Consider the following 57,671-nt stretch of genomic DNA (forward strand, 5'->3'; position numbering starts at 1 on the left):
TGTGTCTCAAATCATGAAATGATATTTTAATCAAACCTGCCTTTTTAGTTAGCCTACTAAACTCCCGAAGAAGATTTCTAGGATCTTTAAAGTTTCCGTTAATTGAAGTAAACACTAGACCTTTATCTAAATAGTCTTCTCCTAGTTTTTCTTTAAAATTGTTTTGTATTACTTGATGTTGTTTTAAAACATCAATGATATAAGGAGATAATGAAATTTGTCTCCTAGATTTACTCGTTTTTACATCTTTTAAAAATAGCCCTTTTTCACTTGTAAATGCCAAACTTCTTGTTACATATATTTTTTTAAGATCAAAATCTATATCCTGCCATTTTAGACCAAGAATCTCTCCCCGTCTCATTCCTGTAAAGATTGCTATAATATAGATGGTTGCCTCTTCACTCAATTTAGCAGTATCTATAAATTTCTTAATATCGTTTTTAGACCAAGTATGTCTTTCTTTAATTTTCTCTTTTGGCGGCGTGGCATTAACGGCTGGATTAAATTTTAATAAACTCCATTTGATCGCCTGTTCAAATGCTCTTCTCAAAAGTGAATGTAATTCACGTATCGTCTTAGCAGAATAACCCTCTTCTAGCTTTTCATTATAAAAGCAATCTAATTGATAGGTTGATATGCTGCTGATAACTTGTTTGTTAAAATAAGGAATCAAATGACCTTTAATTAAACACCAGCTTATATCAGCTGTAGTTTCAGCCACGTTTCTTTTATAATAGGTATTAAACCAACGCTCTATAAAAATCGAAAATTCTTCCTTACTAGGCTGTAGAAAAGTACCTTGATTGACCTCATTAATGGCATTAACGAGATATTCTTGTGCTTCTTTTTTCGTTTTAAAACCACCTTTAGCCCTTTGAATTCTCTTCCCACTACCTGAGTCTCTACCAACGTCGAAACGAATCATGTAAGTGCTACCCTTTTTTACTATTGATCCCTTCAAAAAACAACCTCCATTCACCACCTTTTTACATTGTTTCCGATTTCAAACTAAATATTCTAAATATAATTAACACTTTAAAATGTGGCCACTATTCTTCCAAAACTAAATTCATAAAGTTAGTAGTGTAAAATGGCCCTTAGTTTGCAACAAAAAATGTATAATAAGACAATGAAAAGGCCCTCTGATTCTCAGAAAGCCAATTAATAGATATTTTAAGTGTGCAATTAAACACTTAGTGATGAAGATTATTTAAGTTTTTACCCTGTTTTTTATATGCTTATAAACTTCTTTATTCACTTGTAATTCCATTCCTATATTCCGAGTATAGTTTTGGTCTATATAAGTTTTTGTAGATTGTATCTTTTTATGACCTAGTAGTTGTTGGATCACTAATATTTCCGCGCCACTTTCAGCCATTATGGTTGCAAATGAATGTCTTAAACTATGAAGAGTTGAAAAAGGTAAATTAGCTTCGGCTAAAAAAAATTCAAATGCTTTCTGTAACTCTTTTAGATGTATTTTTTGTCTATTATTATTGATTAGATAGTCATTCTTGCTTAAATCATACCTATCTATATATCTCTGAAGTATCTGTCCAAATCCAACCCTTAGTATTATATATTTACTTTCCTTATTTTTTGTTTGCTTTCTATATATTGTTTCATTAACGAAGTCAATATCACATACTTTAGTGTCTAATATTTCAGATGATCTGCTCCCTGTCGTAATTAGTAACAGAAAGAAGAGCAAGTCTCTTTCCATATTTGTACTTTTTCCTATAAGACTTTGTAAAAACTTGAGCAAATCATGTCGGGTGGGAACATATTTACTCTTTTCTTGATGTGGTCTTTTGTGATCATCTATCATAAAACACATATCATCTGTTAAAATAGGGAAATCATATTTTCTATTTAAATAAAAAAAGAAACTTTGAAGTGCTCGTCTAGACTGGTGTAACCCATTATAACTTTTATGAAGATTAGCTTGAAAATACTGATCAATTAGAACTGAATCAAGTCTCGAATAAAATAAGGTTTTCCCAGAAGAGTTTACTGTTTCATAAACTTTCTCCAAGTTGACTTCTTCAACATTTTCTCCTGTTTCATTAGATAAATAAATTAAGAATTCACATAGGCGTTTTTGAAAATTCTTTTTATATAGACTGCTATAAGAAGAATGCTTAATAAATAGCTCTATTTCCTCTTTTAAATTTTTCATAAGCTCTTACCTCTTTTGTTAAATTAGATCATTGAGAAGTTCTTCAAAAGGAAACGGATAGTGATTCATCACTTGTTCTTTTAAATCTTTAGGAATGAGTTGGGTGTATATTGATGTAGTTTTAGGATCTTCATGACCCATCATTTGCATCAAGAATGGTTTCTTGATTCCGGCTTTTAAACACTTAACTGCAAAGGTATGACGAAAAGAATGAACAGTGAAATCTAATCCCAAATCAATAGAATCAAATAAATCACGGACTAACTTCTGAACACTTCTTTCCAATACCTTCTTCTCCCTAATCAAACCCTCATCTTGGCAAAAAAGATACCCTTTTAAATCCGAGTTCCACTGGGTGACACCACTCAATTTCAAATAATGCAATACAGCGGTTTTTACTTCTTTGAATATAGGAATGTACCGTTCTTTATTCCCTTTTCCTTTTCGGATAAAGATCAACCCTTCATCTACATTAAAATCACTCACTTTTAAATTTGTAAGTTCGCTAACTCTACAGCCAGTACCTAATAAAAATATAAGCATAGCTCTTTTACGGTAACCATATGTTTTTTGCAAAGCACCATTAAGTACATTTTTAATTTGTGAATCACTTAAATATCTGGGCAATGTTGTAACAGAGTTGAGAGAAAACCTATAACGCAGGTCCTTATCTAAGTAACCTTTCTCAAATGCAAATTTATATAAATTGCGAATGATTGCCATGTATTTATTCACGGTATTTATGGATAATTTATTATCTTTTCTTGGGGAACTACTCTCTAATAGAGTCAGAATAATCTCTTCATTTAATTGATAAAGTGTTATATCGCGGTGTTTTTCATTTACAAAGTTTTTAACCCGATTTAAAAAGTTTAGATACGTTATCAAAGTAGTCGAAGTCCTCTTATTTGTTCCTTCAAGCTTCTTAAGATTACATATATATTCATCAAGGATTTGAACAAAAGACATGTGTTGTTGAGGAACAGAGATATAATGGTTCTTGTTCTCAACTATATTTCGAAGCTCTTCAATCGTTATTCCTAACTCATTTACAAGTAACTCATAATCTAAATTTGTTTGTTTTTTTATTGCCATAATAATTCACCTCATATTCATAAGTGGACTTTTATCTATGGTATTTTTCAATAGTCGTTTTTTAGATCGATGTACATAATAATTGGTAGACCGCCATTCTTTATGTCCGATACTCTCAGAAACGCGCTGGAAATTATGTTCTTCTATAGCATTTGTAATTGTAGTATGACGGAAGGCTAATGCTGGATAGAGAGATTCACCAAAAGCGTGTTTATTAGCGTTATAAAATACAATGTTAATTCCACTAGGTGAAAGTGGTCCCCCTCTAGATCCCACAAACAAATGTTTTGTATTAGGCAGATATTCATTTCTTATATCAAGGTAATCTTCAATTACCTCCATTACTTCATGGCTAATTTTCACTTTTCTTCTTTCTGTTTTACTACAATGTAAAGAAAGAGTCCTTTCCACCATGTCAACATCATTTATAGTCAAGTTTGATACTTCAATTGGTCTACATCCTGTATCTAAAATAATTAAAAATACCGACAAATCCCGTGTGACATGTGGAGAGGATTCATATATAGCGTTTATTAATTCAATCATTCTTTCTTTTGGTACGTAATCATTTCTACGTTTTGATCTTCCACGTAATCCAAGGGGAATAGAGTATCTCTTGCTTATTAGAGACCGACTGATCAAAAATTTGACAAACAGCTGCACCGTTCTCAGGTAGATTGTAGCAGTTTCTAAATGAATTTCTTCCAAAGAAACTCGTGAAGATAGCATTTTTTCATACTTTCCAATCTGTTCAAATAAAAGTACTTCCTTTTTTTCTTCATAAAACACATCAATCGATAAACCATTTTGTATTAAAAATTGATTGAATTTCATAAGTTTTGTTCGATACTTAAATGAATTAGAATACTTCTTATTTCTTAAATAGGATTGAAAGTCTATTATGATTTCTGGAAGAGTATTTTTTCTTGATGAATGAGTATGATTTCTTTGATCACTCTTAGATGACTTTGACGTTGTACTTAGCAGTCTGAGATACTGCTCAAAACCTGCATCAAGGCAAATAGCTTTCTTTTCCTTCAAGTAAGTTAAATATCGGGTTAAAATCTTTTCTCTCTTTTTAAAAAGCGATGATGAATATCCTTTATAAGAATATTTCCTACTCAAGTAATCTAAGTATTTTTGATAGTCTTTCAAAGTTACTTCAGACCACTCTTTCCCTATGAAAAACGAAAAATCCATTATGATGTTTTTATATTCATTTTTTGTATTCGGATTATTTATTCTCTGTAGAAACAAAAAATCCACGATTTGATTTTCGTCTCTGTTTAGTAATTTGATATCCACTTCGTGCTTTAATAACAACATCTAATCTTTTACCTCCTTAAAATTTTCAAATTTTGGTATAATCTATTTAACAAATACGTTGTTTCGGTTACTCAAAACAATGGTGGCACACTCTTCGGAGCAAAAAAAAAATGCCTGGTAACATTGTTACCAGACATTTCCAAAAGTATTCGTGGAATCCCATTTCTACGAATATTCGCTTTATCCTACTAAAGGATATGGTAACATATTTTCCGGATTTTGGATACGATTTTCTTTTTAAAATTTCATTGAAAGGGGTGTTGGAATGAATGATGTTAACTAATTTTTATAATGATTCTTTTTATCCAGTAAATACAGGTCAAGCAAAATATCAATTCAATCCTTCATTAATCATAATCGTATCCTTTAAAGACGAATATCAAAAGAAGAGACTTTTATAAGTCTTTCATAGAGGAACTTCCATATATGACAGTAAACTTATCTTGGTGATATATATGGAGGAACAATCTGCTTTTAAAGATTTCATTGAGGGCAAAATCACAGAAGAAACTTTTTTTTCCAAGAAAACAGATAATGCGGGAAGACTATCTATTGATTTTGAGGAGCTAGATTTACTAAAAAATAATATGAACCTGTTCAGAAAATTTTTATTAGCTCTTTCATTGAAAGGGCGAATAAGGATTCTTCTACATTACCAGCTTCTCGGTATGACACACGAGAGCTTAACAGATAAATACGGAATTCCAAAGGATCAATTGAGAGTTCTTAAAGGACAGCACGATCCAAAAGAAAAATATAAAGGTGAAATTAGAACCATAATAAAAAATAATATTCCTAATGATTTGTATGCAGCTCTTGCCATCTTTACACGTTTACCTGAACCTTGGATTAGAGAAAAAGTCCCTAATTCTTTCTGGTCTGTGGCTCATTTTGAAAAAATCGCGGATTTCTTATCATTAGATGAATTTCTTGTTTACTTAAACGAAACAGAGAAGAAAGCTTTAAAATCCAAGAAAGAGAAACATAGAAGGCCAAATAACCAATGGGTATTTGATATTAGAGGGGTCATACTACAATTTAACAGCAAACATAAAATTTATCTAAGAATTGCAATATATGAATTAGGTGGATTTGTTATTGAAGTGTTTAGCGAAAAAAATGAAATATATGATTTCATAATCCTCCAAGAAATATTATTGGGTTTTGGCCCTATTCAAACAGGCTACTTTGAAACAATAATAAAAAAACGTTTAAATCCTGTAATTATTTGCAAAAGCCGTTCACAAATTTTAAATACACCAATAGAATTAAAACCGTTTATCACCTTATAGACTTTTTAAAGTCTAACATTATTTTAGTTTCTATTTATGTTCAACCTCCTAAAAAAGGAGGTTTTTCTTATGGATAAAGAAGCTAATTCCAGCCAGCAAAATTTAGAAGATCTAAAAAGAAAACAAGCAATTGAACTGCTAGAAAGTTGGAAGGAAAAACTGAAAGAAAAGAATAGTAATAATGAAAAAAAGTGAGCATAAAATGATCGTTAAAGAACAGGAAGAAAATTATCCATTGGTTCTAACCGCCAAAGATATAAGCCAGATCTTAAAAATATCGAAACCAACTGCATATGAATTGATGAATCAAACAGATTTTCCATTAATGAAAATTGGTAGATGCAAAAGAGTATTCCGGTTTGAATTCTTTAACTGGCTAAGAAATCGAGTTTGATTTTAAATCCTTTTTCTAGTATCAATGTTCAACAACAGCCTTATATTTTAATTAACGTGTTTTGTAGGAGTACAAAAAGTGAAAAAACATAAAGTATCGAATAAAATTAGCAATATTGAAAAAGCACTGAAGTCAGTGCTTTTCCACTTTTTATTAAATTAAATTATACATAGATTTCTTCAGCAAACGTACCCGTTGAATTTGTTTTAGGTTAACTGGTCAAATATATCTTTACTGGCTTCTTTTCTCCTTTAAGGTTTAGGTCTTAAATTCTCTATATCATCTATGAGCTTTTGGAGTATTTAAATGTTTTGTTTGAATGAATTGCGAAAATCGGTTAAATCCCCCATTCCTGTTGGAGACTGTTTAATTATTACAGCATCTTTCGTACTATACGATTCATATTCCTTTTTCATCTTAATTACCCCGCTAGACTTAATTTCTTTCCACAAATTTGAAGTGTTATAAATATGTATTATTCTTAATACAACTCCGCTACTTCGATAAAGCTCTTTTAACCGTTCGGTTTATCTTTATCTTCTACTTCTTTTTCAATTCCTTCTGTTAATAATCATTCACAATCCTGCTAATTTTCTTGAGGAAGGGTGATATATTTATGCAGCAATAGCACCCGATTGCGGAATAACTATCTCAGTGGTTTTCCTGAGACAATATGCCAATGCAAATGTTTTGAGTCTTGATAGGACCCTAAATTTGTAATAACTCTACAAGCTCCATTTTCTTTTGTAACCTTAGTTGCAACCTTTTTAATTACACCCAGTAGTTCTAATAATAATTCGGTATCACTGTCCTCTAATGCAATTAAAGAAGAGATATGTTTCTTTGGAATTGCAACAATATGTACCGGATAAAAAGGTCTTGTATGATTATAGGCTAATACATTTTCTGTCTCTAACACTTTATTTACGTGGGTTTTACCACTTAAAACCTCATCACAATAAAAGTCTTCAGTCATAATTCCTCTCCTCGATCTAAAAACTCTTGGACTGTCCCATTAAACTTTTCTGGTTCCTCTAATTCAGGGAAATGTGCACTGTTATTAAACAGTATGATTTCACTACTCCTTAATTCTTTATGTATTAACGTTGAAATAGGTATACCTGTATTTCGGTCAAAAACACCCGTGATAATTATAGATTGGTGATTAATGTCTTTTAGACGCTCGAGTAGTGGGATTGCAACAGGATTTTTTTGTAATGCTTTTAACATGAGTCCCGTATTTTCTAAGTTACTTTCCTCCCACATTTTTCTATTCTTTTTTGATATGTCTTGATTTTGAAACAATAATAAATCAACTGATTTACTATCTACCAATTCCCAAAACTTGTTGTATGTTTCGTCAATATTTAACCCTTTATTAAGGACATCTTGCATTTGTCTATACATTTGGTGATCAACCACCGAACAAAAACCCGTAATCTGAACCATCTTATTTATTTCTGTATTTATAAGACTGGGTCCGGATAGAACGATTTTATTTATTTCTTCTGAAGTTGCATGGGCAATCTCTAGAGCTAACTCTCCCCCAAAGGAATACCCCAGTAGATCTACTTTCTTTACATCTAACCACCTCAGTAAAGATTTAAAATCCTCAACCAACAAATCAATAGAGTAATTTGTATCATCTGAGGGTTTGCTAGTTCTACCGCATCCACGTTGCTCATAATAAATAACTGTTCTACTATTTGAGAGTAAAGGACCTATTGTTCGTTCAAATACATAATGATTCCCACCTGGACCTCCGTGTAAAACCACTAAAGGAATTGTATTATTCTCACTTCCTGCTACCCTAATCCAATGGGTAATGCCATTTAATTTTGTTTTAAATTCTCCATCCCTCAATAACAGACACCTCGATTTTGATAAAGTTCCAAACCTTTATTAGTTCAATAAAAAAGAGCACATTCCTTTCTTAAGAAATGCACCCGATTGTTGAAGAAGAATTATTATGCTTTGAAAAATCAGTTTACAACATCAAAATATTAACGAATAATAATATTATTAGCTAACTATTGGGGATGGAAAAATGAGTTCACTACTTGACTTAATGAGTTCGAAAAGTTTAGGAATATTTTGTTTTATAATTGCGTTAGTCTTATTATTCATTTCCTTTAACTATAAGGAATGGTACAGAAAGAACTTATTACTAAGTTTTAGCTTTTTTCAAATAAACATTGGAATTTTATCCATATTCGAAAATGAAACTTATTTGATTGGACTACATATAAGATTTTTTGAATACTTAGCAATAATCGGATTTTCATTGTTCCTTTTTAGTTTATCCCATGGGTTGTATGTAACTTTCAAACAGAGGCGTAGATTATGATTAAAAACTACATTATAAATAGTGTAATGTATACAAATTTTGTTCCCTTTTCAACTAACCTTTACTTAAATAAGAAAAGTGATTTTTAATTAAAATTCAATGAATGTAAGGCTCGCATTGCATTAATTGCGTGTCTACCCCAATGGATTTCAAAGTTAAATTTCCAATACCAAGTTGCTTCTACTTGTTTGTCTCTTTGGTACAATAAAACCCCTTCTTTTAAGTCTTTATAAATGTCTAAGAGGTCGTCAGTTAAACTTCCACAAACAGGTTCTTCAAATGTGTACGGTTCGAAGACTACCCAATATGTATCGTTTCTTTTAAGTTTCAAATCTGGTAAATCAAAATTCAAGTCAGATACTTCAGTGTGTTTAGGTTTAACTTCGGGAAGAGATATAGCCTGAACATATAGAGCTGAGACAGAAAAAAGAAGTTGATTTAATTTATTAGTATCGTTATTGGTAGTATAATTTTCAACTAAGTCACAAAAGGATATTGCCGAACCTAAGAAAACTTGAACTTCTTTTAAGTCCATTTCTCTTACCTCCGAATCGTTTTTAACAAAAGACTCTTACTCCACAATCTTGCTACGTTTGTTGAATAAGTTCTATAAAAAAGGCGTTAATCCCTCTTGGATCAACGCACCCGTTTGCTAAATTTCAAAGTTCTATATTACTAATGAATAAAAGGTCAATAAAAAATCGTTTATGTGACTAATTGACTCTCTTTGCTTGTAACGTTATCGATACAACTATTTATCGGTATGTAAATCTCAACTTCTTCTCCTTCCTCAACCGGATGATACATCTCGATAAAATAAGATTCCTGTGTTGGGTGATATCCGTGTTCTTTAGACCATTTTTGTAAAGAAGTGTAAAGATCGGATACAACCGTCATACTCCCTCTCGTTGAAACAAATTCACCTGATATTTCTATATACTCCATGCCAGCTGGCACTTCATCCATCTTACCCTTCACTAGGACCCCAACATAATAATGTCCTTCTTTATGATCCTCACCTTTTTTCGGTTCGAAAAGCGAAACCTCTACTCCTAAGTGGTTCTTTATTTCATCAATTCTGCTCATGAATCCTTGTGCATTTATTGGCACCTCACTTGCCAAGTTGCTGTAAAGACCTTTGTTCTTCTTCCCCACTACTTGAAACACTTTGTTTATTCTTTTATTCATAATCTATTAACCACCTTTTTAAAAAATATATATAATACTCCATTTCATCTTGCATTATTTATGGTGTAATCATGTGTAACTTTTTATATTTCGGGCTTAACTCACTCCATACATCAAACAAATTTCCACTGGGATCTTGAAATACAAAGTTCCTTCCAGCATGACCTCTGTTTTCTATTTTTCCAACATTAATTTCTTGTTCAATAAATTCATGATGCATTGTCTCTAACGTTTCAATCCCATTCACTTCAAACGTTAACGAGAAACGTTCTTCTCCGTTGAAATCCTTAAAGTTAGAGGTTTGTCCCTGGTGCGACTTTACTAAAAAAATGCTTTGATCTGCAAGGTTAAGAATCGCCTTATCTTCATCTAGGTAACTTAATTCTGCACCTAGTTTATTAACATACCAATCTTTGGAGCTATGAATGTCTGTAACTGGAATATAGGTTGTACCCACTCTTTGTAATTTTTCTTTCATTTTCATATACCCTCTTTGTAATTAGAATTATTTGATCGTATCTAGCAGTTCCACCTTAAGGTTATTAGAGTCTTCCCAAGACTGAAAAATCTCAATGTGCCATGTATTTTTTAGCCTTTTATGGCCGTTTTCCTCAGCCCATTGATGCAGTTCATCATATGCTTCAAATATTTGTTGATTTGATCCTTGAAAGTTTGCTGCAGCATACCTTTGACGTGGAATTGTTATCATTACCATATCTTTTGGGATATCTTCAAACTTCTCCACTTCCACACAGACCCAATACCCGTCTTCCTCTTCCTTTTTTGAATCAACGAAAAAAGCTCCAAATTGAATATCTTTGTTCAACAGGTGTTTAATCTCATTCAACCGATTGCTCAAGGATTTTACCGCTTTAGGAATCTCGTTTTTGTATTCGTCGTTTCCACACAACACTCTAAATCCAACAAGCTTGAGTTCTCTAACTTCTTTTACAGATAAGTTCTGTATCAACTGAACCTTCATTTACTATTCCTCCTCATTTAATTGACCCATTTCTCTGCATAATAGTTCTTCATAAAGTTATGTAGAGTCTCTAAACACTTCACACCTTCTGTCTCAGCATCTTTTGCTTTGCTTATGAGGTTGACAGCAATACTTGCATTCTCTTCTTTTGATGGATCACCACCGTGTGGAAAAGGAAACAACTCACGAAGTTCAACAAGTGCATCGACGACTATAGCGTATTGTTTTAGTGCATCGGATGCTAACTTTCTGACACCTCGCTCTACTATGTTCGCCCCGTCCCATTTGATTGTAAGATCGTGTAAGTACTTCATTGCAAACTCCCTTGCATCAGATACCACAAGTGCATTAAACGCGTTTCCGTGCGGGTCGGCATTTCCTTTTTCCAACACATCAATCCATGCATCATACGCTTTTAATCCTATCTTGTACTTACCTTCTAAGACATGCTGCCACTCTCTGCCATGAGCATGATCTAAAATTGTATCTAGACTCATCCGAAGCATCTCATATTTAGAATGAGGAAGACTCTCGCCAATTGTCGTTGTATATAGAACACCGTTTACATCTGCAAAATCTTCATAAGTTACTTCTCCGTCTTTTGAACAATCCTTCGCATAAAATACTTTTTTATCGTCGTCATACCCATAGATTAACCCGAACTCTGGTATGAACATATCGAATACAATAGCCGGTATCCCTCTATCCACAGATTCTTGAATTAACTCGATGGTTTCTTCTAATTTTTTCGGTTGCACCGGTGTTAGAGAGTCTGCGAGGTTGCTCGTAAAGCCTAGGTTACATAAGTTTTTTCGTAAGAGGTATCCTCCAGGTATTGCAGTCGGTCCGGCAACGTTGATTTCTTTTGGATCGATGTTAATGCGAAAAGCATGACCCGAGATTCCCATGACATCTACAAGATTCAGATGTTTCTTATCGGTGTATTTGATGGCTCCATGAAGCGCAGCGGCCGCTGAAGTTTTCGTTCTTAACCAACACTCTTCTTTGTTTTTATCCTTGCGTTCCAACGTTATTCCTCCTAAATATCCGGCTTCAACAAGACCTTTCGTTTACAAACTCCTCGCTCTTCCTTTCTCTGAACGTACTGATGAATCGTGATACGAAGTCTTTCCTTTTGTACTTTTACCCTAGAGCGTGAGATGGTATTATACACATTTGCTTTGGTAGTATTAAAAAGCTTAGCAATTTCAAGTGGTGGAAGATCTTCAAAGAAGTATGCTTCAAAGAACGCTTTTTCACGTTTGGTCAAACACTTTAATAAGGTACAAATCCCCTCCACCACGCTTAACCGCATTAAATGTTCTTCAGGATTATCCTCTTGCGATCTTTTAGAAGCGGAAGAAGAAATAAAATATAAGATCTGGTCAATATCTCCCCAATCCACCATGGACGGCGAAAGCTGATTTTCTCTTCCTGCAGCTAATGAAGTTATTGAGCTTTCCATACGATAGCCGGCACTACGTACACTCATGTAAGCTTGATTGCGCACAATCTGTTTAAGCCAAGGAGTAAACCTATTCGTGTCTATAAGTGTGCCAATCTTAATAAAAGCTCTGTATAACGCTTCTTGAACAATGTCTTCAGCTAAAAAGGTATCCTTAGTGACAGAAAATGCCCAACCATGAGCTTTTGCCCGATGCAACCTCACTAGTTCATTGAAAGCTTCTTGATTCCCCTTTCTGGCCAGGTGGACCAACTTTTCTTTTTTCATCTCTTGAATCCTGGACTCGGATTCCTCATTATGCTTATTACTTAAGGCTTGCTCACTACCATCAGCGAGAATAACATTCATAAGAAATAGACTCCTTTCAACACCTCCACTACTAGAGATGCATTTGAAAACAAAAATCTATCAAAAATTTTAAATTTTTTTCTCTCTCTCACTCTTGATTAAAAGCTAAGATTTATTAATTGAATACATTTGGTAACTACAAGTGATTTTTCATGTTACAAACTTCGACAAAAAAATGGAAATCCATTTTAAAAAAATAGATAAAATAATTTTTTTAGCAACAAAAAGAGTGCATTTCTTATTAAAGAAATGCACTCTTTTTGTTGAATATCGCTTATCTATTGAACAGTAAAATTGTACTGTTCAGCAAGTCCATCTATCATAGTCCCTGTGTAATTATTGATAAAAACTAATGTATGAATACTTTACCAATGGGTTTGAAGCTTATTACCATTTGGGTCATAAAAGTTGAAATAAGCATGTCCTTTATCTTCTAGTATTTCCTCCACTTTAACACCATGATTAATTAGGTGTTGATGAAACTGAGATAACTCTGGACTGGTAAAGCCAATGCTAAAGGTAGGTTTATTATCAATTGTAAAATGTGCAAATGTTTCATCTTCAGTAGGGACTAAAATAATTAAAAAAGGTCCTTCATTAATTTTAAGAATTGCAAATGGATCATCCGTAATGGTTAATAATTCAAGCCCTAAAACATTTCCGTACCATTGTGCAGATTTCTCTAAATCTCTAACCGGGATTCTAATATAATGTACTTGTTCAATGAATGATTTACTCATCATTTACCTCTCCTTTATTTAATGGGATATAAAATATCAAAATCAAATGCCTGAATTTCACGAGCTGGCACTTCAAAAGGATTAAATGTGTCAAGACGATTCGGTTCAAGAGAAAAAGCACCGGTATCATGATTAATCTGATATCCTTCTTCTTTAATCCATTCACTTAAATAATGATATCTACGGTCCATCTCTGCTTTACTGAAACAACAGCATTCAATTTTCGCATACCTTCTTTCAGGTATGGTGAATCCTCTACACTCCTCAGTTGTATGAGTAATGTCACTCACTTTAACTCCTACCCAAAGGTCAATTGTTCCGTCTGATTTCACCATATTTCCCTGATCATAAAAGACAATTCCTTCATTTTCTTCGATTGCCATTGAATCATAAGAAGATAATAAATGGCTTAGTTTTTTCCAGCCTTTACGGACTTCCTGCCCTGCCTCAAAGTTTTCCATACGACCGTTTACTTTTATAGCTATCATTTTAAACTGTTCAATAATAACTGTTTTAACTTCTAGTTTTCTGCTTTTTTGATGCTTCTCTCGTTGCCCTAATAGAACTTGCAACGATTGTGGAGTTCGTTGAGGATGATAATCTTCTAAAGGAAACAGGTTTCTTACAGCTCTGTCACCCATACAATTTGCCCCTTTCTATAATAGGAATATAGATTCGCACACTCATGTTATTGTTAGCTGAACTTACTTGATATTGAGCAAACCACTGTTTAGAATCATCTAGAATATATTTTTCTCCACTTACGATCCACCGGTGCATAATTTCTAAAATACCCATAAGTGTTCCGTATGCCCTAGTTTCAATAACAGCAAATAATCCACCACCCAATACCTTTTGATTAATACTTTGAGTGTTCATATCTTCATGATTTAGATAATTGGTAATACCATATTCACCCCAATGCTCTAAGTCATTTTCAGAATCATAGTTGTATGACAAGTAAAGCTTAGCACTGAAATAGTCTATTGATGGCGTAGATCTTAGCCATTCAGATAAAGTTTTATCCGCCTTCACTAGGCAACCATGTCCGTAACTCCTACAATATGACACCCTAAAAGATTCTGTTTCCTCTACTGTAATCAGCTCGGGTCTTATCTGGCGGTCTAATGGCAAATATAGTTTCATTCGAACAAGTTTTTCATTAAAGGTAATATACTCTTCCAAATACGTATGTTTGCCTTCTTTAAACGAACTTTTAGGCAACCACTCTGAATACATTTGATTCCATAATGATAGAATACTGGCATCACTAGTTGATGGTGTTACCCCCACTGCAAACATGCCACCCTGAATAGTTTTAATAGGCATTCCGGCTATTGAATAAACAATAGGATCTTCAATAGATATCATGACTTCATATTCATATAATTGAGATTTCTTATCCAAAGCTTCATCGTATCCTATATTTCGTCCGAAAATCCTTATTTTTTTTTCATTTAAATCAGATGCTTGAACTAGGTATTGAACTACCGTAAGCGCTTCCTTTTCAATTCCATCTAAACGGTCTGCTCTATGTATATAACTTAATACCACCATGTCTTTTACTTGAATGACCTTTATGTCTGGGTATCTATCGAATAATTCACGTCCCTCTAAGTAATTAATCTTTTCATATAAATCAATTCGGTCAAAACAAAAAAACATACCCGAATCTTTATATACTTTTGGAGTAATTCCAACTACTTTCTTAAATGTCTTTGTAAAAGATGCCTGTGATTCAAAACCAACATGAATAGCAATATCCAAGATTGTACGATTAGAGTATTTTAGATGGTCTGAAGCGATGCTAATTCTTCTTTTACGCATGTAGTCTTTTACTGGATAACCAGTAAGAGAGTAAAACATGCGGTATAAATGTGGGAGTGACATGGAGGCTATTTTTGCAACATCTTCTAACTCTATTTTCTCTTCAATATTTTCTTCTAAAAAATCTATTGCTGCTTGAACACTAACTAAGTAATTCATTATTCACCACCTTTCATAAAAGAAAATTCGACGCAGATTGTGAAAGAATAGTTCTTTGATTGTAACTATAACAAAGATTCAGATTTTATTTTTGTCCTTTTTTATCAAAAACCCATTATTTCACAAACTTAGTATTTCTACTTAATGATTGATCTAAGTACTGCTTCGATTTACCAACAATACCTTCACAAACAAAAAAAGGGTGAAATATCACACCAATATCGCACCGGATCGTAATATAAGATTAAACAGAATTTCTGGTTGACCTTTCTGTTTAATAGTGGTTAAAAATGCTTTTTATTAAGCGGAACATCATTCTTGGAATTAAAGTTAGGATGTTCCATAGTAATTCAAATAATAATTCACTTCTGAATTCCCTGAATATACTTCTTATAGATCTCCTGCATCTCCTTCTTTTGCTCATTTTCATACTTTCTCCTACTCCATATGTTACTTTTCTCACCTTTATCCACTCTTGCTTATTCAACCATCCTGCACGTTTGTTCAATACGTTCAATAAAAAGTGCAGATCTCCTTCTTAGAGAAATGCACCCGATTGTTGAAGAACGAATCATAGTTTTTTAATAGAAAATATTAAATCATTAAATTCAGTATCGAATCCATATGAATTGCATTTATAAACTAATGAACCCTCTTTTTCGCTTATCGACATTCCTGAGGAGTATGATTGAGATTCTCTACCGTCACCTTCATCTCAAATATTATAAATACTCAATTTTACATCGTTTGTATGACATTTATAATGACTTCTTCTTGAGATGTGTCTTCCCACAACATCCCATAAAACCACATTTTCCAATCCCTTTTCATAATAGGCTTTATTAAAGACTTTCCGGGGTAGCATCAGGAAAATGTGGATTTACAACGATAAGGAAATTCCAAATTAAAAAGCCCAACTTCTCTACAAATCAAAATAGAGAAATGGAGCTTTTCAGTTACTTCATTTATTAATTGAATTCATTAACTGGAAGAAGTATTCAGGTTTATGAGTCTTATTTAGGTTATACCATGAATGTAATGCATCTGGTGTGAATACATCTATTTTTTTTAGTACCTCCATGGCAAATTCCAGAGGAGCTATTCCTGATGCGGTGACTAAATTCGCATCAGATACGGCAGATTCCAACTCATAAAACTTTTCTCCTTTGTAGTTAGGACATACCATTTTGGTATATTCCAAGTTATTACTTGTGTGCTTTCTAGTATCTAAGTATCCCCTATTCGCGAGGGCCTCAATTGCGCCACAAATTGCAGCAACAATGGTGCCAAGCTTTAAAGCCTGGCCGATTCTTTCCAAGATAGGCTGATGAATGTCTTCACTCCAAGTAGTTCCTCCCGGTAAAATTAAAAGATCTTTATTTTCAAAAGTACAATCATCAAGGGACATATCTGGTTTTATGCTCAGCCCTCCCATAGTCGTAATCATTTCTTTATTAGCTCCTACTGTCATTACTTTTAAAGGTGCTAAATCTTTTTTGAAATACCTTCCTGAGTTTAGTTCAGCTATTAAATATCCATATTCCCAGTCTGACATTGTATTAAATACATATAAAAAAACTTTTTTTGTTTGCATCCAATAACACTCCAATCACAATTGATATAGCCAGTATAATAAAACTTCCCTGACAGTTAGCGTCAGGGAAGTGATCATACTTCATGAAATTTTATTAATTCCGACAGAACTTCAACAAGTCTTTTCTTCAGACTGATCGGCTCAATCACTTTAATAGATTGATTGTACGGTAAAAGTAAATAAGGTACATATGTATGAATCACATCTTTTTCAAGAAGAAAAACGGCTTGATTTGAAGTCCGTTCTTGTAAATAATGTCCTATAAACCAATGTTGGCAAATATCATCCAATACACTTTTGTCCCCAGAAATAACCAAAGCAATAATCCCTTCCTTATCTTCTATAGCTGGAAGAAGATTTCTTGTAAAAAAGTCACGTGCTGAAAAATCTTCCGGCCGGTTAAACGTATTTTCGGTCAGCATTAGACTTTCAATTCGATCTACTCTAAAACTACGGATATCATTTCTAAGATGACAAAATCCAATCACATACCACTTATTATTCCAATAGATCATTCTGTACGGATCGACCAATCTATCATTTAATTGCTTTTCTCCACTTTTATGGTAAACAATTTTTACTGAGTACCCGTCAGCTACGGCCTGCTCCAACTCCTTCAAAAAAGGTTCCATAGAAAGTGAACGTAATCGACTGATTACTTCAAGACTCGTTAAATGTTGGTTTACCTTTGTTTCCTGTTCTTGATTTGAGTAGTTACTTAGTTTTGAAATGGCCCTATTTAGTGCCTCACCACCATAATATCCGGCTTCTTCTGCAAAAACAGCAGCGTGAAATAATGAAGTTTGCTCCTCAAAATCAAAAAATAGAGGAGCCTCAATAAAATTGTCCAATAAAGTGTATCCACCGTTATGTCCTGGTTCTGAAATTATAGGTACGCCACTTTTTGAAATTGTATCAATATAACGATACACAGTCCTTATATTCATCTCTAACTTTTCTGAAATTTGTTTTGCAGTAATTTTTTCACCTGAACGAAGCATCCATAGAATTGCTAACATATTGTCAATTTTAGGCATATAATTCCACCTCTATATCCCTATACATATATATAATTAATAACCAACTTACAATACCAATTATTTCAAATATTATAATATTGAGCAATCCCCTTATTCCATTAAATGGCCAGTTTCATAAAAAAGAGTACATTTCTTATTACAGAAATGCACCCGATTGCGGAATAAGGAAGTTAATACTAAGATTCATTTAAAAATGTATATTGATCATTTTTATTTCTGGTAACTTAATTTTGCATTCGTCTGCAGTATCCGATACTAGGATTTCATTTACTGGATCTTCAAATGTGATCCAATTTTCAGCAATGGGTAATAATGCTTGAATTATATCATTTTCATTTATTTCTGGTTGCAGATCCATCTCAACTTCAATGACATAAATACCTTCAATCTTCCAGTAGGGTTTTATAACTTGTTTAGAAATTCTTCTTAGTTTAATATGACCGAGAACCTTTCCTGCAATTTGCATAACAAAATCTTCACGTTTTGCTTCTACATACATCCTTAAAAACATTTATATCTCCTGTTCTTTAGCTTTATAAAAAAACTGCTTACATAACTCTGGAAAAGCACCCGATTGTGGAGCAAAGTTAAGTTAGTTAATTACTAATCCAAAATATGCATATCATATCTTAAGCTGTGGAATAACACTCCAAGTCTCTTCCAGTTTAAACTGTTCACCTTCTATGATTAAAGCATCCATTTTAGCATTGGATCTTCTTAATAATTCGGGAAGGATATTATCTACATAACTTTGATGGAAGCCCTCATTTTTCCATCCAGATAAAACAAGAAAACTATTGTCTTCTTTTATTGAACTTGCAAACATACCTCCTTGCATCCCTTCAGCGTTACTCATTCCTATGTTCCACACATTCCTTTGCATTTCCTCAAAGTGTTTCACTTTTTCATCTTTCACCTGTACAGTAGCAATTCGCATAAATTCAGTTTCACTTAGCAGTTGATTTATAATGTATTTGTTACTAGGAAAAGCGATTTTTTCAATAAATAATTGCACGTTTATTGAATAGTAGGTTTTACCTTGTCCCGAGTTAATGAAAATAGGATCGTGTACTTCTTTCATAAAATAATTATAGTGCTGCTCACTTACCCAAAAAGAGTAAATACAAGCTTTTAATTTATCAGTTTGGCTCCATCCTCCAAACTGACCTAAAAACCCTTTCACCCGATATAAAACTTCCCATTTTTGTTGATCTGTATAAAATTTGTCCTTATGTTCTTCTTTGACTTTACAACTAATACTTTTAATAATCATATGTTGTTATCCAGTTCCATTCCCATAATCACATAAGATTTCCCTGCGGCTCCGTTTGGTAAAAAAGGTTCTTTAATAACCTTCCAATTCAATGTTCTGTACAATGATTTAGCAGGGATATTATCTTGTTGTGTAGTTAGAATTGCTGTCTTGTTAGCGACATCTTCTAATAGCAAGTTAACTAAACGTCTCCCTATGCCTTTCTTTCTCTGAAAAGGATGTATAGCTAATTCCACAAATTCAAAACAGTTTTCGAGCCAATAAGTCACTTGTTCTGAAGTTAATGTATTTTCAAGCAATTCTCTGTAATACTGTCCTTTTAGAGAGTTATAACCATATGCAAAACCAATAATTTGTTCTTCATCATTCATTGCTATAATTGCTTTAAAACCATTATATGTTGAATGCTTCTCTAGTCGATTAATAATTACATTTTCATCTTCATTCCAAACACTACTATAAAGAGCTGCTATTCTTTTTCTCATTTTTTCGGAATTATCAAAGTTTATGATTTTCACAATAAATCCCCCTCAATCAGAAGTCCAACTCTAAACTATAATAGATTAACTTATTCCACAATCCTGCACGTTTGTTTAATAAGTTCCACAAAAAAAGGCGTTAATCCTTTTTAGATCAACGCACCTGATTGTTAAATAAGGAGAAAATACACATTAACCTTAGATCAATTGTAAAAGCTTGTTGAACAAGGTTGGTGTATTAATAACACTCCATTCTTTTTACTTGTAACACTCTTCTACACCTTCAAAAGAAATATTGCCATAAATCTATAATGGGACTGAATAAACTCATTATTTTATTCTGATTTTTATCACTTAACTGATAAAACAATGAAAAACCTGCAAAAATAGTTGCTGCTAATGATAATACAAACGTTATAATTGAAAGCCAAAAAGACCTTCTTCTTAGAGAATCGTTTGTTTTAATTTCGAGTAATTTAACGCTATCATCTATTATTTTTGCAAAGTTTTGAGAGTGTTCAAATGTTTTATCTACTATATATTTAGTGTTATCAACAATCATTTCTGATGCACTTGTACGATTATAACTATAACTAGGGTTTGATGGTTCAAATTCAGCTAATTTCTTTATTTGAGATTTTATTCTATTAAAATAGTCATCACCTATTTCATTTTTAAATCTTTTGAGAATTTGTAAGTTCCTCTCCAATTCATATCTTATATTTATTAATTTTTGATACTTTGGTCTTTCCTTTTTAATTGATGAAAAAGTTTTATTCTGTTGTATTGCAATTTTCTTACTGGTATCTACAGCATACTCCCTCATAACAATAATTGGAAGAAGTAACTCCGCAAATTCCTGTAACATATCAACAATCTGGAAGTCAAGTGAATGATACATTGGTTCTCGTTTAATTATTGAGTTACAAGTAACCTTCAATGAACTATCAATCAAATAAGGTTCCCTTCCTTCGGTAAATAATTGCCAGTAACCATCTTTAGATATATCGCTGAAAGGACTATAACTATCCATTCCAATAGCATTCCAGAAAGAACTTCTTTTCTCATTCTCAACATTTTTAAAAACACAAGAAGTTTGATTCAACTTGTAGACTTCGATCCCTGGAGGAATCAGTTTGTTTTTTGTGAAATACAAGGGAAAGAACTTACTAATTTCTTTCAATGTCCTCCATTTCAGTTCTACTATTAAATCTTCTAACATTTGGTTTTTCACAATATCATATGATAATCTTTTTCCGCCCCAAAATTTTAAAAAACTCTTCAATTTAAAATTAAATGAATGCCCAACTTTTATATCGCTCTTAATTAACTTGTTATATTCATTAGTAAACTCATCAGAAGGAGTTATTACAAACTGTAAAATAATTGAGGATGAAGATAAGTGTGTCCCTTGAATTTGTATGTATTTCACAAAATCCGAAACACTATCTTCCTTAGTCAGATCTAAATAACCGAAATTACTCCAACGACCTCCATGAATGCTCTGTTTCACCTCATTACAAAATTCATCAACTTGCTCAGCTGTTCCATATTGCAAACCAGCTGGATAACTTTTAATCAGTTTTTTAAGCCCTTTGTTCAATTTATTCACGTTCTCAATTGGTATATATTCAGCCACGTAAACAGATAATAAATCCAAATGAATGTCCCTTGGGATTTCAGATGTACTGTTTTTTTCTCTTTCCCAACCTTTAACATTAATTATTGCTGATTCTAATACTCTAGGAACGAATTTTGACTTTACTTTCCAATTCTCATCCAAAGGAATCTTTTTAATGTAAGGAACTATAAAATCAGTAATTTTCCTATCGAATTTTTCTTTTAAACTCAATCTATTACGACTGTATGGATTCTTTATTTCTACCATTTTTACCCCCAAGATCTTTATCAAATTCTTTCAGATATGTGCTACAATTTGAATTCAATACAAATTCTTCTTAAGTATTTATAATAATATGATTTCATTATTTCAAATCCAAATAATTCCTACAAGAATAAATAATAATTTTAATAATTAAAAGAAAAATTGTTTTCTTATTCCACAATCTGGCCCGATTGTTGAATAAAAGTGATTCAAATTAATAATCATTTTAGTATAGTTGAATTCTTTAAATTTGGGAGATCAACAAAAAATAGCTAGCTAATTTACATATATTTTTAGCTAGCTGTACGAATTCCTTTATTCTGTTTTTATTAAAGATCAGAACCTTTTAGCTTATATGAAAAAAATATAAAACAATATATTTGATATTTTCCTTACATCGTTTAATTATGTTGTTGTTCTATGAATCAAATGGAAGGATAAATTTGTTGGGTTCTTACTTTCTTCACCAGTGATTGCTTGAATCATTACTTTCATTGTCTGACTCCCCATTTTCTCAACTGGTTGAGCGACTGTAGATAAACCCAGCAGCTGCGCGAGAGGCTGGTTATCAAAACCAATGATGGCTAGATCTTGAGGAACCCGCCAACCACTATCTTTTGCTGCTTTTAAGAGTCCCGCAGCCACTTCATCACTCCCCGTAAAAATCGCTTCTGGTCTATTTTTTATCTGTTTTAATCGTAGAAACACATTCTTTCCATCTTCTATACTGATCGCATTGTACAAGTACCAGTCTTCATCGATTACTAAACTTGCTTCTTTCATAGCCTGTTCGTATCCTTTTCTCCGGTCTCTTGTTAACCTGGACCTTCTTTCACTTCCAGCACAATACGCTATTCTTTTGTATCCGCGGTCAATGAGATGTTTCGTTCCAAGGTATCCACCCTTCACTTGGTCTAAATAGACCGAAGGAACGTAAGCGTCATCATCGTATTCGTTACAAATCACGATAGGACCATCGTTCAAATACGGTTTAAAATGTCTCCATTCGTTTTCTATCGAGGTCAGAATTACGCCATCCACTTGTTTTGTTTTTAACAGCTCAAGAAACTTCTTTTCTTGTTCTTTGTTGTAATGAGTCTGACAGAGAATAAGTTTATACCCAAACTTTGCTGCCTCGTTCTCCATCACTTCTACCAGGTAACTAAAGAAAGGGTTCGTGATTCTTGGTACGAAAACAGCAATCGTATCCGTTTTGGTTTTACGTAATCGTTGCGCTGAACTATTAGGCACATAGTTTAATTGTTTCATTGCGTTTAATATCTTACGCTTCTTTTCTTCTGTAACGTAAGGGTGGCAATTCAAGACCCTTGAAACGGTGGTTCGAGATATTCCGGCAAGCTTTGCTACATCATGAATCGTAGCCATCTAGAACATCCATCCCTTCTTAATAGAGATAACCTAAATCACTTTTTTGAAGATCTTTGAATTTACAACGCTTATCGTTGATGGTGATATGACCATCTTGTGGAAATTGCAGTTCAATAAACAATAGTTTCAGTTCTGTAATCTCACTATCAACTGTTACCTCCCACTCCGTATTTACAAGGTTTGCTCTTACGCCGAGCTTTTGATTCAAGTGATCGGTGATAAAGATGTCCATCCCGTCCTCTAGGTAAATTTTCGCTAAAGGTTTTGTATATCCATCGATTTGGTTGCCGACATAAGAACCTAATCGAAGAGTCTCGTCTGTATTCGTTAAGAGAACAGATCCTTGTTTTACGTAAACAGGTATCGTATCAAGAGGTGCATTCACTCGTTTGAATTGTGGACCTACAATCGCCTCACCTGACCATAGACAATACCACTTGCCATCAGGAAAATAGACGTTTCGCTCCGTACTTCCCTCTTCAATGACAGGTGCAATAAGCAGATTCTCACCAAACATGTATTGATCAAACATCGTCTTAACACTAGAATCCTCTGGATATTGTAAACATAGAGCCCGCATCAATGGGATGCCTGAAATACTTGAGAGCCTTGCTTGATCATAAATATAAGGTAAGAGGTTCATCCTAACGTTCGCAAAGAATCGATATCCTTCAATCGCATACGGATTTCCCGTTCTCTCAGCAATGTTCCACGGTGTTCGGTCCTGGTTAAACTCTCCCTTACTCTCCGCATGATATTGCATGATTGGACAGAAAACAGCCATCTGTGCAGAACGAATGAAAAGTTCCGCTGTCGGGATATCTCCATTAAAACCACCTAAATCCCATCCCCAAAACGGAATCCCAGAAAGACCAGATGATAACCCAGCAATCAATGAACGCTGAAATGCTTCGAACGTGGAACGCTCATCACCCGCCCAATGGGCAGGAAAGTTTTGAGCGCCGGTATAACCCGCTCTACTGAACGTCATCGCGTCTCCTTTATGTTCTGAATTTACGAAATCATAGTACGCTTCCACATAGTCGTTCGGATATTGGTTTCGCATCACATCTCCCTTACGTCCATCAGAGAATATCAGGTCCTTACCAAAAACGAACTCACCACCATCAGTCTTAAAACCATCTACTCCTATATCAAGAAGATATTGTCGTTTATTAAACCACCATTCTTTTCCTTCAGAAGATGAAAAATCCATCAACATACTCTCTTTGAACCACCCTTCTGGCATACGATAAGGCGTCCCGTCATTGTTCTTTACCATGAATCCTTTTTGAATCATATAAGCTTCATCACTATCTTTTTGAGGATGATGCTGTCTGTTTAAGTATTTCATGATTGGAATCTGCCAAAGAATCAGTTTCAATCCGTTTTCATGTAGGTAGTCCGTGAGTCCTTTAGGATCTGGCCATCTTCCCCATTCAGGAAAATGAAAATCTTCATACCGATGATAGTCGCTTTCTTCTTTTACGGTATACTCCGCATCGTTAAAAATATAATACGTCGCTTCATCGCTCCACTGCTCTAACACTAGCACCGTAGAAGGAATTTTAAGCTCGTTCGTTAACTTCACCTGGTCTCGCACGACTTTATCTCGGTCCCAGTTGTTACTCGACATCCAAGGCCCGAATGCCCAAACTGGTGGAAGGATAGGTTTACCCGTCTCCAACGTAAACTGTTGTGTAACCTCACCGATTTCTCCTATAAACAAGTGCATCTTTAACGGTGTGTCTCCGAGATCACACTCGATCTGTAGAAGGTCATGAAGGTTATTTCCAAGATCAAACGCACTCCACCTCAAGGTATCGATCCACATACCATAACCCTTAGAACTGACGAAGTAAGGAACAGGCATGTAAGTTCGTGTTCCTTGATCTCGGTATTGGTTGTAGACGAAACAATCGAGTACGTTTCCTCTTTGATTCAACGAGTTATATCTCTCACCGAACCCATACAGTTTCTCTTCGTCTTTGAGTTTAAAGTTAAACATCAATTTGAATGAATCATGTTCGTCTGTCAGCCAGGAGATAGGATATAAATTTTTATCATAACTCTGTATCAGCGTTTTGCCACATGAATCTTTAAGTTCGATAGAGAAGAGATTCTTATGTAGTTCATACTGATACTTCGGTTGCGTCATGACATACCTATCACCAGAATCAATAACAAGAGAAGAATGAGTGATTTCTAATCCCTTTGGTTCTTCAAACTGAAGAGAGAGTGAAGAATGATTATGTTCTAACTGAAAACCTACATACAAAGATGAGTAACCTAAAAGGTCTTCCCCTTTAAACCAAACTGTTTTCTCTAAATGTCCGATATAGTGAACCGACTTTATGGCGTTCGTTTGTAATGGATAGAAGTGATGTGTTTCACTAGTCGCTACCTCTACACCATCTTTTAAGGCTTTAAATTCATACGAAACGTCTTTCGTAAAACTCCCTATATTTGCCTTCCACGTCGTTCCCTTCTCCTTGATGCAGGGAACCACTTTTACGTCTTCTCCACTTCTTACCGATACATAAAGTTTATCGATATCATTCGGCCAGATCTCAGCACACACGGTTACGTCTTGCTCTACTTGAGGCTGTTTAGGGAACCGTTCAAAGGGTTGCGGCTCATAATGGTTTCCATGTCCGTATGGATTATGGATGATCTGGTACGACGTACTAAGTTTCAGACTCTCATCAAGATAGTATTTAACGATGGCGAGCAGACTCTCAGTTAGTAAGTATTCTTTATCGTTTTTCGTTCTATTATTTGTCTCTTCAAAATAGTGTCTCGCTTTTTTCGTATCGCCTTTTTCCGTAAAATAAAGAGCCAGCCAAGCACAGCTCGCAGAGGAATGTACGTTGTCTCCTGGTGTCGTAAACACTCCTTGATCGGATACGAGTCTAGATTCAATTTCTTTCACAGCTTCGACCATGATCAAGTCTTCTGGTGAGAATAGACCAAAAGGCATTACTGTCGCGAGAAGGTCTGTTGAGACCGTTTGTTTGTTTAACGAACTGATTAACATCCCACCGTTTAAGCCTTGATCAAAAAAGTAATCTCGAATCTCTGTGAGGTCTTCCTGTAGGTAGTTCTCACCTAGTTGTTGTTTAACGGCTAATAACGCAGCGTACGTAATTCCTAAATTAGAGAAATAAACATCCTTCTCCTGACTATTCATGAATAAGTTATATTGCGGAAGTTGCCACGTGTTCCTTAACGTCTCGACGATAGCCTCAATCTTCTCTTGATGTATAAGTGTGAGATCATGTCTTCCTATTCTTTTATCATGCTGAACAACAGACCAGACCCAGCTAGCCAGATAATAGATCGTCTCTTCTGTCTCGCTCGGTTGGTAGTCGTTTAAAAGTTTTTCAGAGGCATCAAAATTGTTTTTTAACTGAAGAGCATGTGCTTTTATAATAGAAGAAAAAGCGATAAATGGTTTATCTGTGTCTTGTAGAATCATCTTATCTCTCCTGTTACAAAGATACAGCCAAGAAAATTCTTGGCTGTATCTTTTTGTTTTATTTTTTGATCAAAGTGTTTAATTCTTTCTCCACATTTTTTAAAGCTTCTTCAGGTGTAGCCTGACCGAGCTTTACTTTATCTAGCTCTTTACCAAACATATCCGTCATCTTGCTCCATTCTTCGATCACTGGTGGAACAACTAACGTATCAAGTGCTTTAAAGACAACATCTCTGCTCTCTGGTGGTGATTTTTCTAAATAACCCTTTACAAGAGCGTCGTTCGATACAGCAGGAAGTTCCCACGCACTATCGATTCTGATCTTCGCAGCTTCCTCAGAGCTACTCATGAACTGTGCCCATTTCCAAGCCGCTTCCGCGTTCTTCGTTTTCTTTGAAACCGCGAGTCCGTTCGCGAAGAAGTGATGTGCTTTTTGTGTGTTTCCCGGCTCTAATGCGATGTCCCATTTAAACGGTACATCTTTAAAACCATCAAACATCCAGATCCCTGTACGAAGCATTGCGATCTTGCCGGCTTTAAACAAATCTTCATTTGCCTGACCTGACATCTCTTTTTCCGTTGGAGTCACATGGTATTTGTTCATCTTATCCATCATCCATGTTAAAGTCTCCACGTTTTCAGGGCTATTTACGGTTACTTCTGTCTTGTCTTCATTTAGAATCGAACCGCCATTTTGTGCGATCGTCTTATAGAATTCCCAAAACTGAACAGGTGAGTACGTACCCCAAACACCATTCTTTTTATCCGTTAGTTTCTCAGCTGCCGCTAACTCTTCTTTCCACGTCCAGCTGTCGTTCGGATACTCAACACCCGCTTTATCAAAAAGATCTTTGTTATAGAAAAGGACAACATTTGAGAAACTTTCTACCATTCCGTACTGTTTGCCATCATACTGAAAAGCTTCATACGCTTTTTTGTTGATACTATCTGGATTAAAGTTCGTATCTTTTTCGATAAGTGGATCGAGTTCTAAGAGCGCTCCTTTAGAAGCGTAACTCACAAAGTTCTCATAGTTCAGTTCAAACACATCCGGTGCGTTGTTCCCAGCTATCTGTGTTTGAAGTTTTGTAAAATAATCATCGAAAGATGCCAGTTCATAATCCACTTTGATTTTTGGATTCTTCTTTTCAAAAGCAGCGATCATCGCTTTTAGTTCATCTTCATGATCTTCACCTGGTGAGAACGCAAAGTACTTAAGTGTTACAGTTCCGTCTTTACTTGTACCAGTAGATTGGTCAGAACTACATCCTGCGATAATCCCTATCAACAGAACGAGAATAATAGCCCAAATACCCGATTTTTTCATGTTTATACCCCTCATCTTTTTTTATTTGATCCCACTTAATGTAATCCCTTTGATAAAGTATTTCTGAGCGAATAAATAGACAGCTAAGATCGGAATGACACTAATCACAACACCAGCCATTAATAGATTCCAATCTGTTGCCCACCTCCCTTGAAGAATTGAAAGTCCAAGCGGCAGTGTCATCAAATCTTGATTACTTACGATGATCAACGGCCATAGAAAATTGTTCCACGATTGCATGAACGAGAAGATGGCTAATGTCGCAAGAGCCGGTTTTGATAATGGCAAGATGATCTGAAAGAACACTCTAAAATGACTGGCTCCATCGATAAATGCCGCTTCTTCTAACGATTTTGGTATTCCTAAGAAAAACTGTCGTAATAAAAACGTGCCGAATGCGTTAAATAAACCTGGTAGAATCAAACCTTGATACGTATCTAACCAGCCGAGATATTTCATCAAGATGAACTGAGGTGTCATCGTGACCTGCATCGGGACCATCAGTGTCGCAAGATAGATAAAAAATAACGTATCCCGTCCTTTAAAATGAAGCCGTGAGAAAGCGTAAGCCGCCATCGAACAAAGAAGCAATTGCCCGAGCGTTGAAGTGACTGCTACGAAAAAGCTGTTGAACAAGAACTTCAAGATCGGGAATGATTCGGCTACTTGTGCGTAGTTGATGAATGTAATCGTCTCCGGTATGAACTGTGGAGGAAGCGTCATCGTTTCTCCTTGATCTTTAATCGATGTTGATAACATCCACAAAAAAGGGATGATCATGATGAGTGCACCTAGACTGATCGTGGTGTAGAAGACAATCTTTTTCAGCCATTTTCTCTTGTTGAGGGAGATGACGGGTTGTGTTGTTTGTTTTTTCGTGACGACCGTTACATCACTGTTCATAATCGACCCACCTCTTTTGTAGTCTGTTTTGGATCAGGGTAACAATAAAGATGATAAGGAAGAGTACCCATGAGACCGCTGAGGCATAGCCCATTTCAAAATAACGAAAAGCATGGTTGTAAATCTTTTGAACAAGGACCGTTGTCGAACCGGCAGGTCCACCTTCAGTCATGATCATGACCTGGTCAAACACTTGAAACGAATTGATCAACGAGATAATAAGTATGAAAAAAGTCGTAGGTGTAAGAAGTGGAATCGTGATGTGAAGAAACTTCTTTAACGGTGAAGCCCCGTCGATTTCAGCAGCTTCATAGTACGTTTCCGATATATTTTGTAACCCTGCTAGAAATAAGACCATAACAAAGCCTGTATCTTTCCAAACACTCGTTAGTACAATAGCGATCATCGCCCATTGTGGATCTTGTAGCCAGTCAGGACCGACAAACCCAAACCAAGATAAAAAGTAGTTAACCAGACCATAAGCTGGGTTGAAGAGCCATTTCCAAATGAGGGACACGGCCACCCAAGACGAAACAACCGGGATGAAATAAGCTGCTCGGAAGAAAGCTCTTCCTTTCATGTTCTTATTTAAAAGCATCGCGATACCAAGAGCTACAATCAATACGGTTGGTAAGTAGGCGATTATAAACAGAAGCGTGTTCTTTAGTGCAGACCAAAATTCTGTGTCTTCAATGATTCCTTTATAATTATCAAAGCCGATAAACTCAGGAGTTGATAATAAATCCCACTTCGTAAAACTAAGTCCCAGGGATGTGAGTATAGGGATACCAATAAAGACGAGAAATCCGATAAAGTTAGGTAACAGGAAAAAACTGATGACTAGCCATTTTTTCCAACCTTTATCCCCTACCATCATTATCCTCCTTTACTTGATTAAGAGTTCTGATTCCTCATATAACGGAACTTGGAACAGCTGGTTGATCGCAAGGAGAGCAGCACCTTGCACCCATGCATCGTCACCGAGTTTAGATAACTTGATCTGGGTTTTACAGTTCGCGTTTGAGAAAAAATTTTGATCAGCGAGTTTAAGTGCATAAGGAAGGAAGAAATCTTTTGCGATCATGCCCTCTCCGACTAAAACGACCATCGAAGGGTTGAAGCTGTTGATCGCACTTACCATGCCAACGCCAATGTTCTTACCAAGCCTCTTTAAGAGTTCGATCGCTAAATCATCTCTTTTCGTTGCCGCTTGATAGACTTCAGAAAACGAGAAGTCTTCATCTAATAGAGTGTTTGCATATTGAGCTTTTAGATAGTTTCCTTCTATGGCTAAGAAGGGTTCAGATGCATACATCTCAAGGCACCCGTTCTGACCGCAATGGCATTTATAACCGTCGATGTTGACGATGATATGCCCAAATTCTCCTGCCCCGCCATGTTCCCCGTAATAAAGTTGATTGTTGATTACAATCCCTGTACCGATTCCCGCTCCGACGGATAGACAGATAAAGTTCTTGTGCAGACGACCGATACCTAGACAATACTCCGCCAACGTGTAAGCGTTTACATCGTTATCAATAAAAATAGGAACATTATAGCGTTCTCTAAGTTGTGCACATAGGTCGATATCCTCCCAACTGAGAAGAGTCGATCGTAGGACCTTTCCATCCTTACGGCTAATGAGTCCAGAAGAAGCGATTCCGATTCCTAAAATGTATTCATTTGTGATTCCGAACTGGAATAATATTTCTTCAATGCCTTGCTGTATCGTGTTAAGAACGACTTCAGGCGAACTTCCTTTGATGAAAGAATAATGTTTTTTTAAGAGGATGGTAGCTTTTAAGTTTGTGAGGGCAATGATGACTTGTCTTTCTTCGATCTTAATGCCGAACGTGTAGCCGAAATTGTCATTCAGCTCTAAGAGGATGGGACGTCTGCCGCCTGTTGAAGTAGCGGTTCCAACCTCATAAACCAAGTTGTGCGTAATCAAGTCTTCCACAATATTGGTTACAGTCGATAAGCTGAGCTTTACTTTCTTTGATACATCTGTTCGACTAATCGGGCCGTTAACCCGAATGTTTTCGATCACGAGTGCACGGTTGATATCTTTGATTAGATTCCGATTCCCTATACGTAATTTATCCATAATCATACCTTTCCTTTATTTTCTAATTATGATTATAACTTCCTTTATTCAGTGAAGCAAGTATATATTTTGATTTTTCTGACATTTACTTTTAAAAGATAAAGCTAATCCTTATTGATCAGGATTAGCTTTTCATCTACTATTTTTGAGATTGAAGGAGATGAAATCGTGGACAAGCTAAAGGAATACATGAGAACTCAATAAAAAAATTAGTGCACAAATTGGTGCACAGACGTATTTTATTCTATTGGTTTAAATTGTTTTATTTTTATTTCGAATTTCTAAAAAACCTTATTTAATAAGACTTATTTAATTTTATTAAATCTGAATTAACTCAGTTTTAACTCTGAATTTCCTCTGGCAGCCAAAAGGTCAGCGGTTCGATCCCGCTAGTCTCCACCATAAATTAATTAAAAAATCCCTTTGAATCAAGTTAATTCAAGGGGATTTTTTAATTTGATAGTCTATTGACTCTTCCAAAAACAGTTGTAAAACATACTATATTAGAATGAAGCTAATGCTTCATGAATTTGGTTAGGAAGGGTGATTTTCATATGCGAATCCAACAACCAATCGTTAAAGATAATATTTCAATTGCGAAAGATATTTTAAACGGAAATAATAACCTTACAACAGTCGAAATTATTAACTCTACTATTAAGCAAAGTACAATTATCACACCGATTACCATTCACATTAACAGCGTAACTGATACGATCGCAGGAGAGCAACAAGGTGGTCCAATAGGAGGCAGCACCATTGCGTCAGGTACTAATGGTGTCTGGGTAAGAAAAATGTCTTCACCTGCTGCTCTTACAAACAATAGAAAATTAAGAATATGACAAAAAAGCAAAATACCATGAGACTCTCATGGTATTTTTAGTACGAGCTGTCCAAACAGACGTATTATTTTTTCTTTTTATCTCTCGGATCTTGCTCCTCGGCAAACTCCGTCGCATACCTTAGACTTGGCTGTCTAAATCTTCTATGCTGGCGCTTCACCTTTTTTCGTTCCGGCATATTTTTTAACAAGTACTGATGAACGAAAACTTCTCCTGCTGTTATAATGCCCGCAGAAATAATACTTCCCCACGCAATTTGAAGGTACCCGTTTAAAAGGATAGAACCAAAAATCCATACAATCATATAGATTAAAATAAATTCCGCCATTAGAGTGTTCTTTTTACCAAGTCTCGGTAAAAGAATCCTATCAGCAAGAATATAAGATACAGCTGTAGCAGTTACGGCGAATGAAATGATATCACTGATTGATGCATCAAAGAATAAATCCAATGCAATCCAAAAAGCGATCAAAGAGACGATAAATTTGATTAAAATACCTTTAACTTGTTCCAATGAAAAGACCTCCTTATTCTGCTCTTAGTTTGCAACAAAACAAGAAGGTTCATACTTAAGCAAATTGAATCACTTTGTAAGGAATTTTTTATTCAGAAACAGCAGGTGTTATTTCTGTATTGTCTCTTTGTTTATTTAAGTTTGCGCTTTTATCCATTAAAGTTACGGCAATGAATACAACTGTTGAAAGAGGCAGAGCATAAAATAATGGATCAACATGTGTCCATGGGAATGGCAATAGCGTAGCTTTACCAAAAAGAGCCTGCGAAAGACCAATGGCTGCTGCTTCTTTTAAATGGAAAAATAAAAATCCGATAATACTCGCCGTAAACCCTGTGATCATGCTAGCTGTTGCGGCTGCTTTTGTTGCTCTTTTCCAGTAAAGCGCTCCGATCAGAGCTGGTAAAAAGCCAGCAGCACAAATTCCAAACCAAAACGCTGTCGCTTGTGCAATAATACCTGCAGGAAGAAGATAAGCAAGAATTACTGCTGCTATTACACCAATTAAAACCCCGATTCTTGAAGGACTTAGCTTTGAGCCGAATAAAGTGTTAACACCAAGTGTCTTCAAAATATCCTGTCCAAAAGCTGTAGCTTGTACATGTATCAATGAACTGATTGTTGAGATCGTTGCAGAAAGAAGAGTTAACGTAAATAAATAGATGAACCAATCTGGCATAAGCTGATTAATAAAAATCGGAATAATTAAGTCAACATTTCCTTTTGCAACACTTAATGATATTTCCCCAGTACTATTATAAAAATAAAGATTGCTTAAGGGGCCGATTACAAATGCAGCACCTGTCATGAAGAAGATAAAAATACCCCCGACAAGAACAGAACGATACAACGCCCGGTCGTCCTTTACCGTCATACATCTCATTGCTAGCTGCGGCTGGGCCAAAACACCGACACCGACTCCCATTATGATCGTACTGACAATTGTCCACCAAAGCGGTGAACCAAGCTCAGGCATGCTTGTCCAGCCTTGATGGCCTTGGTCAACAAGTGCCTGCGGTACAAGATCTTTCATCGCACTTAAGCCGCTATGTCCATCTACAATTCCGCCAACAGCTTGATATGTAACAAACAAGAAAATGGCCATTCCAATAAGCATGATGACAGCACCAAAAGCATCGGTATACATAACAGCTTTGATGCCTCCAGTGATAACATAAATAGCGATGATGGCAGCAAGAATAATTAGTGCAAGGTTAAAGTTCATGGACATCGATTCTTGCAGGAACCTTCCCCCGCCGATCAGAACGATACTTGTATAGGCTGGCATTAAAACAAAAATCATGAGACCTGAAAATACTGTGATGAATTTCGAATCGTATCTTTTACCTAAAAGTGTAGGAAAAGTCGTTGCATTCAAATTTAAAGAAAGCTTTCTAATTCTCGTTCCGAAAATCGCAAATGCTACAAAAATTCCTAAAACGATATTTAAAAAAGCAAGCCATAGCAAGCTGAATCCGTGTGCGGCAGAAACTCCCCCAAATCCTACAATAGCGGAAGTACTGATAAATGTAGCACCATAAGAAAGTGCCATAATCGAAGGATGAATATTTCGCCCGCCAACTAAATAGTCAGCTTCTGTTACTGTTTTTTTGTAACCATAATAAGCCAGCCAGGACATGATGCCCATATAAACGATAAGGACTGGAATCAAGATCGCAAAATTCATTTTGAATCTTCGCCTCCTTTATTCCACATTACTGCTCCAAAAACAGCACATCCTACAGCAGAAACCACCGTTGCAATCCAAACAAAAGTTATTACTCCGTCTTCCATTCCAAGCAAACCAATCTCCTCCTAGAATTTCATTTTGCAAACTTGGTGTCATTAAATAAACCCAATTGTTAACGCTTTCATTTTTTAGTGTATTTATTCCCCCTTACATTTTTAGTCATGAAATGTCATAATTTTTAGATTTCTTCTTTCGCATAAAATAACCCTTTTAATTTATTCAACATTCAACCTATGTAATATTAGTGAAATAATTTCGTAATAATTGAAACCAAACAGAAGGTATTATCGTCTAATAAGTAACTAGCTTTTAAGGGGGATTTAAAAATGAAGAAAAGAAATCGTACGGTTATTTTTACAGTTTCAGCACTGCTTACAGTCGGTGTGTTTACTTATAATGATCTTGAAAGCAAAGCCAAGGCAACTTCTGATCTAATCATAAAAGATAATAATGAAATACATACATCTGATCGTTCAGCTGAATTAAATTCGAATGAACTTGTTCAAAATCCCTATAAACAAAAAACAATGGATGAAGAAAAAGTTCCAGTAGTTGACGGTGTTAACAAAAAAGCATCACCTAATGTTGAACAGTCAATTGTTGAACGAAGCCAAGCTGAAGATAAGAAGCCCGTTAAATGCGGTACCGGGACAACAACTAAAGAAAAAGAAACTAAAACTGTTAACCCTGAAACAAGAGTGATAGATGGTTATACGTTTGTAAATATCACGGATTCAGCAGAAGAAAATTTGGCTGATTTGATTGAAGTAGCAAAAAAGCATAATGCTGCGTTATACGCGATTGAATATAGTGACTCATTTGCGATGTATTCCAATGATACAGGTGAACCTCTTATCATGTTCAGCACAGGTTCCAGATCTGTTTCGGTTGAGCATGCAGCCATTCTCTATGACATGCATCCCTCAATTAAAGAGCAGATTAAATCTGTAGTAGAGACTGGCAAGGAAACAATTGTTGAACTTGGTGAATTCGAGAGCTACCATATTTCGAAAACAGACGGAAGAATTTATCTTTCATTTTAATCAATGCAAAAAAAAGTCCTCCATTTAGAGGGCTTTTTTATTTTTCTTTTTTATTTCTTTTAGGGCCACAACTTTTAAAGCAAGCAGTTCTTTTTCAGTAAATTTTTCTAATAGCTTTTCATAAACAGCTACCTTCTCTTCTTCACTTAATCCGCCGCTAACCTGTTCTCTCGTTCTAGCTAATTCAGTTACCGTATACTTCTCAGAAATCAGCTTTACTGCTTCTTTTCTCGTGGTAAACGGGAGGTTTTTCGAATTCGTTTCCCCTGTTTCTATGTATTTTCTGATCTCAGGATCCTCAAGAAGCTTGTTTATCTCTTCTTCATTAGAGGATAATTCTCTTGAGATCTCGCTCATCGCTTTTTCAGAGGCATAGTCCATTACAAATAAATAACTGATTACACCTGTTGCTATAAAAAACATGAATACAACTCCAAGCAACCACTTAACCATTTAATCACCAACTCATTTTAGATAATTTATTCATAACACACCTTCAAAATTTTGGAAAGTAATGATTAAGATTTTTAAAGTTTTCTTTAGTCTTACATTCAGTTTGTTTCTATTATGCTATTATTTACCATAAGAGCAGATTAACATTGAAGCTGGAGGTCATTATGTCGCGTCTTACTGATCATTTAATCGTAATCTCTTTTGATTGCCTATCTTCGCTGGATTTTCCTATGCTCCAGGAACTTCCGCATTTTAAAGAACTTTTACAAAGAGGATCTTACTGCAATCAAGTTCAAACAATCTATCCTTCTGTTACTTATCCATGCCATACAACGATTGTGACGGGAAATTATCCAAAACGTCATGGAATCGTTAATAATACGCTTCTTCAGCCTGGTAGATTATCTCCAGACTGGTATTGGCATCGCAAACATGTGAAAGGCACAACTTTATATGATGAAGCTAAAAAAGCTGGTATGACGACAGCAGCATTATTATGGCCAGTTACAGCAAGAGCAAACATCGATTACAATATGCCTGAAATATTTGCAAACCGTTCGTGGCATCATCAGGTACCTGTTTCTCTTTCAAATGGAAGTATACGCTATCAATTGGATTTAAACAGACGTTTTGGACATCTTCGGAAAGGACTTAATCAGCCTGAACTGGATGATTTCGTATTAGAGTCAACGGTGTATACGATTAAAACGAAAAAACCAGAACTGATGCTCGTTCATTTTGTAGATTTGGATTCACAGCGTCATTACCATGGCTTTGCTTCAAAAGAGGCGATGGCTGCCGTCGAGAGACATGATGTTCGTCTTGGACGCATCATTCAAGCACTTAAAGAAAGTGGTATATATGAAAATTCTACGATCGTCGCTCTAGGAGATCATAGTGCACTTGATGAATCAAAAGCGATTAAGCTCAACGTATTATTCAAAGAAAAAGGTTTGATAGATGTAAATGAACATGGAAAAGTGAAAAGCTGGAAAGCCTATTGCAAGAGTTGTGATGGGTCCGCATATATTTACTTAAATGAGCCATCAGATCATCAAACAAAGGAGGTAGTGGAAGAGCTTTTGAAGAATCTAGTATTAAATCAAACAAACGGTATAGAAAAAGTCATCAGCCAGCATGAAGCAGCAGCAATGGGAGCAGATGAAAACTGTGCTTTTATGGTAGAGGCAAGAAGAGGCTTTTACATCAAGGAACAAATAGATGGAGAATTTATCGATTCTATTACCGAAAGAGATGTAAGAGCGAAACGCTATACACTCGCTTCGCACGGCTATTCACCTGAAAAAAAAGATTATACAACGCTTATCATTGCAGCAGGGAAAGGAATTCGTCCTAATGTGGTGGTGCCTTCCATGCATCTTGTCGATGAAGGACCAACTTTTGCTAGACTTCTTGGTCTTGATTTAGGCAGCACAGACGGTTCCGTTGTGGAAGATTTAATCTATGATTCTTAAAAGACAGCTTATTAACCTAGTAAAAAATCGTTAAAGAGAGGATAAACCAAATGAAACGGTTTACGAAAGAAGAGAATAGCTGGATGTTCTATGATTGGGCTAATTCCGCATACTCCATCATTATTACAACAGCAGTGTTTCCTCTATTCTATAAGGCGGCGGCCATGAAAGCCGGTGTGAGTGCTTCTGATTCAACAGCCTATCTCGGCTATACGATTGCCGTTGCCACTTTTATTCTGGCGATGCTTAGCCCGATATTAGGCACGATTGCAGATTATAAGGGACTTAAGAAACGTTTTTTTACCTTCTTTTTTATTCTTGGATTGATCTCTACCGCAACGCTCGCTTTTATACCAAGTGATCAATGGCTCTTATTATTGATTTTTTATACATTAACCGCGATTGGCTCCAGCGGGTCAAACGTCTTCTACGACGCATTTATTACGGATGTAACAACTGAAGATAGAATGAACAGAGTATCGTCAAGAGGTTTTGGTTTAGGTTATATCGGAAGTACGATTCCCTTTATTATCAGTATCGCTATAATCATTCTAGCTCAAAATGAGGTACTTCCGTTTTCAACAACGATTGCAAGTAAGATTGCATTTCTTATAACAGCTGTATGGTGGGGCGTATTTACCATTCCAATGCTGAAAAATGTGTATCAGCGTTACGGAATTGAGCGAGAGCCAAAACCGATTGCTAACAGCTTTAAGCGTTTAGGAAATACGTTAAAAGAAATCCGAAAATATCGTGCATTGTTTTTATTCTTGCTTGCTTATTTCTTTTACATCGACGGTGTAGGAACAATTATTACGATGTCCACTGCGTATGGTTCAGATTTAGGCATCACTTCTACTAACCTGTTAATTATTCTGTTTGCCACTCAGGTTGTAGCAGCGCCGTTTGCCATTCTTTATGGTAGATTAGCAGAGAGATTCACAGGAAAAACGATGCTGTACGTAGGTATTTGTGTTTATATTATTGTCTGTATTTATGCTTACTTTTTAAAAACGACGCTCGACTTTTGGATATTAGCGATGCTAGTCGCAACTTCACAGGGGGGCATTCAGGCTTTAAGCCGTGCTTACTTTGCTAAGCTGGTACCGAAGAAAAATGCTAATGAATTTTTCGGCTTCTATAATATTTTTGGTAAGTTCGCCTCCATCATGGGTCCTTTGCTAGTTGCCATTACAGCTCAAGTTACCGGGAACTCAGCAAGCGCTGTATTCAGCCTGGTCATTCTTTTCATTATTGGGATTACCATACTATTTTTTGTCCCTGAACCTAAAGTTGATTCTTCTCATACGATTAGTGCTTGATAGTAAAATAAATACAAAAGACAGACCTTCTGGTTCTTCCTTAGGCCTGTCTTTTATTTTTCATTATATTACGCAGTTACTTCTCTGTTTTGCTCATATACTCTGTCCTTCTTAAAGTTGAACACTACAAAAGCTAAGAGGGCAAACACCATGAGGAATGTCAGCAGTATACCCATGTTGGACAATGCAGCACCAAAATCATTTAACGTAATGACTGATTTAAATCCTGCAATGGAATATGTGAAAGGCATAAATTCACTCAGGTTTCTCAAGTTCTCTGGCAGCATTTCTATCGGCAGGTTAGCTCCTGTTATGGAAAGCTGCATGATTACTAGTCCTAGCGCAATAAAACGGCCTACGTTCCCGCCAAAAGCAGCCAAGAAAAGAACAATTGCAGAAAAGGCGACGCTTGCAACAATAGCGAACACTATTAATCCGCCAGGGTTGCTTACGTTCACTTTTAATACGAATAGCACGACAATCAAAAGCAAGATCGCTTGTACAATCGCAAGTGAAGCCAGCTTTAAGAACTTTACCGCAAACCAGTTAAAACTTGAAACGAATGACGGTCTTTTAAAATCAATAAATAAAGACATGATCAAGATGCCAACAAATAATCCGAGTGTAAGAACATATGGTGCTGTTGAATCACGATAGTGCTCATATTCATTTACTGATTTACTTTTCAGCTGAACGGGAGAAGCAAACATATTAACGTTATCCTTCTCTGTATTCAAACCGCCTGTCTTCTCAGCACCTGATTTAAGACCGGTTGATAGTTTTTCACTTCCCGCATTAATTTTCCCTGCACCATCATTCAGTTTAGTTGCTCCTTGAGAAAGCTTTTTCCAGCCTTCGTCTACCTTAGCATTTCCATCTGAAATCTGACCAGCTCCAGAATCTAATTTTGTTACACCAGTGATTAATTCATTCCAGCCTTTATCAACTTTAGCGTTGCCGTCTGCAATCTGTGCAGCACCAGCTTCGAGTTTTCCGGCACCTTGATCAAGTTTTGTCTGTCCAGTCACAAGCTGATTAAGACCGTCATTTAAAGCGACAGTTCCTGGCGCAATTTTGTAAGCGATTCCATCAGCGACCGAAACAGCTCCTTCATTCAAAGCGACGGATTTAGTGGATAAATTATCTAATCCACTAGAAATCTCTTTTGCTCCATCAATAATTTGCTGATAATAAGGTCCAACATTTACTGTTGGATTTGCTTTCTTATATTCTTCCAATCCAGCGACCAATCTTTGAGCTCCAGCTGCAAGTTTGGCTGAACCGTCCTTTAATCTTCCCGTACCATCGGCGACCTTTCTGCTCCCTGGTACTAAACGTTCTGCAACACCATTCTTAAGCTCCTCACTTCCTTGTTCAGCCTTTTGAAGTCCTGCAAGAATCTGAGAAGAACCATCCTTTAAGCTGACTGTTCCTTCGTGCAGCTGCTGAGAACCATCAGCCAGCTTATTAATATCACCAGATTTTTCGTTCAATTTATTTAATAAAAGTCCTGTTCCGTTTTTCAGTTCCTTCGTACCGTTAGCCAGTTTCGTGATATCTGGCTGCTTGGAAGTTACTGAAGTTAAGAGTTCATTTGTACCTTTATGCAGCTGGCTTGTCCCGTTTGCGAGCTGTGAAGAACCATCTGCAGCTTTCCCAAACCCTTCAGAGACTTCTCCTAAACTGGCAAACATGTTTGTCACATACTTTTGTGTAATCGTATCAGCCAGTTTTTCACGCATTCTTTGTGTAGCTGTTTCAGTAACTTTTGAGGCCAAAAAGTTAAGCCCTTCATTCTGTATATATTCTAATTCAAGCTTTTTGGGATTTGGATCTAAGACAGTTGTGACTCTCTGTGAAAAATCCTCTGGAATAATGATAGCCATGTAATAATCATTCTTTAGAAGTCCTTTCATGGCATCAGTTGAATTTACAAATTTCCAGCCTAAATCCTTCCCATCTTTCATATTGGCTACGAGATCATCCCCAACATTGATCGCCTGATCACCATTGAAAGCACCTTTATCATTATTGACTACTGCAACTGGCAAGTTAGAAAGATTGTCATACGGTCCCCAGGTAGCTGATAAAAGTATTCCGCCATATACTACAGGAACAAGCAAAGCTGCAATAACAGAAAAAAGAATGGCCTTATTTGCAGCGAGTTTGCCGAATTCTGCGGAAAGCAACTTAAAAGTATTCATTTAGAATCCCTCCAAATGTATGTAAGACTTCAAAAAATGAATGGCGACTCATTCATTTAATTATCATAATATTCAAATAACGAGTGGAAATCTAGTCTATCTTTAAAAACACATATTCTTTACTAGTTATCCCTACACAAAAAGTAGTACTTTAATATATTAAAAAATAGGTCCTAGTATATAAAAAAGGATGACCTTTTTAGATCATCCTACTGCTTAACTATTTTATTGTGCTGGCCCCTGATGTGGAAACTGATTCATATAATTTGAAAATTGCTGATAAGTTTGCTGCATTTTTTGTGAATCCGCTGCCTCAAGTGCATACCAGCCCTTTTTAAACATCATGTTGTAAAGTTCTCTTTGCATATTTTGCGTCTCATTAAAAACGGCAAGCAAGTCTTGATAAAGAGCTTCATGGCTTGCTTCATTTAAAGCTACAGAATAAGAATCTGTCATATACTTTTCATAAGACAAAATATCATTAATGAAATCCCGGTCATTCATCTCTGGCGTTTTAGGTACCGCCGATTCTGGATTTTGAATTTTATTAGGCTCATTCATTCTTTTTTTACCCCTTTCTAGTTTTGTAAATTAGCTTGTGTCTGATTCATAGCTGATTGTTGAGATGAGATATGCCCTATAATTCGTTTATAGTGGCTTTCATGCATTTGACAGGCTTTTTCTAGTGTTGCTTTAACTTCTGGATCCTGACATTGAGTTGCCATAAAATGTGCTTTCTTCATTCCAAGCAGATTCCATGAAAGCATGTCTCTGACATAATTAAGATCTTTTCCTGTTATTACTTGTGGCGGGTTTTGAAATACTGGCTGCTGCTGATTTTGCATCTGATTTTGATTTTGTTGCGGCATAAAGAATAGCCTCCTTCATATTTTTTCCATATTATCTTTCCTTACTCTTTGGGGTTTATTCATTTTTTCTTTTGCTGATATAAAAAAACAAGCAGCAAATCACTGCTTGTTTTAATCTTTTTTACTTTAAGATCCATTTAGGTCCAAGAATAGTTTGTATGCGATAAAAATTTCCAAATGACGCATTCACTTTATATGTTCCAGGATATAGACTCGCCGCTGCCATTTTATGTTTTGTATTGGGACGATCATGCAGTGGTACTTTTTGAGTCAAGGTTATTGTTTTGGTCAGAGGTGTTATTCGGTTTTCCCACCTCTTATCTCCTTCAATCGCCATGTAAAGTCCTGCTTTTTTATTTCTGTTCCATTCTTCTGAAAAAATGGAGATCGGCGGATTTGTTTCTCCTGCATATGGTGCAAGTTCAAAAGTAAAACCAGGACGTTTGAATGTTTGAATGAACCAGTCTTTATATCCGCCTCCACTGGATAAATTCGTATCAGGAGGAATGAGCCTGTACCCTGTCATTCCAGATAGCGTAGTTCCTAGTGTCTTATCCCCCTCATAGGTGTTGGAGCCATAGTTAAAATGATAATATAAAATTCTTCCTGCTGTATGATAAGAATTTGTTAGTTCTGGGTCGACTAAGTATGTAAGAGCAGCAACTGCTTTTGCTTCAGTCGTCTGAAGTGGTGCTTTTCCTTTATAGTCTTTATAATAGGGTGCTTTAGCGTTATTATCGATTTCTTCCCATCGGGCTGGATACTGGCGATTTAGGTCTATTCCTTGTGCATTGGATTTCCATCTTTTAAAATCTTTGCTTCCGCCGTTCATTTTTATAAGGTTCGCATGTGCTGCAGATGGAAAAGCGGACAATCCTTTTTGCTGGAGAGTCACCCCATCTGGATTTGTCATGGGGATAAACCATATAGACGTATTATTCAGTACGTGTGCAACATTGTATCCGTCTATCGTTCCATTTACTACATATTTTCCACTGTATTGATCGATCATCTCCATCACGATATTCGTTGTGATCCATTCTCGGGCATGATGTGAGGCATTATAAAGCACAGTCGCATCACCTCTGCCAAGCTTTACTGCCCATATGTCTCTTCCATATGGTGTTTTCCCTAGAGAACGGTATTGGACTAGTCCCGGATATTTTTGCGCGAGAGTTTTAATGTTACTCGTCATCGTTTCATATGTATATGTTTGATTCGGATTTACATAGCTTGCCGCTTGAGTTTTATCGCTCATAGCTGATATCCCCACTAACATTAAAGTAAAAAATAATATAAGTCCCTTTTTCACCGCTGCATCTCCTTCCAAAAATTTTAATTATTTGAATATATTAAAATTATATAGAGGAGAAGAGATTTCTGCGCATGAGTATAGTAGTCTTTAATATTTCATTTTGTTTACTTAATCTAAGACAAATTTCATGTATATTTGGTAATCATCAACAAAAATATGAGAAACTCTGAAGTCTCTCATTATACATAAATATTTTATTTAAGCTCTTTTCTAACAGATTGTTGCTACAGAGAAATTTTTAATTCTTCATTGTATAGTTAATTGGAGCGGAAGGGCGAGACACCAGCAGGATGAGTGGGACAGGTGAGACCATTCAATGACGCAAAGCGACGAATGGGCTCACCGCACACCCTGCGGAAAGCGAGTCCAAAGAGCGGAAATTAGCCTCTTTCAATAACGACAAAGATTACGAAAACAGCCTTTATTTAAAATCATACCCCGTTAATTTTATTTGATAGGAAAGCTCTTCTAATTTAGCCAGTATGCGTTTTTCCTCGTCTGGATCAAGTTTTATTATCGTGTCATTTTTAATGAAATAAGGTTTAAACTGCATGCCTATTTTTCCATTAATAATATTAATTTTCAATAATCCCGTTTCTGCACTATTCCCCTTTACATAATCCGGAAATAAAAAGTTTCCTAAAGAATAAGCAATAGGCTTTCCTTTGTAATATTGAAAACCTTGCAGAACATGAGGGTGAGAACCAACAATAGCATCTGCCCCAGCATCTATCATGGTTCGTGCATAGTTAACTTGATAGGGTTCCGGATGCTTGCTTCTTTCTTTCCCCCAATGCATGTAAACCATTAAGTAATCGCACAATTTACTCTCTCGGCTGACGATCTCTTCCAAGAGATCTAAGTTGTATCCATTAGCCAGCCCAGGACTGCTTTCACCTGCTCCCCATGATGTACTCGGCAGTACCCTCGAAAACGCTAGAAACCTGAATTTCTTTCCTTTGATCACAACTTCTTTTGAATTGTATGCTTCTTTCGTGTCGTTTCCTGCTCCTATGTAAGACAAGCCATAAGTTTTAATATAATGCATTGTATCTAGCAGCCCTTCTGCCTCGTAATCCATCGTGTGGTTGTTAGCAAGGGAGATAAGGTCAAACCCAGCATTTTTCAAACCCTGAAGAGCTATAGGATCTGACTTAAAGTTATATTCTTTTGAGAAAACCCCAGTATGGTTAGTAACTGCTGTTTCAAGGTTTACAACAGCATAATCGCTTGCTTCAATTTCTTCTTTCACATAACGGAAAGGATAATCCGGTCCCTTTGTTTTAACGGTGTCCTTTATTGACCAGTCCATCATTGTATCACCGGCAAACACAATGGATATTTCGGGATCTGTATGTTTATAAATCGCCTCTTTCCAGAAACTTCGAAATTGATCTGCTTCAAAAATAGACGTACTCGAAAGTAAGATCGTTGTAGAAAGTACTAAGTTTTGCAGTACGTTCATATTTTCATCCCCCTGCACCCTCTTTGCTTGGAGATTATACATTTTTAAATGTAAGAAATCTGTCGGATTGGATTAAAAAATAACTCCAATTTTGTCGCATGCGAAATAACTGGAATAAAAAAAGAAAATAGTTATATATTTAATTAACAAATGTTATACAACATGTTTACAAAATGAGAAAATGTGGAATAAATGTTTGTAATCATATTAAAAATTTGGAGGTATTAGGATGGCTAGTAAATTTGTAAAGGTTTTAGGAATCGTTTTTCTTATTCTTGGTGTTATAGGATTTGTGTTTCCAATGGAAGGATTATTCCATCTAACTCCTATTCATAACGTGATTCATATCGTTTCTGGTATTGTTGCGTTGTTTATAAGTTCAAGTGAAGCAAAAAGTATTCTTTATGCGAAAATATTTGGAATCGTGTATCTGCTTGTAGCCATATTAGGATTATTCACTCATGAATTTGCAGGAATTATGTTTATGATCGCAACAAACATTCTGCATTTTGCAATCGCATTTTCATCTTTATATGTTGGGTTTAAATCTAATGCAACTGCAACGGCTGGACATACAGCATCCAGATAAGTATTTTGTTTATGAAAAAAGAGCAATCCCCTTTTTTGGGGAATGCTCTTTTTTTCTTTATATGTCAAATAGCAAATTCAGCGTTTCTTTTTGCCATTTTCAAATTCCTCTTCAAAGAAAAAAGTACTAGGATGTTCACTAACTTTATAACAATATTTCTTCATATGTTTAACATACTGAAATTTTGAGATGGTGACGCATTCACCTGTTTTTAAAACAGTTACCGTATCTCCTTGATTAAAAATGTTCCCTGATCCTTTCAAGTGAGCACTTCCCTTCCTCTCTATTTTACCACAAATCATGAATGTGCATTAAATTACATTTTAAATACTTTCTTCTTTATTTAGTTTCTATGCTTGTTGTTTTGGGAAGAGTATTAAAACAAGAATGATGAAACTTGAGGGACTATGAATGGAAAAAAACAAAAAAAAATCACCTGATGTACCTGATCGGCAGTATTTCTTTCCAGCACAAATTATTGAATACTTTATTGAAGAAGGAAAAGAATCCTTAAAGATTACTAACTTAGCACAATTTATTCTATCTTTTATGGCCGGTGCATTCATTGCATTTGGAGCGCTAGGTTCCGTTCTTTTATCAATGGAAGTTCATACACCAGGTCCATATAATTTGCTAGCAGGTGTTGGATTTGCCATTGGTTATGCCATGATATTCTTATCTGGTTCCATACTATTTACCGAGATCAATGTATTGCTCCCAAGTTATATTTTGCAGAGCAAGTATTGGATCAGCAAAAATGTTTTGCGTTTCTGGGGAATTTGTTATATTGGAAATTTCTTAGGTGCCCTTTTTGTTGGATTTTTACTGAATTTATCAGGTTCTCTTGATAGAGAGTTTTATGAAGGGCTGCTCAAATTCATGGAAAAAAAGATGGAGTTTACAGAGCGCGGAACTTGGGGATGGTTTCAAGTTCTTTTTTCAGGAATTCTTGCAAACTGGCTTATTGGTATAGCTGCAGTTCTTGCTACAGCGGCTCGTGATGTAATGGGCAAAATCTTTGGTATTTTATTACCGGTAATTATATTCGAAGCCGGGAACTTCCAGCACGCAGTTGCAAATATGGGATATTTCAGTATTACAGTTTTAGAAGGCTTTGAATACAGCTGGTATGAATTCATATTGCTTAACTTGATTCCAGCCTCCATCGGAAACCTAATCGGCGGCGGAATCCTTGTATCACTTCTGCTATCATTTGCTTTCAAAGATGATATAGATGAAGATATTGTAAAAGATGATGATGAAACTGATAAAATCTCTGATAAAGTCCATAAGTAGAATACAAGATCATCACCTTCATTGTCCTATACAGTGAAGGTGTTTTTTGTTAGAGTTCAAATAGGAACAGATTTTCATCAAAACAAAGGATGTATACTATGTCATATCAAACTAAAATCGCATTCCTATTTGTGGCGATCGGTGCGTCTTTTTGGGGAATAATCGGTTATTTCGTTAAAGAGCTGGCTTCAATCGGATACACACCTTTACAGATTGTTTTCTTAAGAGCCATTAGCGCGTTTATCTTCTTTTTCATATGGATCATTATTTACCGTCCAGGGCTTTTAAAAATAAAATTAAAAGACAGCTGGTATTTTTTCGGTACAGGCGTACTGAGTATTTCCTTCTTTAACTGGTGTTACTTTACAACTATCCAGCACTCCTCACTCGCTATCGCAGCTATCTTGTTATATACAGCACCTGTTTTTGTTTTGTTGATTTCTATCTTTGTTTTCAAGGAAAAATTAACTTGGCAGAAGCTTATGGCATTATTCATCACTTTTTTAGGCTGTATGTTTGTTTCGGGTATTTTTTCGGGAAATTTCTCCGAGCTGTCTTGGACAGGTTTAATTACTGGACTCGGAGCTGGATTCGGTTACTCCCTTTATAGTATTTTTGGCAAACTGGCATCAAAAAAGTACGAGACACTGACCATCAGCTTTTACACATTTTTGTTTGCTATGATCGTGTTATTTCCCATAAGCGGCATCAATTCTTCTGAAACGGCTGACTTCGGTGCGCATGCCATCGTGTATACAGCAGGACTTGGATTATTCCCAACTGTTCTGGCTTATTGGTTCTATACGCAGGGATTAAAACAAGTAGAAGCGAGTAAAGCGTCTATCGTTTCGACCGTAGAACCGGTTGTCGCAACCATTATGGGGCTATTATTATATAAGGAATCCGTATCTTTCATTCAGGTGACAGGTATTCTGCTTGTGCTGGGTGCAGTGCTGCTTATCCAAGAGCGAAAAACAAAGACAGTGATGGATGCTTCATTATAAGCTTCGTTGACAAGTTGATAGAAGCTTAATGTGCGAGACTCCTCCGTGCCAGCCACATGAATATACTTCGTGCAAGGCATGCGACGAGGAACATGCCTCGTTAGGATTTGCTTGTAGACGCAGGAGCACACAAACTTCCTTGAATGTGAGACCCCGCAATCGCATTTAGCTAGCTCACCTTACCCTCGCGGAAAGCGAGCATCCTGGAGCTGAAATCAACCACTTCCAAGAGCCCTAAAAAAACACAATAAAAGGGTGCAGCATGATGCTGCACCCTTTATGATTAAAGAATGGAACTTAAGAAATCCTTTGTTCGATCTTCTTTTGGATTATTAAACAACTCAGATGGTGTTCCTCTTTCCCAAATCTGCCCGTCATGCATATATACAACCTCATCTGCTACTTCTTTTGCAAAGCCCATCTCATGTGTAACAACGACCATCGTCATTCCTTCCTGGGCGAGCTCTTTCATTGTAGCTAATACTTCACCAACCAGTTCAGGATCTAGTGCTGAAGTGGGTTCATCAAATAGCATGATATCGGGTTTCATAGCGAGTGCTCTTGCGATTGCAACACGCTGCTTCTGACCCCCGGACAGCTTAGCTGGATATACATCTGCTTTATCCGATAGACCTACCTTATCAAGCAAAATCCTCGCATCTTTTTCAGCTTCTTTTTTATTTTCATTTTTCACCATTACAGGTGCTTCCATTACGTTTTCAAGAACGGTTTTATGAGGAAAAAGATTAAAGTGCTGAAATACCATTCCAACTTTTTGGCGTACTTCATTTAAATTATGAGATTTAGGATCAACTTCTTCTCCCTCAATCACAATTTTCCCGCCATTCTTTATCTCCAGAAAATTAATACAGCGCAGCAACGTACTTTTTCCTGATCCGCTTGCACCGATTAATACTACAACATCACTTTCATTAACATTAAGATTTACTTCTTTTAATACCTCTAAATCACCGAAGCTCTTTTTCAGGTTTTCGATTCGAATCATTTCTCTTTTCATATAAACTCCTCCTATTCCCCAGCTGAAAGTTTCTTTTCCAACATATTAACGAGAAGAGTGAAAAGAAGGACTAGGATCAGATAATATAAGCCAACAATGATTAAATAGGTCATCTCATCAAACGTTCTCGATCCTTGAGTGGTCGCAATACTGAAAAGCTCTGATAATGCGATAAAAGATGCCAATGAAGAATCTTTAAGCCCGATGATGAATTGATTTCCAAGTGGAGGAAGTGCACGTTTGAACGCTTGCGGCAAAATAATTCTGCGCATCGTTAAGCCGTACGGCATTCCTAAAGAACGTCCTGCTTCCATCTGTCCTTTATCTACAGATTGAATGGATCCTCTGAAGATCTCTGCTATATAAGCACCATTATGCATAGCAAGACCAAATGCTGCAGACCAGAATGCTGAAATACCTAATTCAGCCAGACCAAAATAAAAGATAAAGATCTGAACGATTAGTGGTGTACCACGAATTAGTGCAATATATATATTAGCGATCCAGTTAAGGATTTTAATTCCTGATATTTTAAACAGAGCAAAAATAAGTCCGATTCCGGTTCCGATTAAAATGGAAACAACGGTTAGTTTTAAAGTAATCCAAAGGCCCTTCATGAAGAGCGGATAACTTTCTATTAATACATCTAGAATATGTGCTATATCAAACATGCAGTTTTTCTCCCCTTTTCATCTCTATTCTCTGAAAAAGAAAGCCGCCCTGCACTTTTGTCATGCGGACGGCTCACATAGGTTATTCAGGCTTTTTTGTGATATCAGCACCGACGTATTTTTCACTAAGCTTTTTAAGCTCTCCGCTGTCTTTGAGCTTCTTTAATGCTTTATTAATAGCTTTTAACAGTTCTTTATCTTCTTTTTTAACAGCAATCGCTTGTTCACTCGTACCTAATTGCTCTTTCTCAACAATTTTGAAGCCTTTTTCAATCGCTTGTTTACCAGTGATCGCATCTGTAATAACAGCATCATGTTTTCCTTCACTTAATGCACGCAATGCTGTTGCATCACTGTCATAGTTTTTAATCTGATCTGTAAAATCCTGAGCAGATTTTTCATAGGTAGAACCTTTTGAAACAGCAACTTCTTTTCCTTTTAAATCTTCCTTCGTCTTAATATCACTGTCCGGTCTAGTAAAAATGACTGGACCTGAATAATAATATGGCTCGCTGAAATTCACTGCTTGTTTACGGTCTTCAGTGATTGTATGGCTCGCCACTGCTGCGTCAAAACGATCTGCCTTTATTGCAGAAACTGCACCATGAAACTTGAACTTTTCTGGAACCGCCTTTAAGCCAAGTTCGTCTGCAATTGCTTTACCGACTGCTACATCATATCCTGTTAATTCACCATTCTTATCAACAGAACTGAAAGGAGGAAACTCCCCAGAAACAATAAAATTAAATTCCCCTTCTTTTTTCAACTCTGGTCCACCGTCACTTGATTCACTGCTGCCGCATGCAGCCAGTACCATCATTGAAAAAATGACTGTTAAAATACTAATCTTCTTCTTGAAATCCTTCATTCTTATCCTCCTTGAAATCCCATTTAGCAGGTCACACCCACATGACAATGGTAGCATGAATCGTAATCTTTCTCAATTTTCCGCAAATTTACAGCTTTAAAAAAGGTGATTTCCTCCATTCTCCTATGCATTATTTACCCATTTTTAAAATAATTGAAACACCTAGTAAGCAAGCAAAAAACGCTCTTCAGCCAGAGGCTAAAAAGCGTTTGATATTTTTATATCTATGGTAAAAGTTTAGTAGGCAGCAAAACCGTGACTGTTGTTCCAACGTCTAAAATACTTTCAAATGTTATATTTCCGTGGTGGTTTTCAATAATTTTCAAGCTCACCATAAGTCCTAAGCCGATTCCTTTTTCTTTGTTTGAATAAAACGGTTCTCCTAATCGTGCAAGGCGTTCTTCACTGATTCCAGATCCCTGGTCTGTCACTTTTATAAACACATAGCTCTCATCAAAAGTACCGGTTTCAACAGTGATTGTTCCTCCGCACAGCATGGATTCTATCGCATTTTTAATGACATTTATAATGACCTGTTTAATTTGATTACCTTCACAAAGTATTTGAGGTACATCCCTGAGTATTGTTTCAAATTGTACATTGTTAAGATTAGCTTCTGAATCTAATAGAGTAATCGTCTGTTTAATAAAATCATTTACGTTTCGATGCTGGAAAACCGTATCTTGATGTGGTTTAGCTAAAACTAAAAATTCAGTTATGATCGACTCGATCCTATCCATTTCTGACAATATAATTTCGCTGTGCAATTCATCCATATCCTGTTTCATCAGTTGCACAAACCCTTTTATACTCGTAAGCGGATTCCTGATTTCATGAGCGATTCCTGCTGCCAGTTCACCAACGACAGTAAGTTTGTCAGATTTTCTGAGCAGCTCTTCTTTTTCCTTCAAATCGGTAATATCCTCAGAGATACCGGCAATCCTATAAATTTCGCCTTCATCATTTGTTATTGGGAATGCTCTCGTTCTTATCCAGCGGACTTTTTTATTTTTACTTTGAATGCGGTACTCAATTTGTGACTCTCCGCCTGCAATTTTATTGATAAACCCTTGAACTTCTTGCTGATCATCCGGACAAATCTGAGTGAAAACCGATGAAAAAGTCTCTGTATCTTCTATATCCCATATTTTTTGATATGCCTTTGATACATAGATAAGTTTTCGTGTTTGATAATCTTCCATCCAAAAAACATCTTTTGCATTTTCAGCAAATTGCCGGAATCTCTCTTCACTTTCAAGAAGACCGATCTCCATCCTTTTATTTTCTGATATATCCCTTGAAACACCAACAATACCTTCTACTTGCCCTTGCTCATTTTTAATAGGAGAGAGTATGGCTTGATAATATAATCGTTCTCCGTTTCGGACATTGCTCCATTCATAGATCTGTGACTTCCCTTTTAAAACAAGCTGGCATACTTTCTTCTGACCATCAGCGATAGTCTCACCGAAAACTTCTTTTAGCGATTTACCTAAAAAATAGTCAGGTGTAATATTATGTTTTTTCATCCATTTTCCGTAGATTCCTGTATGTACAAAATTCCTATCTAAAGTAAAAACGGTATCTTCCATAGAATCAACAAGCGAAAGAAATCTTTCTTGACTGTGACTTAATGCCTGTTCGGTTTGTTTCCTAGCGGTAATATCTACTAGCGTAATAACTACCTGATCCACTTTGCTCTCTGTCAGGAAAATAGGCTTTGTACTTACTAGAATCCAGCGAATACCATTAAATCCTTTTCCTGTTATGCCTAGTTCACATTCATTCATTTCTGTGCCGGTTTGAATGGTAGTCTGCGATGGCAGTTCTTCAAAAGAAACCTTATTTTTCAGCTGATCCATTACTTCAAATGGCATGTTATATAAAAAGGAACCTTCCATTTCTGATTTGGAATGCCCTAGTATTTCACAAGCTTTCTTGTTTGCAAGCAGAATACGATTTGATCGCTCCAACACGATAATTCCACTGGAAACTGCCTCGTATAACGTATACATTATTTGATTATTGTTCTGTAATGTGGCTGGAGTTTTTTTCATTAAGCTACATCCCTGTTGAATTATTTTGAAGTTATTTTACAAGAATTGTCTTTTCTCTATTTTTCTATTAAATACAAAAAATTACAAGTCTTATTTTTATGAATGGGATTTATTTTATCGTTTTAGAGGTAAAAGAAAGTATATTGATTTTCAGAGGAAAGAGCATGAAATACATAGTGGATTAATAGTTTAATAAAAACAACATAACGGAGGTTTTATGAATGTTCCCTTTTACCATGGTATGTATAGCAGCTTTTTATCTATTAACAAAAAAGGATTCATTGCGATTTAAACAAATCGCCTGGCCAGTCTATGGGGTCATTGCTGTAACGTTTATAATAGGTTTTCTTTCTTTAAAACCAGACACAACAACTTATGTTTTCTGGGTGCAGTTATTCTTTCTTCTTCTCCTCCTGCCAGTCTTTATTCTTGTAATCCGGAAGCTTTGGCAGCTTAGTAAAAACATGCCGGCATGGGTAAAATATTCTGTTTCGATACCCGTATCCTTACTATTTGTTTTAACCCTTTGGATTTGCTGGAACATGTTTCCGATTGTAATGTACATTTTTTGATACTTCTCAGTTTGATTACAAGACCACAACAAAAAACGCCTTATGGGTAACCATAAAGCGTTTTTTTGTTGTTTCTGCTATCGTGTTGTCATTGAAATTGTGTGCTCCAAAAAGACAAAACTGCTATTTGTCCTTGTCTGGGGTCTGTCCCCGGGACTGTCCCCCCTGCATCAGTGAGAGAACTTCTTTGACGATGGTATTGATCTTTTGATCGATGAAGTCGTTCCCGAAGGTTTCTTTCGCTCGTTTAATAGCAGAAATAACCTCTTCCTCATATTGAATAAGATCTTCATCATCTTCTGCCTCGTTATATAAATCAATCATGCTGTCCAGACCTTCTTGCATACGATCGATGGCATCACTGTATTTTTCACGGTCTTCTTTATTATATTTCACGTTTATCACCCACTCATCAGTTTCTCCATGTCTTTTCACTATCAAACTTCCTAACATTCGAGAGGCGTGACTTTTTTCACTATTTTTTCACGCCAAAGTATACTATAATAATTTGGTTATTATTATCTTGAAATATATTATTTTACATATGTGAATTATGAAGAAAGGAGGGGTAAAGTTGATTCGCCGATGGTTTAACAGAAAACACAAATCCATGCAGCCTGTGCATGAAACTCAGTCCGCAGAAACAGCGGCAGGTCTGTGTAAGAAAGCTGCAGATCCAGACCCTGTTAGAGAGATATCTCATTTTAAGAGCCGACTAAAGGATTTCGGAATTGAATTTAGCCAGTTGGCAGCCAGTACACCTAAAGAACTCGAAAATAGACTTCAAGCGATTCAAGTTGCGGAAGAAATTGCGGCAGATCCTGAAATGAGAAACTACTTTTTAACATGGAAACGCTTGCCCCTTCTTCATGATGAAAAATCACAGCCTCAAAAACTCACCATGAAAAGGCAGCGTGAATACATAACCGCACTAACATTAATTTTTATAGAAAATTATCAAGTGTTGATGCAATATGTGCCGGGCACGGGAGGAAAACACTAATGAACAAAGCGATTATTGTAGAAGTGAACAGCCGTCACCTCATCGTTCTGGCTGAAGGCGGAGAATTTAAGAAGATAAAAAATACGAATCCTGCTTATACGGTTGGACAAGAAATATCAATTCCTGTTCTTAAAGAAAAGAAAGATTCTATCTTCTCTGTATTTATTAACTGGAAAACGGGAACCGCTGGAGCATTAGCTATTTTTCTATTGTTCTTTCAAGTATTATCTCCAATGTCAGGAGATGGAGTTTATGCTTATGTCGGTATGGATATGGATCCAAGCCTGGAATTAAATATCAACGAAGACATGCAGGTGCTCGCAATCGTATCTTTCAATGAGCAAGGCAATACTGTACTTGAACATATGGGTGAATGGAAGGAAAAAGAGATTGGATATGTGACCAATCTTATATTTGAAGCTTGTGAAGATCTTGGGTATTTAAAATCTAAAGAGGAAGTACTAATTACTACAACTCTTTCTGAAGATATCCCGGAGAATCAAGAGAAAGCAATGAAGGAAAAGATCAATGAGGTCATGACCGAGACTGCAAAAAAGAAATCCGTTGAAATGACAACAATCGTTATGAGTTCTAAAGAGCGGGAAAAAGCTAAAAAAATGAATATATCACCTGGACATTATGCCATTTATACAGCAGCCAAAAGATCCGGCATTAAAATCAGCCCAAAAGAGGTTGCTGGTCAAACCATTGAAGAAATTTCTGAAAAGGTTGGACCGATTAAAGAACTTTTAGAAGAAAATGATGAAAAAATTTCTGCTTCGACTAAAAAAGAGGGGGGAAATCAAGTATACGAGCCTCCGCTTCCAATCCTGGATGATAAGGGAGAAGAAGAAAAAACAGAAAAAGAAAAACCAGCTGTTCCAGTGCAAGAAAAAGTAAAGAACACTCGTAAAGAAAGGTCAGCGAAACCTCAGAATACTCATTCTGTTATTGCCGCAGAACCTAAAAAAGAAGAAAAAGCTCCAGTTTTCGTTAAAAAAGAGACGGACAAGCCAAAAAATCCGCCTTTAACAGCAGCGGTACCTGAAAAGGATAATGCAGTACAGTCTCCTGCTAAAGAAGTACCGGCTGTAACACATCCAAAAGAGGATAAACCAAAGGAAGAAAAACCGAAAGAGGAAAAGCCTAAAGAAGAGAAACCGAAAGAAGAAAAGCCCAAAGCTGATCCTCCTCCGTCTGATTCAGAGGAACCCGTTCATTCAGAACCTGATCCTTCTGAAGAACCCGAAACAAGAGAATGGATTTACATTGAAATCATTATTGATAACTTGATTATTACAGTGAAAATCGAAAGTGATTCAAATTTATTAAAAGAAGATTTAAAGAAACAAGCGTTAGCAATTATAAATCAAAATCATTTATTACTACAAAACCAGCCTTTGATTGCTTCTACTGAAGAATTGAAAGGTGCAGCGATAAAAGACCAAACAATTACTAAGAACACCAATTGTGAAAAAGAAGTTGATTCAGCTGAAAACCATGCTGATATCGACACACAAAAAGCTTCATAATGCTTGAAACTCCGGAGATTATCCGGAGTTTTCTTTTGTTTTCCTAAGCATAATCCGTATAATTCCCTATCTGTTTTGGCAATAGTGATAATAGGAGGAGAGTGCATATGCTCAGAATTTATCATACCTATTTAAGGCTGCCTATGCTGGTTAGACTGGGCATCATTCTAATTCTTATCTTGTATTCGAGCGCTGTTTTAGCACACTTCTTTGAAAAAAAGACATTCCCGACTATTTTTGAAGCTTTTTATTGGGCAGTCATTACTGCTGGAACTGTAGGTTATGGTGATTATGCCCCTTACACATTTGAGGTTAGATTGCTCGCAATCCTCCTTGTATTTTTAGGCGGGTCTTTTTTAGCTTTTTCAACAATACATTTTGCGAGTGCTGTAGTAAAGAAAGAAAATCGCTTTTTTGAGGGGAAAAATATGTACAAAAATAAAGATCATTTTATCATTGTTGGATGGAACGAACGTGCGCGCAACACAATTTATGCCATCATGGAAAGTATAGAAACTTCTGAAATTGTTCTTATTGATGATTCGCTAAAATCGAATCCGCTATATCAAGAGGGCGTCCATTTTGTTCAAGGAAAAGCGAGTGAGGATCAAATATGGATAAAAGCGAATATTCAAAAAGCACAAATTGTACTAATTACAGCTGATGACAACTTAAAAGAATCTAATGCTGACATGAATACAATTATATCAATACTAACTGCCAGGGGACTTAATGAACGAGTTCTGATACACGCTGAAATACTTACTTCCGAACAAACAACAAATGCAATTCGGGCGGGAGCAAATTATATTATTCAAACTTCAAGCCTGGCAGCTAATGAAATGGTCAATAGCTTATATAATAAACTTATACAAAAATAGATAGGCAAATATTGCCCATCTATTTTTATTTTAGTAACTGTGCTTCAGCTTTTTGAACGAGTTCTTTAGCTATGCCGATCCACTTTTTATCAATAATAGCATCCGGGTCCTGCGGCTCTGAAAATTGATTTACACTCCCGGATAAGTTCCCCGCTCCTGCATGATCATCAAGACCAATCTGATATTTATGTGCTAATAAAAAAGGCTCACCCATTTGAACAGTAGTATCTCTTTTATCAAGCTCTCCTTCAACAGCCTTAAATGGGATTCTTAAAAATGTGTACCCTTCTTCATCATCAAGTTTATAATCAAAATAGCCATGGTCATAATCCCAATTGCCTCCGTAAGAAAAACCCATGCTCTTGAGAACATCTTCCGCTTCATTCAATGCAATCATTTCGTTTTCAAGTTTGCTTTTTATCGGTTTCATGTTCACCCTCCTACTTTTTCTATTGTTTAGCCTTTCCAAATAATAGATAGATTATAAGATCCTTCGTTAATTCTGCTCGCTCAGCCCAAACAAAAAAGCCTGGCCGTTTGACCAGACTTTCTTTCTTATAAACGCTTCTCTAGCTCTTCTTTTTCTTTTTCAAATCCAGGTTTGCCTAAAAGGGCAAACATATTCTTCTTGTATGCTTCTACACCTGGCTGATCAAATGGATTCACTCCTAAAAGATATCCGCTGACCGCACATGCTTTTTCAAAGAAATAAACCATATAGCCAAAATGGTATGGTGACATTTCTGGAATGTTCACGATTAAGTTAGGAACTCCGCCGTCTGTATGCGCAAGAAGTGTGCCTTGGAAAGCTTTCTTATTAACAAAATCCATTGTTTGACCAGCTAAGAAGTTCAGCTTGTCCAAGTTTTGATCATCTTCTTCGATCGTTAACTCTTCACGTGCTGAATCCACATAAAGTACTGTTTCAAAAAGGTCACGGCGTCCTTCTTGAACGTATTGTCCCATTGAATGCAGATCAGTTGTAAAGTCTACAGAAGCAGGATAAATTCCTTTGTAGTCCTTACCTTCACTTTCGCCATAAAGCTGTTTCCACCATTCAGAAACGTAGTGGAGACCTGGTTCATAGTTCACCATGAGCTCAATCGTCTTGCCTTTGTTATATAATGCATTTCGAACAGCAGCATACTGGTAAGCGATGTTTTCTGCAAGGTTTGGATTGTTAAAATCAACGGAAGCATCTTTAGCACCATTCATCATTTCCTCAATGTTAACTCCGCTTACAGCGATCGGTAAAAGTCCAACAGCTGTTAAAACAGAATAACGTCCACCAACATCGTCAGGAATAACGAATGACTCATAGCCTTCTTCGTTAGCTAATGTTTTTAATGCACCTTGCGCTTTGTCTGTTGTTGCATAGATACGCTTGCGTGCTTCTTCTTTTCCGTATTTTTCTTCTAAGAACTTTCTAAAGATACGGAACGCGATTGCCGGTTCTGTTGTAGTACCAGATTTAGAGATAACATTTACAGAAACATCTCTATCCTTTAATACATCAAAAAGCTCTTTTACATACGTTGATGAGATGTTTTGTCCAGCAAAGAAAACTTGCGGAGTCTTACGGTCTTCTTTGGATAACAGGTTGTAGAAAGAATGATTTAACATTTCAATCGCTGCTCGCGCTCCTAAATATGAGCCTCCGATTCCAACAACAATCAAAACATCAGAATCACTTTTAATCTTTTCAGCACTTTTAACGATTCGGCTGAACTCTTCGCGGTCATAATTTTCAGGCAGATCTACCCAGCCTAAAAAATCATTGCCTGCACCTGTTTTTTCGTGGATTGCCTCATGTGCTGTTTTAACAGCTCCCGTAAGGTAATCAACTTCATGCTGCCCAATAAAAGAAAGGGCTTTGCTATAATCAAAACTCAGCTTTTTTGTCATATGTAAGCCTCCTAACAATCATTTATTCTTTCACTTTATACAATGGAACTCAGCAAATCAAGAAACCTCATCCATGTAAACGGTTTCGTTTGAATAGACGAAATATTCTTTACTATTTCATAAAGCTCTTTTTCTAAGGGTTGCTGCTAATAGGAGACTTTCAAGTAGTTCTTCATTGAAAAGTTAATTGGAGTGGAAGGGCGAGA

58 protein-coding genes (1 of these 58 cut by a window edge) are annotated in these 57,671 nt (G+C 36.1%); 15 read left to right on the top strand and 43 right to left on the bottom strand.

Annotated elements, in window-relative coordinates; all coding sequences use genetic code 11:
* The 4 genes from ABE41_RS15055 to ABE41_RS15070 all read right to left on the bottom strand — a co-directional run.
* A protein-coding gene (locus tag ABE41_RS15055; protein WP_083207960.1) for a site-specific integrase crosses the window boundary here: on the bottom strand, positions 1 to 925 show its 5' portion. It extends 167 nt beyond the left edge of the window; the window shows 925 of its 1,092 coding nt (coding positions 1-925); its start codon is at positions 923 to 925; its stop codon lies beyond the left edge, outside the window.
* Between the two features lie 285 nt (positions 926 to 1,210).
* Entirely contained in the window at positions 1,211 to 2,179 is a 969-nt protein-coding gene (locus ABE41_RS15060; RefSeq protein WP_066291982.1) for a tyrosine-type recombinase/integrase, read from the bottom strand.
* A gap of 18 nt (positions 2,180 to 2,197) precedes the next feature.
* Positions 2,198 to 3,274 (bottom strand): tyrosine-type recombinase/integrase, encoded by a 1,077-nt coding sequence (locus tag ABE41_RS15065; protein ID WP_066291985.1) that lies wholly within the window; start codon positions 3,272 to 3,274, stop codon positions 2,198 to 2,200.
* A 6-nt stretch (positions 3,275 to 3,280) separates the two neighbouring features.
* Positions 3,281 to 4,600, bottom strand: coding sequence for a tyrosine-type recombinase/integrase (locus ABE41_RS15070; RefSeq protein WP_066291986.1), 1,320 nt, complete (start codon positions 4,598 to 4,600; stop codon positions 3,281 to 3,283).
* A 269-nt stretch (positions 4,601 to 4,869) separates the two neighbouring features.
* Here ABE41_RS15070 and ABE41_RS21460 point away from each other — a divergent pair, with 269 nt between their 5' ends.
* From ABE41_RS21460 to ABE41_RS15080, 4 genes are all read left to right on the top strand, one after another.
* Positions 4,870 to 5,001, top strand: a complete 132-nt coding sequence (locus ABE41_RS21460; protein ID WP_301336187.1) for a hypothetical protein — start codon at positions 4,870 to 4,872, stop codon at positions 4,999 to 5,001.
* 54 nt (positions 5,002 to 5,055) lie between these two features.
* Positions 5,056 to 5,892, top strand: a complete 837-nt coding sequence (locus tag ABE41_RS15075) for a hypothetical protein (protein WP_066291990.1) — start codon at positions 5,056 to 5,058, stop codon at positions 5,890 to 5,892.
* Between the two features lie 69 nt (positions 5,893 to 5,961).
* Entirely contained in the window at positions 5,962 to 6,087 is a 126-nt protein-coding gene (locus ABE41_RS21465; protein WP_301336188.1) for a hypothetical protein, read from the top strand.
* 7 nt (positions 6,088 to 6,094) lie between these two features.
* Positions 6,095 to 6,286, top strand: coding sequence for a helix-turn-helix domain-containing protein (locus ABE41_RS15080; protein WP_066294896.1), 192 nt, complete (start codon positions 6,095 to 6,097; stop codon positions 6,284 to 6,286).
* Between the two features lie 646 nt (positions 6,287 to 6,932).
* On the opposite strand, the gene ABE41_RS15085 is transcribed toward ABE41_RS15080, so the two are convergent.
* The 23 genes from ABE41_RS15085 to ABE41_RS15195 form a co-directional block, all read right to left on the bottom strand.
* A complete protein-coding gene (locus ABE41_RS15085; protein WP_066291992.1) occupies positions 6,933 to 7,262 on the bottom strand; it encodes an HIT domain-containing protein in 330 nt (109 codons plus the stop codon).
* Positions 7,259 to 8,149, bottom strand: a complete 891-nt coding sequence (locus tag ABE41_RS15090; RefSeq protein WP_172827363.1) for an alpha/beta fold hydrolase — start codon at positions 8,147 to 8,149, stop codon at positions 7,259 to 7,261. The genes ABE41_RS15085 and ABE41_RS15090 overlap by 4 nt, the downstream gene beginning before the upstream one ends.
* A gap of 569 nt (positions 8,150 to 8,718) precedes the next feature.
* Positions 8,719 to 9,168 carry a DUF5063 domain-containing protein gene (locus tag ABE41_RS15095; protein ID WP_066291997.1) on the bottom strand — a complete coding sequence of 150 codons (450 nt, stop codon included), beginning with the start codon at positions 9,166 to 9,168 and terminating at the stop codon, positions 8,719 to 8,721.
* Positions 9,169 to 9,338: 170 nt separating this feature from the next.
* Positions 9,339 to 9,821: a GyrI-like domain-containing protein gene (locus ABE41_RS15100; protein ID WP_066291998.1), complete on the bottom strand. Its 483-nt coding sequence runs from the start codon at positions 9,819 to 9,821 to the stop codon at positions 9,339 to 9,341.
* Between the two features lie 58 nt (positions 9,822 to 9,879).
* Positions 9,880 to 10,299, bottom strand: coding sequence for a VOC family protein (locus ABE41_RS15105; protein ID WP_066294899.1), 420 nt, complete (start codon positions 10,297 to 10,299; stop codon positions 9,880 to 9,882).
* Positions 10,300 to 10,326: 27 nt separating this feature from the next.
* Positions 10,327 to 10,803: a GyrI-like domain-containing protein gene (locus ABE41_RS15110; protein ID WP_083207824.1), complete on the bottom strand. Its 477-nt coding sequence runs from the start codon at positions 10,801 to 10,803 to the stop codon at positions 10,327 to 10,329.
* Positions 10,804 to 10,820: 17 nt separating this feature from the next.
* Positions 10,821 to 11,831 (bottom strand): hypothetical protein, encoded by a 1,011-nt coding sequence (locus ABE41_RS15115; protein ID WP_066292000.1) that lies wholly within the window; start codon positions 11,829 to 11,831, stop codon positions 10,821 to 10,823.
* 11 nt (positions 11,832 to 11,842) lie between these two features.
* Positions 11,843 to 12,616 carry an RNA polymerase sigma factor gene (locus tag ABE41_RS15120; RefSeq protein WP_066292002.1) on the bottom strand — a complete coding sequence of 258 codons (774 nt, stop codon included), beginning with the start codon at positions 12,614 to 12,616 and terminating at the stop codon, positions 11,843 to 11,845.
* A gap of 365 nt (positions 12,617 to 12,981) precedes the next feature.
* A complete protein-coding gene (locus tag ABE41_RS15125) occupies positions 12,982 to 13,356 on the bottom strand; it encodes a VOC family protein (protein ID WP_066292008.1) in 375 nt (124 codons plus the stop codon).
* A 14-nt stretch (positions 13,357 to 13,370) separates the two neighbouring features.
* Positions 13,371 to 13,997, bottom strand: coding sequence for a GyrI-like domain-containing protein (locus ABE41_RS15130; protein WP_066292010.1), 627 nt, complete (start codon positions 13,995 to 13,997; stop codon positions 13,371 to 13,373).
* On the bottom strand, positions 13,990 to 15,342 hold the full coding sequence (locus ABE41_RS15135; RefSeq protein ID WP_066292014.1) for a helix-turn-helix domain-containing protein: 1,353 nt from the start codon (positions 15,340 to 15,342) through the stop codon (positions 13,990 to 13,992). Before ABE41_RS15135 ends, ABE41_RS15130 begins: the two co-directional genes overlap by 8 nt.
* Before the next feature lie 961 nt (positions 15,343 to 16,303).
* Positions 16,304 to 16,936, bottom strand: coding sequence for a type 1 glutamine amidotransferase family protein (locus ABE41_RS15140; protein ID WP_066292020.1), 633 nt, complete (start codon positions 16,934 to 16,936; stop codon positions 16,304 to 16,306).
* 74 nt (positions 16,937 to 17,010) lie between these two features.
* The gene (locus ABE41_RS15145) at positions 17,011 to 17,973 is read right to left on the bottom strand and encodes a helix-turn-helix transcriptional regulator (protein ID WP_066292023.1); all 963 of its coding nucleotides are present in this window, start codon (positions 17,971 to 17,973) and stop codon (positions 17,011 to 17,013) included.
* Between the two features lie 190 nt (positions 17,974 to 18,163).
* A complete protein-coding gene (locus tag ABE41_RS15150; RefSeq protein ID WP_066292026.1) occupies positions 18,164 to 18,487 on the bottom strand; it encodes a hypothetical protein in 324 nt (107 codons plus the stop codon).
* Positions 18,488 to 18,598: 111 nt separating this feature from the next.
* Positions 18,599 to 19,249, bottom strand: coding sequence for a DUF4937 domain-containing protein (locus tag ABE41_RS15155; RefSeq protein WP_066292027.1), 651 nt, complete (start codon positions 19,247 to 19,249; stop codon positions 18,599 to 18,601).
* The gene (locus tag ABE41_RS15160; RefSeq protein ID WP_066292029.1) at positions 19,246 to 19,767 is read right to left on the bottom strand and encodes a GNAT family N-acetyltransferase; all 522 of its coding nucleotides are present in this window, start codon (positions 19,765 to 19,767) and stop codon (positions 19,246 to 19,248) included. The genes ABE41_RS15155 and ABE41_RS15160 overlap by 4 nt, the downstream gene beginning before the upstream one ends.
* A gap of 244 nt (positions 19,768 to 20,011) precedes the next feature.
* Positions 20,012 to 21,616 carry a hypothetical protein gene (locus ABE41_RS15165; RefSeq protein ID WP_066292032.1) on the bottom strand — a complete coding sequence of 535 codons (1,605 nt, stop codon included), beginning with the start codon at positions 21,614 to 21,616 and terminating at the stop codon, positions 20,012 to 20,014.
* A 402-nt stretch (positions 21,617 to 22,018) separates the two neighbouring features.
* Positions 22,019 to 22,999 carry a LacI family DNA-binding transcriptional regulator gene (locus tag ABE41_RS15170; RefSeq protein ID WP_066292034.1) on the bottom strand — a complete coding sequence of 327 codons (981 nt, stop codon included), beginning with the start codon at positions 22,997 to 22,999 and terminating at the stop codon, positions 22,019 to 22,021.
* A 19-nt stretch (positions 23,000 to 23,018) separates the two neighbouring features.
* A complete protein-coding gene (locus tag ABE41_RS15175) occupies positions 23,019 to 26,480 on the bottom strand; it encodes a glycoside hydrolase family 31 protein (protein WP_066292036.1) in 3,462 nt (1,153 codons plus the stop codon).
* Positions 26,481 to 26,538: 58 nt separating this feature from the next.
* Entirely contained in the window at positions 26,539 to 27,807 is a 1,269-nt protein-coding gene (locus ABE41_RS15180) for an ABC transporter substrate-binding protein (protein WP_066292039.1), read from the bottom strand.
* Between the two features lie 21 nt (positions 27,808 to 27,828).
* A complete protein-coding gene (locus ABE41_RS15185) occupies positions 27,829 to 28,710 on the bottom strand; it encodes a carbohydrate ABC transporter permease (RefSeq protein WP_083207825.1) in 882 nt (293 codons plus the stop codon).
* Complete coding sequence (locus ABE41_RS15190) at positions 28,700 to 29,584, bottom strand: carbohydrate ABC transporter permease (protein ID WP_066292041.1); 885 nt, start codon at positions 29,582 to 29,584, stop codon at positions 28,700 to 28,702. The genes ABE41_RS15185 and ABE41_RS15190 overlap by 11 nt, the downstream gene beginning before the upstream one ends.
* A 12-nt stretch (positions 29,585 to 29,596) precedes the next feature.
* Positions 29,597 to 30,817: an ROK family transcriptional regulator gene (locus ABE41_RS15195; protein WP_066292042.1), complete on the bottom strand. Its 1,221-nt coding sequence runs from the start codon at positions 30,815 to 30,817 to the stop codon at positions 29,597 to 29,599.
* 554 nt (positions 30,818 to 31,371) lie between these two features.
* On the opposite strand from ABE41_RS15195, the gene ABE41_RS15200 reads away from it, so the two are divergent.
* A complete protein-coding gene (locus tag ABE41_RS15200) occupies positions 31,372 to 31,659 on the top strand; it encodes a hypothetical protein (RefSeq protein ID WP_066292045.1) in 288 nt (95 codons plus the stop codon).
* Positions 31,660 to 31,723: 64 nt separating this feature from the next.
* Here ABE41_RS15200 and ABE41_RS15205 read toward each other — a convergent pair whose 3' ends face one another.
* The 3 genes from ABE41_RS15205 to ABE41_RS21550 all read right to left on the bottom strand — a co-directional run bounded on the left by ABE41_RS15205 (position 31,724) and on the right by ABE41_RS21550 (position 33,976).
* On the bottom strand, positions 31,724 to 32,173 hold the full coding sequence (locus ABE41_RS15205; protein WP_066292053.1) for a YndM family protein: 450 nt from the start codon (positions 32,171 to 32,173) through the stop codon (positions 31,724 to 31,726).
* 88 nt (positions 32,174 to 32,261) lie between these two features.
* Positions 32,262 to 33,860, bottom strand: coding sequence for a sodium:solute symporter family protein (locus ABE41_RS15210; RefSeq protein ID WP_066292055.1), 1,599 nt, complete (start codon positions 33,858 to 33,860; stop codon positions 32,262 to 32,264).
* On the bottom strand, positions 33,857 to 33,976 hold the full coding sequence (locus ABE41_RS21550; RefSeq protein WP_347400180.1) for a symporter small accessory protein: 120 nt from the start codon (positions 33,974 to 33,976) through the stop codon (positions 33,857 to 33,859). The genes ABE41_RS15210 and ABE41_RS21550 overlap by 4 nt, the downstream gene beginning before the upstream one ends.
* 273 nt (positions 33,977 to 34,249) lie before the next feature.
* Between ABE41_RS21550 and ABE41_RS15215 the strand changes: the two genes are divergently transcribed.
* Positions 34,250 to 34,966 carry a hypothetical protein gene (locus ABE41_RS15215; protein WP_066292057.1) on the top strand — a complete coding sequence of 239 codons (717 nt, stop codon included), beginning with the start codon at positions 34,250 to 34,252 and terminating at the stop codon, positions 34,964 to 34,966.
* A 24-nt stretch (positions 34,967 to 34,990) separates the two neighbouring features.
* On the opposite strand, the gene ABE41_RS15220 is transcribed toward ABE41_RS15215, so the two are convergent.
* Positions 34,991 to 35,419, bottom strand: a complete 429-nt coding sequence (locus ABE41_RS15220; RefSeq protein ID WP_156774285.1) for a hypothetical protein — start codon at positions 35,417 to 35,419, stop codon at positions 34,991 to 34,993.
* A 161-nt stretch (positions 35,420 to 35,580) separates the two neighbouring features.
* Here ABE41_RS15220 and ABE41_RS15225 point away from each other — a divergent pair, with 161 nt between their 5' ends.
* On the top strand, positions 35,581 to 36,894 hold the full coding sequence (locus tag ABE41_RS15225; protein WP_156774354.1) for an alkaline phosphatase family protein: 1,314 nt from the start codon (positions 35,581 to 35,583) through the stop codon (positions 36,892 to 36,894).
* A gap of 50 nt (positions 36,895 to 36,944) precedes the next feature.
* Positions 36,945 to 38,216, top strand: a complete 1,272-nt coding sequence (locus ABE41_RS15230; RefSeq protein WP_066292065.1) for an MFS transporter — start codon at positions 36,945 to 36,947, stop codon at positions 38,214 to 38,216.
* Positions 38,217 to 38,284: 68 nt separating this feature from the next.
* Here ABE41_RS15230 and ABE41_RS15235 read toward each other — a convergent pair whose 3' ends face one another.
* The 5 genes from ABE41_RS15235 to ABE41_RS15255 all read right to left on the bottom strand — a co-directional run bounded on the left by ABE41_RS15235 (position 38,285) and on the right by ABE41_RS15255 (position 44,069).
* On the bottom strand, positions 38,285 to 40,420 hold the full coding sequence (locus tag ABE41_RS15235; RefSeq protein ID WP_066292066.1) for a YhgE/Pip domain-containing protein: 2,136 nt from the start codon (positions 40,418 to 40,420) through the stop codon (positions 38,285 to 38,287).
* A gap of 225 nt (positions 40,421 to 40,645) precedes the next feature.
* Positions 40,646 to 40,981: a spore coat protein gene (locus tag ABE41_RS15240; RefSeq protein ID WP_066292072.1), complete on the bottom strand. Its 336-nt coding sequence runs from the start codon at positions 40,979 to 40,981 to the stop codon at positions 40,646 to 40,648.
* A gap of 17 nt (positions 40,982 to 40,998) precedes the next feature.
* The gene (locus ABE41_RS15245; RefSeq protein ID WP_172827364.1) at positions 40,999 to 41,289 is read right to left on the bottom strand and encodes a hypothetical protein; all 291 of its coding nucleotides are present in this window, start codon (positions 41,287 to 41,289) and stop codon (positions 40,999 to 41,001) included.
* Positions 41,290 to 41,410: 121 nt separating this feature from the next.
* The gene (locus ABE41_RS15250) at positions 41,411 to 42,547 is read right to left on the bottom strand and encodes a M14 family zinc carboxypeptidase (protein WP_253805357.1); all 1,137 of its coding nucleotides are present in this window, start codon (positions 42,545 to 42,547) and stop codon (positions 41,411 to 41,413) included.
* 478 nt (positions 42,548 to 43,025) lie between these two features.
* Positions 43,026 to 44,069 (bottom strand): CapA family protein, encoded by a 1,044-nt coding sequence (locus ABE41_RS15255; RefSeq protein ID WP_083207826.1) that lies wholly within the window; start codon positions 44,067 to 44,069, stop codon positions 43,026 to 43,028.
* 229 nt (positions 44,070 to 44,298) lie between these two features.
* On the opposite strand from ABE41_RS15255, the gene ABE41_RS15260 reads away from it, so the two are divergent.
* The 3 genes from ABE41_RS15260 to ABE41_RS15275 all read left to right on the top strand — a co-directional run bounded on the left by ABE41_RS15260 (position 44,299) and on the right by ABE41_RS15275 (position 46,958).
* Entirely contained in the window at positions 44,299 to 44,658 is a 360-nt protein-coding gene (locus ABE41_RS15260) for a DUF4383 domain-containing protein (RefSeq protein ID WP_066292077.1), read from the top strand.
* Between the two features lie 411 nt (positions 44,659 to 45,069).
* Positions 45,070 to 45,954, top strand: coding sequence for a formate/nitrite transporter family protein (locus tag ABE41_RS15270; RefSeq protein WP_066292082.1), 885 nt, complete (start codon positions 45,070 to 45,072; stop codon positions 45,952 to 45,954).
* A 98-nt stretch (positions 45,955 to 46,052) separates the two neighbouring features.
* On the top strand, positions 46,053 to 46,958 hold the full coding sequence (locus ABE41_RS15275) for a DMT family transporter (RefSeq protein WP_066292085.1): 906 nt from the start codon (positions 46,053 to 46,055) through the stop codon (positions 46,956 to 46,958).
* A 283-nt stretch (positions 46,959 to 47,241) separates the two neighbouring features.
* On the opposite strand, the gene ABE41_RS15280 is transcribed toward ABE41_RS15275, so the two are convergent.
* From ABE41_RS15280 to ABE41_RS15295, 4 genes are all read right to left on the bottom strand, one after another.
* On the bottom strand, positions 47,242 to 47,976 hold the full coding sequence (locus ABE41_RS15280; RefSeq protein ID WP_066292087.1) for an amino acid ABC transporter ATP-binding protein: 735 nt from the start codon (positions 47,974 to 47,976) through the stop codon (positions 47,242 to 47,244).
* 11 nt (positions 47,977 to 47,987) lie between these two features.
* Positions 47,988 to 48,647: an amino acid ABC transporter permease gene (locus ABE41_RS15285; protein ID WP_066292088.1), complete on the bottom strand. Its 660-nt coding sequence runs from the start codon at positions 48,645 to 48,647 to the stop codon at positions 47,988 to 47,990.
* Positions 48,648 to 48,729: 82 nt separating this feature from the next.
* The gene (locus ABE41_RS15290; protein WP_066292089.1) at positions 48,730 to 49,515 is read right to left on the bottom strand and encodes a transporter substrate-binding domain-containing protein; all 786 of its coding nucleotides are present in this window, start codon (positions 49,513 to 49,515) and stop codon (positions 48,730 to 48,732) included.
* 224 nt (positions 49,516 to 49,739) lie between these two features.
* Positions 49,740 to 51,572 carry a PAS domain-containing sensor histidine kinase gene (locus ABE41_RS15295; RefSeq protein ID WP_066292090.1) on the bottom strand — a complete coding sequence of 611 codons (1,833 nt, stop codon included), beginning with the start codon at positions 51,570 to 51,572 and terminating at the stop codon, positions 49,740 to 49,742.
* A gap of 221 nt (positions 51,573 to 51,793) precedes the next feature.
* Between ABE41_RS15295 and ABE41_RS15300 the strand changes: the two genes are divergently transcribed.
* The gene (locus tag ABE41_RS15300) at positions 51,794 to 52,144 is read left to right on the top strand and encodes a hypothetical protein (protein WP_066292092.1); all 351 of its coding nucleotides are present in this window, start codon (positions 51,794 to 51,796) and stop codon (positions 52,142 to 52,144) included.
* 123 nt (positions 52,145 to 52,267) lie between these two features.
* Here ABE41_RS15300 and ABE41_RS15305 read toward each other — a convergent pair whose 3' ends face one another.
* On the bottom strand, positions 52,268 to 52,579 hold the full coding sequence (locus tag ABE41_RS15305; RefSeq protein ID WP_301336189.1) for a protein mistic: 312 nt from the start codon (positions 52,577 to 52,579) through the stop codon (positions 52,268 to 52,270).
* Positions 52,580 to 52,718: 139 nt separating this feature from the next.
* On the opposite strand from ABE41_RS15305, the gene ABE41_RS15310 reads away from it, so the two are divergent.
* The 3 genes from ABE41_RS15310 (at position 52,719) to ABE41_RS15320 (ending at position 55,560) form a co-directional block, all read left to right on the top strand.
* Positions 52,719 to 53,147, top strand: a complete 429-nt coding sequence (locus ABE41_RS15310) for a hypothetical protein (RefSeq protein ID WP_066292094.1) — start codon at positions 52,719 to 52,721, stop codon at positions 53,145 to 53,147.
* A complete protein-coding gene (locus tag ABE41_RS15315; RefSeq protein ID WP_066292097.1) occupies positions 53,147 to 54,679 on the top strand; it encodes an anti-sigma factor domain-containing protein in 1,533 nt (510 codons plus the stop codon). The genes ABE41_RS15310 and ABE41_RS15315 overlap by 1 nt, the downstream gene beginning before the upstream one ends.
* Positions 54,680 to 54,786: 107 nt before the next feature.
* Positions 54,787 to 55,560: a potassium channel family protein gene (locus tag ABE41_RS15320; RefSeq protein WP_066292100.1), complete on the top strand. Its 774-nt coding sequence runs from the start codon at positions 54,787 to 54,789 to the stop codon at positions 55,558 to 55,560.
* A 25-nt stretch (positions 55,561 to 55,585) separates the two neighbouring features.
* Here ABE41_RS15320 and ABE41_RS15325 read toward each other — a convergent pair whose 3' ends face one another.
* Both ABE41_RS15325 and ABE41_RS15330 read right to left on the bottom strand, forming a co-directional pair.
* A complete protein-coding gene (locus tag ABE41_RS15325) occupies positions 55,586 to 55,990 on the bottom strand; it encodes a YugN-like family protein (RefSeq protein ID WP_066292101.1) in 405 nt (134 codons plus the stop codon).
* A 125-nt stretch (positions 55,991 to 56,115) separates the two neighbouring features.
* On the bottom strand, positions 56,116 to 57,465 hold the full coding sequence (locus ABE41_RS15330; protein ID WP_066292106.1) for a glucose-6-phosphate isomerase: 1,350 nt from the start codon (positions 57,463 to 57,465) through the stop codon (positions 56,116 to 56,118).
* Between the last annotated feature and the right edge of the window lie 206 nt (positions 57,466 to 57,671).

Origin of the sequence: Fictibacillus arsenicus, from assembly GCF_001642935.1 — a bacterium.
GTDB classification, from domain to species: domain Bacteria; phylum Bacillota; class Bacilli; order Bacillales; family Fictibacillaceae; genus Fictibacillus; species Fictibacillus arsenicus_B.

What these genes read in the sequence shown, in the direction of transcription:
- ABE41_RS21465 (WP_301336188.1), top strand. Translation starts at nt 5,962, where the DNA reads ATGGATAAAGAAGCTAATTCCAGCCAGCAAAATTTAGAAGATCTAAAA.
- ABE41_RS15165 (WP_066292032.1), bottom strand. Translation starts at nt 21,616, where the DNA reads ATGGTAGAAATAAAGAATCCATACAGTCGTAATAGATTGAGTTTAAAA.
- ABE41_RS15070 (WP_066291986.1), bottom strand. Translation starts at nt 4,600, where the DNA reads ATGTTGTTATTAAAGCACGAAGTGGATATCAAATTACTAAACAGAGAC.
- ABE41_RS15295 (WP_066292090.1), bottom strand. Translation starts at nt 51,572, where the DNA reads ATGAAAAAAACTCCAGCCACATTACAGAACAATAATCAAATAATGTAT.
- ABE41_RS15105 (WP_066294899.1), bottom strand. Translation starts at nt 10,299, where the DNA reads ATGAAAGAAAAATTACAAAGAGTGGGTACAACCTATATTCCAGTTACA.
- ABE41_RS15125 (WP_066292008.1), bottom strand. Translation starts at nt 13,356, where the DNA reads ATGAGTAAATCATTCATTGAACAAGTACATTATATTAGAATCCCGGTT.
- ABE41_RS15190 (WP_066292041.1), bottom strand. Translation starts at nt 29,584, where the DNA reads ATGGTAGGGGATAAAGGTTGGAAAAAATGGCTAGTCATCAGTTTTTTC.
- ABE41_RS15100 (WP_066291998.1), bottom strand. Translation starts at nt 9,821, where the DNA reads ATGAATAAAAGAATAAACAAAGTGTTTCAAGTAGTGGGGAAGAAGAAC.
- ABE41_RS21460 (WP_301336187.1), top strand. Translation starts at nt 4,870, where the DNA reads ATGATGTTAACTAATTTTTATAATGATTCTTTTTATCCAGTAAATACA.
- ABE41_RS15280 (WP_066292087.1), bottom strand. Translation starts at nt 47,976, where the DNA reads ATGAAAAGAGAAATGATTCGAATCGAAAACCTGAAAAAGAGCTTCGGT.
- ABE41_RS15250 (WP_253805357.1), bottom strand. Translation starts at nt 42,547, where the DNA reads ATGAGCGATAAAACTCAAGCGGCAAGCTATGTAAATCCGAATCAAACA.
- ABE41_RS15150 (WP_066292026.1), bottom strand. Translation starts at nt 18,487, where the DNA reads ATGTTTTTAAGGATGTATGTAGAAGCAAAACGTGAAGATTTTGTTATG.
- ABE41_RS15260 (WP_066292077.1), top strand. Translation starts at nt 44,299, where the DNA reads ATGGCTAGTAAATTTGTAAAGGTTTTAGGAATCGTTTTTCTTATTCTT.
- ABE41_RS15290 (WP_066292089.1), bottom strand. Translation starts at nt 49,515, where the DNA reads ATGAAGGATTTCAAGAAGAAGATTAGTATTTTAACAGTCATTTTTTCA.
- ABE41_RS15180 (WP_066292039.1), bottom strand. Translation starts at nt 27,807, where the DNA reads ATGAAAAAATCGGGTATTTGGGCTATTATTCTCGTTCTGTTGATAGGG.
- ABE41_RS15140 (WP_066292020.1), bottom strand. Translation starts at nt 16,936, where the DNA reads ATGCAAACAAAAAAAGTTTTTTTATATGTATTTAATACAATGTCAGAC.
- ABE41_RS15235 (WP_066292066.1), bottom strand. Translation starts at nt 40,420, where the DNA reads ATGAATACTTTTAAGTTGCTTTCCGCAGAATTCGGCAAACTCGCTGCA.
- ABE41_RS15135 (WP_066292014.1), bottom strand. Translation starts at nt 15,342, where the DNA reads ATGAATTACTTAGTTAGTGTTCAAGCAGCAATAGATTTTTTAGAAGAA.
- ABE41_RS15095 (WP_066291997.1), bottom strand. Translation starts at nt 9,168, where the DNA reads ATGGACTTAAAAGAAGTTCAAGTTTTCTTAGGTTCGGCAATATCCTTT.
- ABE41_RS15220 (WP_156774285.1), bottom strand. Translation starts at nt 35,419, where the DNA reads ATGGTTAAGTGGTTGCTTGGAGTTGTATTCATGTTTTTTATAGCAACA.
- ABE41_RS15170 (WP_066292034.1), bottom strand. Translation starts at nt 22,999, where the DNA reads ATGGCTACGATTCATGATGTAGCAAAGCTTGCCGGAATATCTCGAACC.
- ABE41_RS15300 (WP_066292092.1), top strand. Translation starts at nt 51,794, where the DNA reads ATGTTCCCTTTTACCATGGTATGTATAGCAGCTTTTTATCTATTAACA.
- ABE41_RS15085 (WP_066291992.1), bottom strand. Translation starts at nt 7,262, where the DNA reads ATGACTGAAGACTTTTATTGTGATGAGGTTTTAAGTGGTAAAACCCAC.
- ABE41_RS15075 (WP_066291990.1), top strand. Translation starts at nt 5,056, where the DNA reads ATGGAGGAACAATCTGCTTTTAAAGATTTCATTGAGGGCAAAATCACA.
- ABE41_RS15330 (WP_066292106.1), bottom strand. Translation starts at nt 57,465, where the DNA reads ATGACAAAAAAGCTGAGTTTTGATTATAGCAAAGCCCTTTCTTTTATT.
- ABE41_RS15195 (WP_066292042.1), bottom strand. Translation starts at nt 30,817, where the DNA reads ATGGATAAATTACGTATAGGGAATCGGAATCTAATCAAAGATATCAAC.
- ABE41_RS15315 (WP_066292097.1), top strand. Translation starts at nt 53,147, where the DNA reads ATGAACAAAGCGATTATTGTAGAAGTGAACAGCCGTCACCTCATCGTT.
- ABE41_RS15065 (WP_066291985.1), bottom strand. Translation starts at nt 3,274, where the DNA reads ATGGCAATAAAAAAACAAACAAATTTAGATTATGAGTTACTTGTAAAT.
- ABE41_RS15080 (WP_066294896.1), top strand. Translation starts at nt 6,095, where the DNA reads ATGATCGTTAAAGAACAGGAAGAAAATTATCCATTGGTTCTAACCGCC.
- ABE41_RS15245 (WP_172827364.1), bottom strand. Translation starts at nt 41,289, where the DNA reads ATGCCGCAACAAAATCAAAATCAGATGCAAAATCAGCAGCAGCCAGTA.
- ABE41_RS15275 (WP_066292085.1), top strand. Translation starts at nt 46,053, where the DNA reads ATGTCATATCAAACTAAAATCGCATTCCTATTTGTGGCGATCGGTGCG.
- ABE41_RS15240 (WP_066292072.1), bottom strand. Translation starts at nt 40,981, where the DNA reads ATGAATGAGCCTAATAAAATTCAAAATCCAGAATCGGCGGTACCTAAA.
- ABE41_RS15175 (WP_066292036.1), bottom strand. Translation starts at nt 26,480, where the DNA reads ATGATTCTACAAGACACAGATAAACCATTTATCGCTTTTTCTTCTATT.
- ABE41_RS15145 (WP_066292023.1), bottom strand. Translation starts at nt 17,973, where the DNA reads ATGCCTAAAATTGACAATATGTTAGCAATTCTATGGATGCTTCGTTCA.
- ABE41_RS15285 (WP_066292088.1), bottom strand. Translation starts at nt 48,647, where the DNA reads ATGTTTGATATAGCACATATTCTAGATGTATTAATAGAAAGTTATCCG.
- ABE41_RS15210 (WP_066292055.1), bottom strand. Translation starts at nt 33,860, where the DNA reads ATGAATTTTGCGATCTTGATTCCAGTCCTTATCGTTTATATGGGCATC.
- ABE41_RS15120 (WP_066292002.1), bottom strand. Translation starts at nt 12,616, where the DNA reads ATGAATGTTATTCTCGCTGATGGTAGTGAGCAAGCCTTAAGTAATAAG.
- ABE41_RS15110 (WP_083207824.1), bottom strand. Translation starts at nt 10,803, where the DNA reads ATGAAGGTTCAGTTGATACAGAACTTATCTGTAAAAGAAGTTAGAGAA.
- ABE41_RS15320 (WP_066292100.1), top strand. Translation starts at nt 54,787, where the DNA reads ATGCTCAGAATTTATCATACCTATTTAAGGCTGCCTATGCTGGTTAGA.
- ABE41_RS15230 (WP_066292065.1), top strand. Translation starts at nt 36,945, where the DNA reads ATGAAACGGTTTACGAAAGAAGAGAATAGCTGGATGTTCTATGATTGG.
- ABE41_RS15060 (WP_066291982.1), bottom strand. Translation starts at nt 2,179, where the DNA reads ATGAAAAATTTAAAAGAGGAAATAGAGCTATTTATTAAGCATTCTTCT.
- ABE41_RS15185 (WP_083207825.1), bottom strand. Translation starts at nt 28,710, where the DNA reads ATGAACAGTGATGTAACGGTCGTCACGAAAAAACAAACAACACAACCC.
- ABE41_RS15270 (WP_066292082.1), top strand. Translation starts at nt 45,070, where the DNA reads ATGGAAAAAAACAAAAAAAAATCACCTGATGTACCTGATCGGCAGTAT.
- ABE41_RS15130 (WP_066292010.1), bottom strand. Translation starts at nt 13,997, where the DNA reads ATGGGTGACAGAGCTGTAAGAAACCTGTTTCCTTTAGAAGATTATCAT.
- ABE41_RS15325 (WP_066292101.1), bottom strand. Translation starts at nt 55,990, where the DNA reads ATGAAACCGATAAAAAGCAAACTTGAAAACGAAATGATTGCATTGAAT.
- ABE41_RS15215 (WP_066292057.1), top strand. Translation starts at nt 34,250, where the DNA reads ATGAAGAAAAGAAATCGTACGGTTATTTTTACAGTTTCAGCACTGCTT.
- ABE41_RS15155 (WP_066292027.1), bottom strand. Translation starts at nt 19,249, where the DNA reads ATGATTATTAAAAGTATTAGTTGTAAAGTCAAAGAAGAACATAAGGAC.
- ABE41_RS15255 (WP_083207826.1), bottom strand. Translation starts at nt 44,069, where the DNA reads ATGAACGTACTGCAAAACTTAGTACTTTCTACAACGATCTTACTTTCG.
- ABE41_RS15200 (WP_066292045.1), top strand. Translation starts at nt 31,372, where the DNA reads ATGCGAATCCAACAACCAATCGTTAAAGATAATATTTCAATTGCGAAA.